We start from the raw sequence: 55873 nt of genomic DNA, 5'->3' as shown, positions 1-55873 counted from the left end.
AACCGCGCTGGCTTGCCAACGTCGGGTTTTATTTATAGGGGTAAAGCTTTGGTATGCTTTCCGGCCTCAGCCTGAAAGGAGCCACCATGCAACTCATCGACATCGGCGTCAACCTGACCAACCCGGCATTCGACGAGCAGCACGGTGACCTTCTGCAACGCGCCATCACTGCTGGGGTAGCCCAGATGGTAGTGACCGGCACCAGCGGCGAGGTCAGCGAACGCGCACTCGAGCTCGCCGAGCAGCTCGACCCCCACGGCCATCGGCTATTCACCACCGCTGGGGTGCACCCCCACGAGGCCAAGGGCTGGGACGCTGACACCCAGCGGCGCATCGAGGCACTGTTGGGCCATCCTCGGGTTCGCGCGGTGGGTGAATGCGGCCTGGATTTCAACCGCGACTTTTCCCCCCGCCCCATGCAAGAGCGCGCGCTGGAAGAGCAACTGGCGCTGGCGGCGCGATACAACCTGCCGGTGTTTTTGCATGAGCGCGACGCGGCGCCTCGCCTGGTGGCCATGCTGCGGGAATGGCGGGGCCGCTTGACCGGGGCTGTGGTGCACTGCTTCACGGCAGACCGCAACGAGCTGTTCGCCTACCTCGACATGGACCTGCACATCGGTATCACCGGATGGATTTGCGACGAGCGCCGAGGCAGCCACCTGCATCCGCTGGTAGGCAGCATCCCCCGAGGCAGGCTGATGCTCGAAACCGACGCCCCTTATCTGCTCCCGCGAACGCTGCGGCCGAAGCCCAAGAGCGGCCGCAACGAGCCTGCGTTCTTGCCAGAAGTGCTGCGTGAAGTGGCCCATCATCGGGGCGAAACCGAGGCGGACCTGGCCGCTCATACCAGCGCGACCGCTCGTGCATTCTTCCACCTCCCCACGCCGCCAGCCTCGCACTGAGCCCGGCCGGGGGCGCTAATGGTCGGATCGGTGAAACTTCTGCCCTTGCTATGGCGCCCATAGTTAAGGTCGATTCGCTTGAACGCACTCATTGCGCTAGCCTTTGACTATGAATCATTCGCATCCGCAACGGAGTCAACACCATGCTTAGACGCCTCGCTTGCCGTACCGCGGGCCGTATGCCCGGCAACTTCACATCGGTCGCCGGGAACACATCGGCCATGATGTTCACCCTGCCCCTGCTGGTGATTGCGCTCTCGCTGCTTGGCTTGGGCCTGACCACTGCCAACCCGCTGGAAGCGGTTATCGGCGCGCTCTGCCTGATCGCTGCACTAAGCAAGCCGGGCGCGCGCGCGGCGTGATAGCGCTGATCCGCCGCCAGCTTGCTCTTCAGCTTGCACTAAAGCGATAAAACGTCCCGCCTGTTCAGGTGGCGAGAGCGTGCAAAGCCCGCGAACCTTCGGCGCCCGAGGTTCGAGGTTGCCCCAGGAGGGCCGCCTCCCGCGCCTGCACCGCCCCGTCAGCCAAACACCGTCACAGTCTGCCGGCTAAGCGCAAGCAACTGGCCGCCCTCGCTCCACAGCGCCGCCGAGGTATGCCCGTAGCCATCAGCCGCGTGCTCGATCACTGCCTTGTAGCGGTACCACGCCTGGCCATCCAGCGGTGGAACCGGCTGCATGAACTCGATGGTCCACGTCAGGGTGCTGCCCGCGGCGGGGGCTTTGAGATGGGGCAGCACGGCCGGCGGCCAGGCGTCTACCAGCGCCAGCAGATGGGCTTCGTTCAATGCCGAGGGCTGGCTTTCCCCTCGCAGCTGCACCCAACCGCCGATGGCCGGGGAAGGCGTACCACTGAACGGCAGGCCGCCGATGCCCCAGCGCATCGGCACATGCCGAAGGTACTGCGGCGTCACCCCCTCGATGTATTCCAGGGCGAAGCACTCAGGCACAGGCTTGATAGCTGGCGCCGGCATTGAACTGAGGCTTACCACCGACGATCGCGCCGCACCGAAGCTGCCCTGCATCAAACTAACGATTTCCCCGTGTTGAATTGCCCGCGCCTGCAGCGACACCACCGACTTGCCTGAGCGCAGCACGTCTACCTCGAACGCCGTCGGAGTATCCAACGCAGCAGGGGCGACAAAACTGATCGCCAGCGAGCGCACTGGGCGGTCTGCCAGCCCTTCCCCGACCAACCGCAGGCGCATGGCTTCGTACAGCAATGCGGCCATCAGCCCACCGAACGCCGCCCGCCCCTGGGACCAGTCCGGCGGAATGCACACCGAGGCGGGGTTAACTTGCAACGCGCGCAGCAGCTCGCGAAATTCCATGGCAGCGTCCTTGGCAGCGGAGTGGTTCAGCGTTTTGCCATGGCCTTGCGCAGCCGCGCAAGGGCCTGGTCGGCAGACTGCTCGGCCTTGGTCAGCTCTGCCTGCCATTGTGGCCGATTTGCCGCCAGGGCCGGCTGAGCGTCTGCCTGATGCAGCCACTGCACGCGGTCATGCCAATCACCCAGCGCCCCTTGGGCCTGCTTCAGTGCCTTGAACAAGCCCTTGGCGACCGGATCATGCTCGGGGTAAGCCTCGCCGCCGTAACGCACCCGTTTGATCAATAACCGCAGGCGATGGCGATCATGCTCAGGATCGTCCATGGCCTTGGCCAGCTTGCGCCACTGCTTGGCCAGCGCCTTGTGCAGGGTGGCGTCCAGCTTGCGTGCGACCCCGTAGTAGGCCGATGTGCGCAGCAGCGGAACGATAGCGTCCAGCAGCCGCAGCAATTGGCCCACCTCGGTGCTCGCCGCGACCTGTGGGTAAACCTCGGCGGACGGGCGCGCCTGCTGGTGCAAGTGCGCGGCCAGCACCTCGTCATCGCGCAGCGGCGTGGTCAAGGTACCCAGGCCACGCGCGGCGTCCTCCAGGCGGTCGATGCCTGGCAGCCCCCGCAGGGGCCGCAGCAGGCTGCGCAGGCGGCGGGTATTGGTGCGCAAGTCATGCAGCGCCTCGCTGTCGGTCGCCTCCGCCAGGCGCGCCTGGCACCCAAGCAACCGCACCTGTGTAGCAATCAGCCGGGCAATCACCCGGTCCAGGGTAGAAGACATCTATCAGCTCCGATCATGAGGTGAATGTCGCCCTTGGCGCAGTTGCCGCTTGAGCACTTGCAGCGCCAGCTGGGCGTGGCGGTCGGCCTGCGCCTGGGCGCCGTAGCGCGCCGCGCCAAAGGCCTGGGCGAATGCCTGGATGGTTTGCGCCTGCGCGGGCAATGCTGCGCTGGCCCGCGCGGCGAACGCATGGGGCCCTTCTCCAGGCGAGCGCAGCAGCCCGTGACGGCCCAGCATTCGCTCGAACGCTTGGAACCGCCGTAGTAGAGGGTCGGTTCGGCGCCGAGCCGGGCGTAACAGGGCGAGCGCCAGAATCAGCAAGGTAATGCCGCCCCCCAGGGGCAGCACCCAGCTGGCATAGCCGGCGAACCACTGGCTGAGCCACTGCCGCTGCTGCGCTTCCTGATAACTCAGCACCCAGCGTTCCCAACCATAGTTGAGGTTTTCCCAACCCAGGCGCAGTTCATTGAGCCAGGCGAACTGACGGTAGCGCAGCGCGGAGAACGGCGAGCCTGCGAGAAAAGGCTCATCTGCTGCCAAGGCTTCGGCCAGGCCGGCCTCTACCCGTTGAGGGGCGACCGCCGCGGTAGGGTCGACGCTGGTCCAGCCCAGGCCTGGGGCCCAGTACTCCACCCAAGCGTGGGCGTCGTATTGGCGCACGCTCAGGTAGCTGCCTCGAGGATTGAATTCTCCACCCTGGTACCCGATCACGATTCGCGCTGGCACGCCCATGGCCCGCAACAGGAAGGTCATGGCCCCGGCGTAATGCAGGCAAAACCCGCGGCGGCTGTCGAAGAGAAAGCCATCGATACTGTCGGCGCCCAAGGGGTTGGGGCGCAGGGTGTAGTGGAAGTCCTGCTGGTTGAACATCCGCAGCAACGCCTGCACCCGCTGCGGCCCCTCTGGCGTGGCGGCGGCCAGCGTCTGGGCAAGTTCGCGGCTGCGCGGATTGCCCTGCGCCGGCAATGCCAATGCCGGGCGGCGGGCCGCGTCGGCCAGGTTCGGCTCACGCAGGGCCTGCGGCCAAGCGCTGGCCTCGTAGCTCAATGCCTGGTCGATCACCCGCGGGCGCTGCCAGCGAAAATCATAACCCTGGCGGGCATTGGTGCCTTCCAGGCGACCAATGTCGAGCATGAACAGCCAGGGCTGGCCACTTGCTTCTTCGATCACCCGATAACGATAAGCCGGGCCCTGTGGCTGCCAGTCTCCGGCTTTGCGTACCGCGCCGGGATCGCTCTGGGTCCAGCGGCTGCCATCGAAGCGGTCCAGGGTCAGCGCGCGCCAATAGAGGCTCTGACGAGGCGGCACCGGGCCGTCGAAGGACACGCGGAAAGCCAGCTCCGCAGACTGCGCCAGCTCGGCGATGTCCCCGGGGGCAACCGTATCGCTGAGGCCGGTACGGGCGCGGTCGCCTGGCATCGGCAGGGACCACAAGGGCCCGATACGGGGGAAAAACACGAACAGCAGCAACAGCAACGGCAGTGCCTGGGCCAGCATCAGCCCCGCGCGCCTCAAGGGGGCAAACGGCGGGCGATGGCCCGCGGGCAGTTCGAGGGCCACCAAGGCCGCCAGTAGTGCACACAGAGGCAACAGGCTGTACAGCGCCCACGCCAGGCTGGCATCGAACAGGTAACCCACCGCCAGGCAGAAAAACCCGAGCATCACCACAACACGAGCATCCCGCGAGCTGTGCACCTCCAAGAGCTTGAGCACCGACGCCGCCACCAACAAAGCCGCCGCGAATTCCAGCCCGATGACCGTGCCCACCGACACGTACAACGCCGCCAGGGTCGCGACCAATAGCGCGAGCTTGAGCACCCTGCCGGGCCCAGCCGAGCGGCGACGCGTCAACTCTGCCCGCCAGGCACTGCAGGCGAGCCACAGCCCGGCCAGCCAAAGTGGCACGTTGAACCATAGCGGCACCAGCACCAGCGCTTCCGCGCCGAGCAACCACAGCAGCGCTGGCCGGGAAACACTGTGCTGAGCGTTCATGCGCGCTGCCCATACAGGGCCAGCGCGCGCAGGCTGGCCTCGCGATGGGGTTCGTCAGCGGCGGCGGCCAGGGCCAGGCCCGGCAGGCGTAATGAAAAGGGCCTGCCTTCCCGGGAGAGCTCCAGCACCCAATGGCAGAGCACCGACAAGCGCTCCTCCGCTGGCCCGGGGAGCGCGTCGAAGTCCAAGGCGGGGTCTCGCCCGCCCACCTCGGCGAACGCCTTGATCAGCAAGGCTTGGCCCCGTGAATAGGCCTTCCAGTGCAGGCGCCGCCAGGAGTCGCCCGGGCGGTATTCCTGCAGCCCCTGGAAATCATCGACGCCGGTGTCGAGCAGGTGCCAGCCATGATCTTCGGCATCGGCGGCCGGGCCACTGCGCGGCGGCATCGGCCCCGCAGTGGCTTGCGGGTACACCAGCACCCGCTGGCCCAGGTCCACCCAGCTCCAGGCGCGCACCAGCCCGAGCGGAAAGCGGGTTTCCAGGCGAATGCGTGGCGCTTGCAGCCAGCCCCGCCTGGCTGTGGCCAAGGGCAGCTCCACGCGTTGCCCGTGCCCGGGCGCAAGGTCACAGCGCTGCAGCTGCGCTGCGGTCCAGCCTAGATAAATGGCCTGGTGTTCACGCCCGCGGCTTTCCAGGCCAAGCGCCACCCGGGCCTGCTCGCCGGCGAACACCGGCGCCGGCGGCACCGCGGCCAGCTCCAGGCCGCCGAGGTTACGGTAAGTGTGGAGGATGGCGACCACGAACAGCGCCGCCAATGTAAATGCCAACGCGTAGGCCATGCTGTTCTGGTAGTTGATGGCCGCCAATAGCACCAGCAGCACGGTCAGCAAATAGCCGTAGCCGCTGCTGCTGGGGAGGATGTAGATACGCCGATGGTCGAGCACCACCCGCGGTGCGGCTGGGGACCGCCGCGCCTGCCACTGCGCCAGGCGCAGCCGCCAGGCCGTGCTCACAGGGCGGGCACCTCACGCAATAACCATTGCACCAGCGCGCCGCCACCCTGGCCGGTGGGGTCGGCGCGCTCGCGCAGGCGATGGCTGGCGACCGCCGGCAACACCGCCTGGATATCCTCGGGGATGACGTACTCGCGCCCGGCCAACATGGCCCAGGCGCGGCCGGCGGCGAGCAGTGCGAGGCTGCCACGCGGCGACAGGCCCGTGGCGAACTGCGGCTGGGTGCGAGTCGCCTCTACCAGGCGCAGCACGTAGTCAACCAGAGGCTCGCTGACCCGAATGGCTTTGGCGCGGGCCTGGGCCACCGCGAGCTGGCGGTGGTCAAGCAATGGCACCAGCCGCGGGAGCATGTCGCGGCGCGCCTCGCCGAGCAGCAGCGCACGTTCCGCGGCATGGGCTGGGTAGCCCAGGGACAGGCGCATGAGAAAACGGTCCAGCTGCGATTCGGGCAGCGGGAAGGTGCCGCCCTGAGTGGTGGGGTTCTGTGTGGCGATGACAAAAAACGGTTCAGGCAGGGGCCGGGTAGCGCCTTCGATGGTGACCTGGCCCTCCTCCATGGCTTCGAGCAGCGCGCTTTGGCTCTTGGGCGTGGCGCGGTTGATCTCATCGGCCAGGATCAGCTCGGCGAAGATCGGCCCCGGGTGAAAAGCGAACTGGCCACTGTCCTTGTCGAACACCGAGGTGCCGAGAATATCCCCTGGCAGCAGGTCGGAGGTGAACTGGATACGCTGAAAACTCAGGCCCAGCACCTTGGCCAGGGCGTGGCTCAAGGTGGTCTTGCCCATGCCGGGCAGGTCTTCGATCAACAGGTGCCCGTCGGCCACCAGGCACGCCAGCGCCAGGCGTACCTGGGTCTGTTTGCCCAACAGCACTTCGTTGACGGCCTCGAGGCACGCCTCCAGTGGATCAGCCATGCCCACCCCCTTTTGCTTCAGCTCTACACTGCCGCCAAAGCACGCGGCCTCACCAGGCTGTTATGGCCGCGCTACGGCTAGCGTCCTGCCCGCGACTCGCGGATATAAAAACGCGCTTTTTCCGCTTTCGTGCTGCACCCTTCGAAGGCCTCGAACTGCTGCTGAGTCTTCGCACCAGTGAGCAGTGACAGTGCCTTGGAATAGCTCACGGTGCCGGCGAAGCCTTCGGCCTTGGCCAAGTCCAGCTCGTGCCAGGCGGCATCGAGCTGCGTCCCGCAACTCTCTCGGTAGGCGGTTTTGCCGGCACAACCGGTCAACAGTACAGCCAGCAACGGCAGGCAGACCCAGGCTTTCATCTATTCGAACACTCCAGAAATCACGCAATGTGCAGATAAGACGGTACGCCCGGTAAAAAGTGCCGGGCGCCCAAGGGGGCAGGCGCGTCGTTCGCGCCCGACGAACGGTGCATTCTTAGCACATCGTCAATACGAAAACTAACCGGAGGCGGCTCGATGAAAAAAACCGTGGCACTGGTGCTGGGCTCTGGCGGCGCCAGAGGGTATGCGCACATCGGTGCCATCGAGGAGATCGAACGCCGCGGTTACGACATCCGCTGCGTTGCCGGCTGCTCGATGGGCGCGGTAGTGGGGGGGATCTATGCCGCGGGCCGCTTGGACGAATACCGCCGCTGGATCGAAAGCCTCGACTACCTGGACGTCCTGCGGTTGGTAGATGTGAGCTTCAGAATGGGTGCGATCAGCGGCGACAAGGTGTTCGGCCAGATCCGCCGCATCGTTGGCGACCTCAACATCGAAGACCTGCGCATTCCTTTCACTGCGGTGGCGACCGACCTCACTCACCAGAAAGAAGTGTGGTTCCAGGAAGGCTGCCTGCACCAGGCCATGCGCGCGTCGGCGGCCATTCCCAGCCTCTTCACACCGGTGATGAAGGGCAATCGCATGCTGGTCGATGGCGGCCTGCTCAACCCGTTGCCAATCGTGCCGGTGGTGGGCAGCCATTGCGACGTGGTGGTGGCGGTCAACCTCAACGGCACCAGCGACCTGCCCTATGAGATGCCAGTCATCGAACGCCCGGCCGCCTTCCGTACCCGCTTCGACCGCCTGCTCGATTCGCTCGGCTCGCGCATGCCGCTGCGCCGCAAACAGGCCGAGGCGGTGTTGCAGATGGAACGCAACATACTGGCGCCGGCCAGCACGGCACCCGGCCCTTGGTTTACCGAAGGCTTGGCCGAGGGTTTGGCCGAAGGCCTTGAAGAGCTCACGATGCCGTTCGGCGACGGCTTCTCCGACGGGTTTGCTGGCGATGCCGTAGAGGAATTCGCCGAGCAGGTCATCCGCGTACGGCCACGGCGCCGGCGCGATGCCGTCGACCCAGACGAAGCGGCCCCTGCTTCCGCCACTGGCGCGGTCGTGGTGGAGAACGTCGGGCCGGCCTCCCTGCTCGATCTGATCAACCAGAGCTTCGAGGTCATGCAAACTTCGCTTGCCCAGTACAAGATCGCCGGTTACCCGCCGGATGTGCTGGTCGAGGTGCCGAAACGGGTATGCCGGTTCTTCGAGTTCTACAAGGCGCCGGAGTTGATCGCCCTGGGCCGTCGGATTGCCCGGGACGCCTTCGACCGTTACGAAGGTAAGCGCTAGGCGCACCTGAAGGCTGGGCGGGTCGTCGCATCCGTGCATAATGGCGGCCCCGCCCGTCTGGAAAGCCACTGGCGCGCTCAGCGTTTTGTATCGTGGCCGATACATTGAGGAAACCGAGGCGACACGCAGTGCGCTTAACCTTGCCGCATCCTGCAGTGGCCGATCAGTGGCAAGCGCCATCGCCCGGCCCATCCTCAAGCTAGATCACCGGCCTACAGGCCAGGTTTCCAGGCAGACCCTCCGAGCATGAATACACCCCTGAGCTCCGCCCCGGAACGTGAAAAATTCCCGTCCGGTGAAGACGATAAACGCTGGAACACCCGGGCACTCATCGTTGATGACGATGTGCCGATCCGGGAGTTGCTGATCGACTACCTGGCCCGCTTCGGCATCCTCGGGTTTGGCGTCAGCGACGGCGAAGCGATGCGCCATGCCCTCAAAAACGACGCTTACGATGTAGTCGTGCTGGATCTGATGCTCCCGGGCGAGGATGGGCTGTCGCTGTGCCGGCGGCTGCGCGCCGACTCGGACATTCCGATCCTGATGCTTACCGCGCGCTGCGAACCCACGGACCGCATCATCGGCCTGGAACTCGGCGCTGATGACTACATGGCCAAGCCGTTCGAGCCGCGCGAGCTGGTGGCGCGTATCCAGACCGTGCTGCGCCGGGTGCGCGACGACCGCACCGAGCAGCGCGGCAACGTGCGCTTCGATAACTGGCGGCTGAACAGCGTGTTGCGTCAGCTCACCTCGGCCGAGGGCCTGGTGGTACCGCTGTCCAATGCCGAGTTCCGTTTGCTCTGGGTGTTCCTTGAGCGCCCACGGCGGGTGCTGAGCCGTGAGCAATTGCTCGATGCCGCTCGCGGCCGGTCCATCGAAGCGTTTGATCGCAGCATCGACCTGCTGGTATCGCGCCTGCGGCAAAAACTGGGGGACGACCCGAAAGCGCCTCAGTTGATCAAGACCGTAAGGGGCGAAGGCTACCTGTTCGACGCCCGGGAAATCGGCTGATGCGCAAGGCCGATACGCTGTTCGCGAGGCTGTTCGGCGTCTCGGTCATTGCCATCGTGCTGGCGCATGTGCTGGCCGTGATCTGGTTTCACTATTACGGCTTCCCTGGCCCTCCTGGCGGCCCACGACCGCCTGCGATGATGCAGCCGCCACCACCACCGGGGCCCCTGCTCAACCGCCCCTCTCAACCTGGCGCCTTCGACGCTCCGCCTGGCCCCTTCGAGCCACCCCATGACCGGGGGTTCTTCGATGGCCCGGTGGTTCCGCTGATGTTCCAGCTTATTACGCTGGTAGTAGCGGCCTGGTGGGGCGCGCGCTTCTTGTCCCGGCCGATCCGGCGCTTCAGCGAGGCGGCCGAGCGGCTGAGCGAAAACCTCGATAGCCCGCCCATGGAAGAAACCGGGCCAAGCGAGGCACGCAAGGCCGCGCATACGTTCAACCAGATGCAGCAGCGCATTCGTGAACAGGTACAACAACGCGCCCGTATGCTCGGCGCGGTTTCCCACGATCTGCGCACGCCCCTGTCCCGGCTTAAGCTGCGGCTGGAGCAGATCGATGACGAGAAGCTCCAGACGCAGATGCGCCAGGACCTCAACGACATGATCGGGATGCTCGATGCCACCCTGACCTACTTTCATGAGCGTCGAACCAGCGAAGCCCTGCAATGGTATGACGTGCAGGCATTGGTCGAATCGCTGTGCGAGAACGCCCAGGACAATGGCCTGCCGGCGGAGTCGCGCGGTGCCTGCGCGCCCTTGCGCACGCAGCCGATGGCGTTGCGTTCGTGCCTGAGCAACCTGCTCGACAATGCACTGCGGTACGGCGGGCATACGCTGATCGAGCTGGTCGATAGCCCTGCCCAGGTGTGTATCAGGGTGATCGATCACGGCCCCGGCATCAGCGCCGAGAAACGTGAGGCGGTGTTCGAGCCCTTCTTTCGGCTGGAGGGTTCGCGCAACCGTAACTCTGGTGGGGTAGGCCTGGGGATGACCATCGCCCGGGAAGCCGCGCAACGGCTGGGCGGGCATCTGGTGCTCGAGGAAACCCCCGGGGGTGGCCTTACGGCGGTGGTGCGCCTGCCCCGCGATTGATATCGGCGCTGGTACAGAGCCCACACACCCAGGACACGTTGCCTTGCAATGGTGCGAGGGTCGGTGAACCGCACCGGCCTAACCATCGGAGCATGTCCATGATCAGTGGCGTCAGTAGTTCCTCCAGTTACTATTACAGCTCGGCCTCGAGCAAGAGCACCAGCACCGACAAGTCCAGTTTTCAGCAGGCCCTGCTGACTAGCCTGGACACCGACGAAGACGGCAAGGTCAGCAGCGACGAACTGCAGAGTGCGCTCTCTACCGCGCAAAACAGCGATGACCCCGGCAAGGCGGGCGTGCTGGTCAGCCTGAGCCAGTCGTTCAGCGACCTGGACAGCGACAGCGACTCGAGCCTGAGCCTGGATGAGCTCTCCTCGATGGCGCCGCCACCTCCTCCACCGCAGGGAATGAACGCCAGCCAGGACGCCGCGGACCTGATCTCGAGCCTGGACAGTGACGACGATGGTGTGCTGAGCACCGACGAGCTAAGCGCGGCGATGAGCAGCGATAGCGACAGCAGCCAGTTATTCTCCGCGCTCGACAGTGACGGCGATGGGGTCATCGACACCGATGAACTGACCGCCGCGCTGACCCCACCGCCGCCACCGCCACAACAGCAGACCGCCAGCAATGATTCCAGCCAGAGCGACAGCACCCTCGCGACGGACACGATCAACCGTATGATTGCCAACTTGAGCAAGCAATACGGGCTGAGCGGTAGCAGCAGCGTCGGCGGTACGCTCAGCACCGCAGCCTGAGCCCCCCCGCCAGGAGCGGGCGGCAGCCTGCGAACCGGTACGCCAGCTTGGGGTGCCTTGGTTCGCGGGCTGCGCTCACTCCTACGCTGGCTCCCGCGCCCAATCGGTGACCAGGCGGTACCCCACCGCCAGGAAGGTTGGCCCGAGGAACAGGCCGATAAAGCCGAAGGCCAGCAGGCCACCGAATACCCCTACCAGCACGATGACCACGGGCAGATCACCACCTCGGCTGATCAGGTAAGGCTTGAGCACGTTATCCACGCCGCTGATCACGAACATGCCCCAGAGGCCGAGGAACACGGCCATCCCATAATGCTCCTGCCACACCAGCCAAGTGACCGCGGGTATCCACGCGAGTGGCGGCCCCATCGGGATCAGGCTCAGCAGGAAGGTGAAGATGCCCAGCACCAACGCCCCCGGGATGCCCGCGATCATAAAGCCGATAAGCGCAAGCAACGCCTGTGCGGCGGCGGTGCCGATCACGCCGTTGACTACCCTTTGCACGGTGTCAGCGACGAGGCTCAGGTAATACGCCCCTCGCTCGCCCATCAAGCGCTCCAGCAACCGCAGCACGAACGCCGCGATACGCGGGCCGTCGCGGTAGAAGAAGAAAGTGAACACCAAGGCGAGCGCCAGCTCGATCAGCCCACCGCCCAGCCGCGCACTGCGCGCGACCAACCAGTTACCGACCTGGCCCAGGTGCGGCTTGAGCCCTTGGAAAAAGGCGGCGCCTTGGGCATCCATGGTGGTCCACAAGCGGGCAAGCCGGTCGCCCACCAGGGGCAAGTTGGCCAGCCAGGCCGGCGCGGGCGGCAAGCCTTCAAGCTGAACATCCCGGATAAAGGCGACGGCGCCGCGCAGGTGGTCCACCAGGTTGAACCCCAGCCAAACCAACGGCAGCAGCACCAGCAACACCCACATGCCAGTGAGGATGCCGGCGGCCAGGGTTGGGCGCCCGCCCAGCATCACGCTCAACCGGCGCATCAACGGCCAGCTGGCGTAGGCAAGGATCGCACCCCACAGCAGCGCCGAAACGAAAGGCAGTATCACCCAGGTGCAGGCCACCAGCAGCAACAGCAAGGCAATCTGCATCAACAGGCGGTCGGTACTGATCATCGGATGATCTCCATTCGCAAGCCTTCACCGGCCTGTTCGCCCAGGCTCAGCCGGGTGGCACGAACCCCCGCCGCGACGAGCGCGGCCTGCCATTGCTCCGCGCCCTCGCCGTTCAGCCGCAGGCGCAGAGTGCTGTCCAGGTTGAGGGTGCGCGCCAGCACCGAGGCCCAATCCGCCGCGGGCGGCGTGGCCAGGTCCGGGAACGACAATTGGCCGGCGTCACGCAGCTCGCGCAGCAAGGTGCCTGAGGTCGGCAACACTGGCCCAAGCGGCGTCTCGGGGACAAAGGTTTCAACATGCAGCGCAACCCGGCGGTTACCACGCAGCACGCCATAAACGGCGACCAGCCTATCGGTTGCCCCCTGGGCCTGGCGGACCAGCAGGAAGCCTTGCTGGTCATCGCTGCCAAGCAGGCGTGTATTGCCCAGGATGTCGTTTGCCCAGAGGTTGCTCTCGCCGCAGTCCCGGCCTTCGCACCAGAACAACACCTGGGTATCCGCCGCCCTCAGGGCCTCCCGCGCCACCTTGAACGCCGCGCTGGCGCTGCGTTCGGCGGGCAGCTCCCAGGTGGCAGAAGCCAGTTCGCCGCGAACTTGCAAGCGCGCCTCCATGCGTAGCGCACCGCCGATGCGCCGCAGTGGGCCTAGCGGGTAAAGGCGCTCAGCAGGGGCGGGCCCGCGCTGATCGAGCAACTGACCATCGTCGGGCTGGAGGGCGGAGAGTGGGTCGACGCTTGCGCCGGCAGAAGTTGCGCCAAGCGTCAACAGCAGGCAGGGCAATAACAGCGCGCGTAACCATGGCCTTGCGCATAGGCCATGGAGCGTGCGGGATAGATACGGCATGAAGGACTCCCTGTGAACCGGCCAAGGTTCGGCAGTCCATGCCGTCAAGTCAAGGCGAGGTAAAGAAAGGATTGATACAGGCTGCTACACGATCGGCTCCCTGCTCATCATCCAGGTGCAGGTGATGCCCTCCTGGCAAACGGACCTGTTCGAAGGGCAGGCGTTCCAGCAGGTCGTTGCGTTTGGCCAATAAGCCTTGCTCGGCAATCACCAGCAGGGCCGGGCATTGCACCTGATGAACGATTTCCAACGCTTGCGCTGGCTCCAAGCGCATGGGAGTAGTGAGGGTCAGGCGATTGTCGCTGCGCCAGGTAAACCCGCCCTCGACTTCCATCAAGCCACGGTCGGCGAGCAACTGTGCCGCGCTCTCGCTTACGGGAAGCCCGCTCAGGCTGCGCGCTCGCACCGCCTGATGGCGGCTGCCGTACAACGGTTTGCGCCGGCTACCCTGGGCCAGTTGCTCGCGCAGTGCCTTGCCCAGCCGTTGCGCTGGGTTGGCCGGCGGCGCGTCCGGTGGTATCACGCCCTCGATCAACGCCAGCCGCTCTACCCGCTCAGGCATCGCAGCGGCCAATTGAGCCGCGATGATCGCGCCCATGGAATGCCCTAGCAAAGAGAAGCGCTCCCAACCCAATTGCTCGGCGACCTGCAACACGTCCCGGGCGTATTCCCAGGGGGCGTACAGGCTGCCCGCGGGGCGATGCCCAGACAGCCCATGCCCGGCCAGATCCAGCGCCAGCACCCGCAACCCAGGCAGCCGCGGCAGCAAGCGGGCAAAACTGTTGGCGTTATCCAGCCAGCCATGCAAAGCGATCACTGGCGGCGCGTGCCGGGGCCCGTGCAGCAGGCCCGCCAATTCGATGTGCTCCAGGGGCAGACGTACTGCTTCGAAGGCCTGCGTCATGGCACCAACGCCTCGGCCTGCCAGCGGCGCAGCACACCACGTACCAGCTCGGCGGTCTGCAGCGGTTGCTCCAACGGGAACATGTGCCCGCCAGGCACCAGGTGAAACTCTCCCCGCGGCAACCGCCTGGCGTTGCGGGCGTGATGGCGCAGCACCACCCGGCTGCGCTCGCCGCCGACCACCGCCACGGGCAACGCCAGGCGGCTCGGCCGCCCTGGGCTCACATGCGGAACGCTGCGATAAATGCGGATTTCCGTGTCCGGTTCGAACGCCAGGCGCAGGCCGTCGCCGTCTGGCTTGAGCCCATGCTCCAGATAGGCATCCAGGCACTCTGGGTCGAAATCCTTGAACAGCGGCTTGCTCAGAAAATAGTCCCGCGCACTGCTTTGATCCTCGAAGCGGTCTCGCCGCCCCAGGGTGCGGCCAGCCGGTGTGATGCGGTCAATCAAGCCAAAGCGCTTGGCGGCGCGAATGAGCCACTGGTCGCTGCTGCTGAGCAAGGGGGAATCGAGCATGATCACCCCCCGGTAGAGCTCGGGATGGCGCAGGGCCGCGTGCAGATGCAGCACGCCCCCGAGGGAATGGCCCACGCCCCATACCGGCGCGCCCACTGCGCGCAGATGATGGAGCAGCTCATCGACCAGCGCTTTCCAGTTATCTTCCACGGGAAAGCGCGGGTCATGGCCATGTTGCGGCAAGTGCCGCACGGCGAACTCTGGCGTGAGCGCCCCGAACAGCTTGCCGTAGGTCGCCGAGGGAAAACCGTTGGCATGGGCGAAAAAAAGCGTTTCCGGCATGATGTGCGGCCCATTGAGCAAAGGCCCCGATTGTCGCCACCGTGCCTGCGGCCGACAACACGCGAATCGGCCATCGAAGAGGGCAGGTCAGCCAGCGGGCGGTGTCTGCGCCAAGGGCATCACCGCCACCGTGAGGCGAGAAATGCAGCTGGGCTTGCCCTGGCCATCCACCAGGCGGATATCCCACACGTGGGTGCTGCGGCCGATGTGCACCGCCCGGGCGGTGGCGGTCACACGCCCCTCACGCACGCCACGCAAGTGGTTGGCGTTGACCTCCAACCCCACGCAATAGAAGCGGCTGGCGTCCAGGCAGAGCATGCTGGCCGTGGAACCGACGCTCTCGGCCAACACCACCGAAGCACCGCCGTGCAGCAACCCGAACGGCTGATGGGTGCGGGCGTCCACTGCCATGCTGGCGGTGATGAAGTCGTCGCCGAAGGCTTCGAAGCGGATGTCCAGGAGTTCGCCGATGCTGCCCTTCTGCCGGGCATTGAGTGCATCGAGGTCTGGGAGGGTGTGCCACAAGCTCATGGGCGATCCTTGTTCAGTGAGAATGGCGCAGGCTGCGCAGTGTCATCAGGCCGGGTAGCGGCGCGGCGCCTTCAAGCTGCGCCAGGCTTGCCGTGCCCATGGAATAGGGGCTGGATCGGTCCCCACGATCGAGCAGGCCCAGCAGCATGCCTACCAGAGGCTGGTGGCTGACAAGCAGCAGGTTGCTGACGCTGGCGCGGTCCAGTTCGGCCAGTACCTGGTCCGGATCGCTGTCAGGCGTCAGCCAGGCGGCCGTGCGCATTTCCACGCGCTGGCCGAGCGCCGTGTACACCAGCTGTGCAGTCTGCTGAGCGCGTACGTAGGGGCTGACGAGCATCAACTCGAGCGGCTCGCTCATGAGGTGAACAGCGCTGCGCAACACTTGCTCACGGCCCGCCTGGGTCAAGGCGCGGCTGGCATCTGTGGGGGCGGTGTTGGCCGCCTCGCCGTGACGCAGGATCCATATCGTCTTGGCGCCAGGCGCAGTCACAGCGGTGGCTCCTGCTTGTCCATGGCAGTAGGCGGAGTGGGCGCGGCGCGCTCCCCTTCGCCCTGGGCAGGCCGCGCCGCCGGCCAGTCGGCGAACGGCCAAGGCTTTTGCTCGCTATGGAAGCAGCCGAAGCGGCCTATCTGCGCCAGGTACCGGCTGAGGCTGTCGCCGAAGTTCATGAGCCCGGCGTTCGGGGCGGCGTACACCAACCGCGAGATGAGCTGCACCAGCACCACGGCGCCAAGCACCAGCTGAGCGACCTGCCATACCAGCAGGAACAGCAGCATCCAGATGACCCGCAGGGCGATGGACTCCTGCTCGGGCTGAAAACGGGGTGAGTTCATGATCGTTCCTCAATCGAAACCGCTGGCGGGAATGAAGTCCACATCGGTCTTGGGTTCGCCGCGCATCAGCAGCTCGATGACCTGCTCAAGGGTGCGCCCTTCGAACAGGATCGCATGCAGGCCGGCGACCAACGGCATGTAGACCTGCAATTGCGCCGCCCTGGCCTTGAGCACCTTCAGCGTGTTGACGCCTTCGGCGACCTCGCCGAGGCGAGCTACGGCCTCGTCCAGGCTAAGGCCCTGGCCCAGTGCGTAACCCACTTGATAATTACGGCTCTTGGGCGAAGAACACGTGACGATCAAATCCCCCACGCCGGCCAGCCCGAGGAACGTCATGGGGTTTGCCCCCTGGCTGACGGCAAAGCGGGTCATTTCCGCGAGCGCGCGGGTGATCAGCATGCTGCGGGTGTTCTCGCCCATGTTCAGCGCCGCGGCCAGCCCGGCGATGATCGCGTATACGTTCTTCAAGGCACCGCCCAATTCGACCCCAAAGCGGTCGTTGCTGGCATACACGCGGAACCTGCGACCGTGGAGCGCCGCCTGCACGGAGCGGCAAAGGGCTTCGTCGGCGCTGGCGACCACGGTAGCGGTGAGCGCGTGCTCGGCGATTTCACGCGCCAGGTTGGGGCCAGAGAGCACGCCCAGGCGCGCGGCCGGTGCGATTTCCTCGAGGATTTCGCTCATCAGCTTGAAAGTGTCGGCCTCAATACCCTTGGTCAGGCTGACCAGCATTTTCCCGGTCAAGGTTTGCGCATGGGGCGCGAGCACCGCCCGCAGGGCGCTGGAGGGTAGCGCGACGAACAGCAACTCGCTGCCCGCCAGCACCTGCGGCAGATCGGTCAGCGGCTCCACGGCCGGGTGCAGCTTGATGCCCTTGAGGTAGCGCGGGTTCTCCCGCTGGGTGCGCATCGCCTCGGCTTGCACCGGATCGCGCATCCATTGCCAGACCCGATGGCCGTTTTCGCCAAGCAGGTTCGCCACCGCGGTGCCAAAGCTGCCTCCGCCGAGTACCGCGATCGGTTGCTGTGCAGACATAAAAACTTCCATGGAACCTAAAGAGGCGGTTGGTCATTATACGGAGCGATACTTGCAGAACCAGCCCCGGTGCCGCCATGCCGGCCCGCACCGACTATCGCCGCGCACCGGGAAGGAGGCCGGCGGATCTGGAAATGTTTGGGATCCCGGGTAAGATGCCCGCTTCCCGAGCCCATGCCATTAAATAGCGATCAGCATGCCGTATCACTGCCACCTTCGAGTATCCCGCCCGTGAACCTTAGATGGAGCGGGGACATCCACGCCAGGACTCAGATCATCAGCCTGGGCCCCGCGCTGCTGCTGACGCTGCTGTTGATCTGTTTCTTCACATTCGTGCGGATCCAGGACCTGCGCCAGGAAATGACCCATACCGGTCAGCTGATCGCCAACCAACTGGCACCGGCGGCGGAATATGGCGTGCTGGTGGAAAACTCCGAGGTGCTGGACGGCCTGCTGCGCGCCACGTTGAGCATCCCGCACGTGCGCTTCCTGGAGATCCAGGGCCGTAACGACGACATCATTATTTACCTGGAGCAGCCACGCAACAGCAGTGCATCGGCGACCCCGGTGCAGGTGTTTCAGTCGCCGATCCGCCTGCAACGCTATGCGGCCAGCAGTGAGCTCAAGCGCAGCGGGCTGGCCGCCCATGCCGATGACTACCTGGGCCGGGTGGTGGTGGGTATGTCCGACGATGCATTCAACGAGCGCCAGCAGGAAATTCTGATCAAGGCTGGGGTGCTGGCCCTGTTCACCTTGGCCGTCACCTTTCTTATGGCGCGGCGCTTGTCCCGGGGCTTGTCGCAGCCGATCCGCAACATGGGCGCGGCGGTGAAAGCGATCCGCCAGGGCGACTTCAAGGCCACCCTGCCGGTAGAGCATGACAGCGAGCTGGGCGCCCTCGCCCAGCACATCAACGACCTCGCCCAGGGCCTGGAGCAGGCCAGCCGGGAGCAGCGCGAGGCGATGCAGCAGTTGATCCAGACCCGCGAAGAGGCAGAACGCGCCAACAGCGCCAAGACCGAGTTCCTGGCCATGATGAGCCATGAACTGCGCACCCCCATGAATGGCGTGCTGGGCATGCTGCAGTTGCTCGAGACCACCCCGTTGAGCGATGAGCAGCATGAATATGCCGTGCTCGCGACCCAGTCCACCGAGCACCTGCTTAAAGTCATCAACGACATCCTGGACTTCTCCCGGATCGAGCGCACCGGGTTGGAACTCGAACATATCCCCTTCAACCTGGCGGACCTGTTCACCGAATGCGTCCACTCGTTCCAGCACAGCGCGCAACAGAGCGGCCTGACCCTGACGCTGGCGCATTCGGAGGACTTCAACCACTGGCAGGTCCTCGGGGACCCTACCCGTATCCGCCAGATCCTGGTGAACCTGATCGGCAATGCGCTCAAGTTCACCGAAGTGGGCGGCGTGAGCATCGAGCCAAGCTGCCAGGTACTCGACGACCGGCTCATCTGGCTGACCTGCACGGTGACCGACACCGGCATCGGCATCGACCCGGAGGAGCTCGAGCGCATGTTCGTGGCGTTCCAGCAAGCCGACAGCTCTATCTCCCGCCGCTACGGCGGCACGGGGCTGGGCCTGCCCATCGCGCGCAACCTGGCCGAGCGCATGGGCGGCACCTTGCGGGCGCACAGCGACGAAGGCAAAGGCTCGGTATTTACCCTGGAAATGCCCTTGGCACTGAGCCAAAAGCCTGCGCCCGCTAAAGAGAGAGAGCCTCTGCCCGCACGAACCAAAGAGGCCACCAGCGGTCTGAACCACCATGTATTGCTGGTCGAGGATAACCCGGTCAACCAGACCGTGATCGAGGCGATGTTGCGCAGCCTTGGCTATGAAGTGAGCGTGGTGGGCGATGGCGCTCAGGCGGTAGATAGCGTTCGCCAGCAATCCTTTGCGGCGGTGCTGATGGACTGCCGGCTGCCGGTAGTCGACGGTTATGAAAGCACCCGTCGCATCCGGCGCCTGCCAGAGCGCCATGGGCTGCCGATCATCGCGCTCACCGCCAACGCACTACTGGGCGACCGCGAAGCCTGCCTGGAAGCGGGCATGGACGACTACCTGGCCAAGCCGTTCAAGCGCACGGACCTGCAGCAACTGCTGCAGCGCTGGCTGGCCTGAGTGCGGCAGTATCGCCCTGCAAACCGGCACGCAACGGTGGTACAGTGCTGCGGCTTCGCGGCGCCTGCGCCGGCCGCGGCGGCATTATTCGAGCAGGGTGACCGGGTTCGGCCTGTCATCCTGTGACTTTAACCACGACGCAATAGTCTATGACTAGGCTGCCGGCCTGGGGAAACTCGCCCCTTTTTTTGCCGGCCGGGATGATTTGCCCCCTGCCCAGCAGGGACCATTGAGGAGCTCGCATGACCAAACAACACGCCTTTACCCGGGAAGACCTGCTGCGCTGCAGTCGCGGCGAGCTGTTCGGCCCAGGTAACGCGCAATTGCCCGCCCCCAACATGCTGATGGTCGATCGCATTACCCATATCAGCGAAGAAGGCGGCAAGTACGGCAAGGGTGAATTGGTCGCCGAGCTGGATATCAACCCGGACCTGTGGTTCTTCGCCTGCCATTTCGAAGGCGACCCGGTAATGCCTGGCTGCCTGGGCCTCGATGCCATGTGGCAGCTGGTAGGTTTCTACCTGGGCTGGCAAGGCAACCCAGGCCGCGGTCGGGCGCTGGGGTCCGGCGAGGTCAAGTTCTTCGGCCAGGTACTGCCGACCGCTAAAAAGGTCACCTATAACATTCAGATCAAGCGCACCATGAAAGGCAAGCTGGTCCTGGCCATTGCCGAAGGCACCGTCAGTGTCGATGGCCGCGAGATCTACAGCGCCGAAGGCCTGCGGGTCGGCCTGTTCACGTCCACCGAAAACTTCTAAGGGTTATTCGCATGCGCCGCGTCGTTATCACGGGTCTAGGCATCGTTTCGTGCTTGGGCAATGACAAAGACACCGTTTCCGCCAACCTGCGCGCAAACCGCCCCGGCATCCGCTTCAACCCGGAATATGCCGAAATGGGGCTGCGCAGCCAGGTGTCTGGCTCGGTCGACCTGAACCTCGAGGAACTGATCGACCGCAAGGTGTACCGTTTTGTCGGCCACGCCGCCGCTTATGCCTACCTGGCGATGCAACAGGCCATCGCTGACTCGGGCCTGCCCGAAGACCAGGTTTCCAACCCGCGCACCGGGTTGATCGCCGGTTCCGGTGGCGCGTCCACCTTGAACCAGATGGAAGCCCTGGACATCCTTCGGGAAAAGGGCGTCAAGCGCGTAGGCCCATACCGGGTCACCCGCACCATGAGCAGCACCGTTTCCGCCTGCCTGGCCACGCCCTTCAAGATCAAGGGCCTGAACTACTCCATCGCCTCCGCCTGCGCCACCAGCGCCCATTGCATCGGCGCGGCCATGGAGCAGATCCAGCTGGGCAAGCAGGACGTGGTATTCGCCGGTGGCGGTGAAGAAGAACACTGGACCCAGTCGTTCCTCTTCGACGCGATGGGCGCATTGTCGTCGCAGTACAACGAGACGCCCGAAAAAGCCTCCCGCGCCTACGACGCCAAACGCGATGGCTTCGTCATCGCCGGCGGCGGCGGCATGGTAGTGGTCGAGGAGCTGGAGCACGCCTTGGCTCGCGGCGCGAAGATCTATGCCGAGATCGTCGGCTATGGCGCCACCTCGGATGGATACGACATGGTCGCCCCTAGCGGCGAAGGTGCCATCCGCTGCATGCAACAGGCGCTGGCCACGGTCGACACCCCGATCGACTACCTGAACACCCACGGCACTTCGACGCCGGTAGGCGATGTGGCGGAGATCCGTGGCGTGCGCGAAGTGTTCAAGGACAAAGCTCCGGCGATCAGCTCTACCAAGAGTCTCTCCGGTCACTCGCTGGGCGCCGCCGGCGTGCACGAGGCCATCTACTGCATGCTGATGATGGAAGGCAACTTCATTGCCGGCTCGGCCAACATCGATGAGCTCGACCCGGAAGTCGCCGACATGCCGATCCTGCGGGAAACCCGCGAGAACGTAGAGCTCAACACAGTGATGAGCAACAGCTTTGGCTTTGGTGGTACCAATGCCACCCTGGTGCTCAAGCGCTGGCAGGGCAAGTAAGCGGCAAGCGGTCAGCTTCAAGCGGTAAGACAACGGCGCCCTCGGGCGCCGTTCGTTTTTGCGCGCTACACTGGCGGCGCCAACTTCTGTGGAGCCGCCATGCCTATCGCTCAAGTCATCACCCCCCGGCAGGAGAATGTCGGCGGCCAGCCAATCCTCCGCCCCCTGCCCTCAGCCCAGTGCCGCAATGTCGGCCCGTTCGTGTTTTTCGATTACATCCTGCCCCACGAGTATCCTCCCGGGCACGGCATGAACATCCACCAGCATCCGCATATCGGTCTTTCCACGCTTACGTATCTGTTTGAAGGCGAACTGCTGCACAAGGACAGCCTGGGTTCGGAGGAACGCGTCGTGCCAGGCGCAGTGAGCTGGATGACCGCTGGGCGGGAAATCGCCCATATCGAGCGCACGCCGAGCTACCTGATGCAGGCCGGTAGCCGGCTGCATGGGCTGCAGGTATGGCTGGCGATGCCCCGGGACCACGAAGCGGACGAACCAAGCTATTACTACTTCGAGCCCGATGAGCTACCTAGCCATGACGAAGCCGGGGTGCGCATCACCTTGGTCGCGGGGCATGGTTTCAGGTTGATATCGCCCGTGCCAGTGCTCTCCCCCACCCTTTACGCCGTGATAGACATGGCAGCCGGGAGCTCGCTGCTGATCCCCGACGAGCATGCCGAGCGGGCGGTGTTTCTGCTCGAAGGCGACGCACGACTAGGCTCAGGCCCTGTCGATCCACATACTCTGGTGGTGCTTGAGGAAGGCGCGGAGATGACCTTGAGCAGCGGCCTCGGCGCGCGCCTGGCCCTGGTTGGCGGCGCCGCGCTGGATGGCCCGAGACGGATGAACTGGAACTTCGTCGCCAGCGACCCCGCCCTCATAGAGCGTGCCCGAGCGCGCTGGGCCGTAGGAGACTGGCCGCAGGTGTCAGGGGAGACCGGGCGGGTGGAACTGCCCGGCCCCGCCAGACGCAGTTAGAGCTGAGGCTGGAAGACTTCGGCGAACAGGTTGTACATCGACTGGAAGGCGCGGTCCGAAACCTTTTTGTCGTACATCTGCTTGCCCGGATTATTCGCCTCGGGATCGGTGAACGAGTGGTAGGCCCCGCCGTAGCTGATCAATTGCCAATCCACCTTGGCGGCATTCATTTCTTCAATGAAGGCCGGCAGTTGCTCCTTGGGCACCAACGGGTCGGCATCGCCATGCATCACCAGCACTGCGCCGCTGATGTTGTTGGCATCGGCGGGGTTCGGCGTATCCAGCGTACCGTGGAAGGATACGGCAGCCTTCAAGGCGGCGCCGTCCCGGGCCAGTTCCAGCGCACAGCAACCGCCGAAACAGAAGCCGAAACTGGCAAGGTTGCTGCCGTCCACGGAAGTGAAGCTCTGTGCGGTCAACTGCTGCAGCGCGGCCTGCATGCGCTTGCGCAGCAAGCCGCGATCATTCTTGAGTGGCATCATCGCGGCTAATGCCGCATCGCCATCTTGTGGGCGTACCGCTTGCCCATAAAGGTCGGCGACCAGCACCACATAACCTTGGGAAGCCACCGCCTGGGCAATACGCTCGGCGCCTTCGGAAACGCCCATCCAGTTCGGTGCCATGATCAGCCCCGGGCGCGGAGACTTGATGTCGGCATCGAAGACCAGCCGGCTCTCGAAGGCCGTGCCGTCCAACTGGTAGACCAACGACTCAACAGTGATGGCGCTCATTGATTGCTCCTGATTACCCCAAAGAAAAGGCCCGCCGTAGCGGGCCATAGCATAGGCGTTAGACTGACAACTCGATCAGCAGCTTGTTCAGCCGCCGCACGTAAGCTGCCGGGTCTTTCAGGCTGTCGCCTGCCGATAGCGCCGCCTGGTCGAACAGGATATGGGCGAAGTCGGCGAAACGGTCTTCGTCCGGCTCGTGGTCCAGCTTGTCGATCAGCGGGTGCGCCGGGTTGAACTCGAAGATCGGCTTGGTATCCGGCACCTTTTGCCCGCTCGCCTCCAGGATCTGCCGCATCTGCAGGCCCATATCGTGCTCGCCGATGGCCAGAATGGCCGGCGAATCGGTCAGGCGGTGCGACACCCGTACTTCGCTGACGGTATCGCCCAGAGCGGTTTTCAAACGCTCGACCAGCCCTTCTTTCTCTTTGGCGACGGCTTCCTGGGCTTGCTTGTCCTCTTCACTGTCGAGCTTGCCCAGGTCCAGGTCGCCGCGCGCGACGTCCACGAAGCTCTTGCCGTCGAACTCGTTGAGGTAGCTCATGAGCCACTCGTCGATACGGTCGGTGAGCAGCAAGACCTCGATGCCTTTCTTGCGGAAGACTTCCAAGTGCGGGCTGTTCTTGACCTGAGCGTAGCTCTCGCCGGTGAGGTAGTAGATCTTGTCCTGGCCCTCCTTGGCGCGGCCCAGGTAGTCCGTGAGCGCAACGCTTTGCTCGCCGGTTTCGTCCTGGGTAGAGGAAAAGCGCAGCAGGCCAGCGATCTTTTCCTTGTTGGCGAAGTCTTCGGCGGGGCCTTCCTTCAGCACCTGGCCGAAGTTCTTCCAGAACGCCTTGTATTGCTCCGGCTCGTTCTTCGCCAGCTTGTCGAGCATGTCCAGCACACGCTTGGTCAAGGCGGTCTTCATGGAGTCGATGACCGGATCCTTCTGGAGGATTTCCCGAGACACGTTCAGCGACAGGTCGTTGGAGTCCACCACGCCTTTGATGAAGCGCAGATACAGCGGCAGGAACGACTCGGCCTGGTCCATGATGAACACGCGCTGGACGTAGAGCTTCAGGCCGCGCGGTGCTTCCCGGTGATACAGGTCGAAGGGCGCACGGGCCGGCACATACAGCAGCGAGTTGTATTCCAGCTTGCCTTCGACCTTGTTGTGGCTCCAGCTCAGCGGGTTCTCGAAGTCATGCGCGATGTGCTTGTAGAACTCCTGGTATTCCTCGTCCTTGATCTCGGTGCGAGGGCGGGTCCACAGCGCGCTTGCCCGGTTGATGGTTTCCCACCCCGGCTCGGTAGGTTCTTCGCCTTCCTCGGCGGCCGCTTGCTCTTTCGGCAACTCGATCGGCAGGGCGATGTGATCCGAGTATTTCTTGATGACGTTACGCAGGCGCCAGCCATCGGCGAACTCGGCTTCATCGGCCTTCAGGTGCAGCACGATACGAGTGCCGCGCTCGGCTTTCTCGACGTTGGCAACCTCGAACTCACCTTCGCCACGGGATGACCAGTGCACGCCCTCGCTGGCTGGGGAGCCTGCGCGGCGGCTGAAGACATCGACCTGGTCGGCGACGATGAAGGCTGAGTAGAAGCCCACGCCGAACTGGCCAATCAGGTGCGAATCTTTCTTCTGGTCGCCGGTGAGGTTCTTCATGAAGTCCGCGGTGCCCGACTTGGCGATAGTGCCCAGGTGCGCGATGACTTCTTCACGGCTCATGCCGATCCCGTTGTCGTCGATAGTGACGGTTTTGGCGTCCTTGTCGAAGCTCACACGGATTTTCAGTTCCGCGCCGCCTTCGAGCAGTTCCGGGCTGGCCAGGGCTTCGAAACGCAGTTTGTCGACGGCGTCCGAGGCGTTGGAAATCAGTTCGCGAAGGAAGATTTCCTTGTTGGAATACAGCGAATGAATCATGAGGTGCAGCAGCTGTTTCACCTCGGTCTGGAAGCCCAGGGTTTCTTTTTGAGTTTCCACACTCATTTTGTTCGAACTCCAATGCTGATTGCACAAGCCGCCAAGCGGCGCGGACTGCCCGGCTAACGGGCGGGATGTGCAGCAGATGGGGGCTGGCAAGCGGATTTCAAGTCGAATGGCGCACATGAGTGCATCCCCGCACGCGGAGGAACTTAACAGACCCCGCTGCGCTCGAAGCCACGTGATGATCATCCATAAGGAGAAACACCCCATGCAAAAGACTTTCGCTTATGCCTTGATGCTGGCCGCGACCCTTGGCCTGGCTGCTTGCGACAACGCCTCTGACAAGGCCAAAGACGCCCAGGACCATAAAGAAAACGCCCAGCAGCAGATGGACAAGGCTCAGGACCACATGAACGACGCGGCCAAGGAAAACGCCAAGGCCAACAACGACGCCGCTGAAGCTCAGCGCAAAGCCGCCGAGGAAAGCACCCCGGCTAACGGCAATGCCCCAGCACCGGCCGCAGAAGCCACTCAAAAGCAATAAGCTACTCGGCCTATGGCCCGGCCTCCGTGGCCCGGCCTATGCGTCGCGCTCCGCCCTGCAAACCCGGCTCGCCTGTGGGTCTGTGCGAACTGCTTCGCCAATCGACTCAGCGGCGGCCGGGCTTCAACCCAAGGCCTGGCTCACCGCCGCTATCAGCCTTTCCATATGAGCTGGACCGTAGCGTTGGTCTATCGGCAATGGCAGCATGCATTGCGCCCAGCGTGCACCGACTTCACAGCCCCCCTTTGCTTCGAGCACGTCCCGCCAATAGGTCGCCAGGTAAATACGTTGGCCGGCGAGCTGTGCCCGCACCCGTTCCGTTTGGCTGGCATCGGCCAGCAACAGTGGATAGCACAGCGGCGCGAGCCCCGCCTGCACCGGCACCTGGTAACGATTGAGCCCTGCCAAACCGCGGTGCAAGTGCGCCAGGTTCGCCTGTCGTCTCGCGGCGATGCCTGCGTAATCCACGCCCTCGAGCAAGCGTGCGGTCAACACCGACATGCCCCGCATCCCTTCCGCGGCGATTCCCTGCTCCACCTCAACGTAACTTCCGTACCAGGGCTCGGGGCCATCCTCGAGGCGCCCAAGCAGCGCGGCGAAGCGATCCTTGCTCAAGGCAGGGGGCAGCGGCGGCATGATCGCGGGTGCGTTGAGCAGCCAGCCGCCATCGGGCACACCGACGAATTTGCGGGGGGAGTAAAGGGTTGGCACGCCGTCCAGGGGCGGGCAGAACAGCGCCTGGGCGTGATCGGCGATCAACTGCCCGGCGAGGCTTGGTGCCAGGCGCTCACGGATGAAAGCGCCCTGGTAGCCGAAATAGTTCACGTACAGCAGGCGCTCGTCGGCGTCGAGGGCAGGTAGGCCGACAGGTTCGAGGCGCTCGTCCAGGCAATAGCGGCGTAGCTCGATCCCGCTGCGGTGTGCCGCCTCGACCATGGTTTTGCAGGTGTACCAAGGCAAGTACAGCCGGCGGGCGTTACTGGTGCCGAGCAGCGCCTGGAAGGCATAACGGGCGCTGTTATAACCCAGCGCCGTAGGATAAGGGCTGACACCTGGTGGTATCTCCAGCCCGAAGTAACCACCGATGGCGTCGTTCATGCTCCCTCCCTGGGCCCGGCCAACGCCGGTTCGGGGCCCAGCGTAGCACTGGGCACTGCCTGGGGTAAGGCCTGACGCCACACAGGCCCTCCGGCCTAGCCCTCAGAGCGAGCGGTGGCTCCAGCGAACAGGCGGTCACAGGCTACCGCAACGACCAAGGTGGCCACCGAAGGCACCAGCCAAGCGAGGTTCTGCGCGCTCAGGGGCAAGGTCGCCAGAGCTGTGGGCAGGTGTTCGGCCCAGGGCGTTGCCTTGAAGGCATCGATGCAACCGAACAGCAGCGATACCAGCGCTACGGGCGCCACTACGTTCATCGGGGAGCGCCAGAGGTTCTGCACGAAGCTCAGCGCGACCAGCACAATGCAGGGCGGGTAGATAGCCGTCAGGATAGGAATCGACACCTGGATCAAGCGGGTCAGCCCGAGGTTCGACACCAACAACGAGAACGCCGCCAGCAACAGCACCAGGGTGCGATAAGACAGCGGCAGCAGGCCGCTGAAGTACTCCGCGCACGCGCAGGTGAGCCCTACCGCGGTCACCAGGCAGGCCAACGAGATCAACACGGCGAGGAACACGCTGCCCATATCGCCAAAGGTGTGCTGCACGTAGGCATGCAGCACCTGCGCGCCGTTATTGGCCCCCGCGGCGATCGCATGGCTGCCTGCGCCCAGACGGAACAGGCTGACGTATACCAGGATCAGGCCGACGCCGGCGATGAGCCCAGCGATCACCGCGTAACGCGTGACCAGCCGTGGCGACTCGATGCCACGAGAGCGGATGGCATTGACGATGACGATACCGAAGACCAAGGCGCCGAGGGTGTCCATGGTCAGGTAGCCATTGATGAACCCTAGGGAAAACGGCGACGCCTGGTACTCGGCCGTCGCCTCGCCGATCGGCCCGGCGGGCAACATGAAGGCGGCAATGCCGAGGGCGGCCAGGGCAAGGATCTTCAGCGGCGCCAGGAAGCGCCCTACGGTGTCGAGCAGGCGGCCGGGGTACAGAGACACCAGTGCAACCACGGTGAAGTAGACCAAGCTGTAGATCATCAACGGCACCGGGCCGTCGCCAGTCAAAGGTGCCAACCCGACCGTGAAGGAAACCGTAGCGGTGCGCGGCGTGGCGAACAGCGGGCCGACGGCGAGGTAGCAGACCACCGCCAGCAATACTCCAGCGAAGCGCCCAAGCGGGCTGCTAAGCGCATCGATGCTGCCGCCGACCTTGGCCAGGGCAACGACGGTCAGCACCGGCAGGCCCACGGCCGTTACCAGAAAACCGACGGCGGCAAGCCAGACGAAGGGCCCGGACTGCAGGCCGACGATGGGCGGAAAGATGATGTTACCGGCGCCGACGAAGAGCGCGAATGTCATGAAACCGAGTGCCAGGATGTCCTGGCCTTTAAGCACTTTCATTTAAAGGGACCATACTGCAGAACGAACGAAGGAAAGGGAGTTTCCCGCAGGGTCGGGGGAAGGGGCGCCACCAGATAAGGCAGGCAGTTCCGAATGGCCCTTGTGAGGCTGCCGGAAAGTGGCGCAGGATAACGAACCCGGCGTGCAAATGCACCCGTTCGGGGCGGCAGCGCGACCAGCGCACCGAAAAAGCCCGTATTAGCGCGGGTTAAATTTTTACTGAATGTAAAACTCCCTAGCGAAACAAGGGTCTATCATTTCAGACACTTGCGCCGCACCGCTCGGAGGATGTAACCATGGCAGCAGAATTGGTGGCCCAGTTTCACGCTCGGGACGCCGAAGGGCGCGTGTATCCCGTCCATGCATTTCAGAGTGCGGTCGTGCTCGCTGATGGGACCTTGGCCGAAGCGCCCTTGCTTACCTACAAGCTGGCGATCGGCGATCGGGTAAACCATCTGGGGGATGATCGTTTCATGCTGGTGCAGAGCGGGATCGAGATTGTTCGTATCCCCTGACAAGCACCACCCAAGCATAAAAAACGCGGCCTTGAATGCCGCGTTTTTTTATGCCCGTCGTCAGCCATCGAGCGCTCAGAGGCTTTGCGCCCAGAGCGCTGGAGCGCCAGCGGCCTTGCCGATACGTTCCAGGTGAGCAACGTGGGCAGCAAGCTCCGCCTCGTTGGCAAGGACGACCCTCCCCGTCGGTCGGCTCGCAGGCAGGCGACGGATCTGGCTCCCCTGCTCGGTACCGCCCTCCTCGCCTTCGCTGCTGCCCGCCAGCGACAGGCTGGTTTGGCCACCGGTCATGGCCAGGTAAACGTCGGCCAGCAATTCGGCGTCGAGCAGCGCGCCGTGGAGCGTCCGCTCGCTCAGGTCGATACCGTAACGTTTGCACAAGGCATCGAGGTTGTTGCGCTGGCCCGGATGACGTGCTCGCGCCAGGCCCAGCGAATCCACGATAGTGCAATACTGGCTCAGGTCAGCGCGGTCCGCCTGGCCGATGAGCGCGAATTCGTTGTTAAGGAACCCCACGTCGAACGCGGCGTTATGAATGACCAGGGTGGCGCCCTGGATGTAGTCATAGAACTCGTCCGCCACTTCGGCGAAGCGCGGCTTATCGCGCAGGAACTCAGAGGTGATGCCGTGAACGCCGATGGCGCCTTCGTCGCTGTCGCGGTCTGGCTGCAGATAAATATGGAAGTTTCGCCCGGTCAGGCGCCGCCCCATCACTTCGACGCAGCCGATTTCCAGGACACGGTGGCCGTCGGTTACCGGCATACCCGTGGTTTCGGTATCCAGCACCACGATCCGCTGCGTTGCCATCGGCATATTCATGGCGCTATCCCCTGCTGCCCCTGGCGCAGCCTGCGTACGTCGTCCACTCCCCGGTTGGCCAAGGCATCGGCGCGTTCATTACCGTGATGGCCATTATGCCCACGCACCCATTGCCAGCTCACCTGATGACGCGCCACCTGGGCGTCGAGCTCCTGCCAAAGGTCGGCGTTTTTCACTGGTTCACGAGCGGCCGTCTTCCAGCCACGCTTTTTCCAGTTTGGCATCCATTGCTGGATGCCCTTCATGACATATTCCGAGTCGGTGACCAAGGTCACTTGGCAGGAGCGCTTGAGCTCTTCAAGCGCACGGATGGCCGCCATCAGTTCCATGCGGTTGTTGGTGGTGGAGGTTTCACCGCCCCACAGTTCCTTTTCCACCCCTTTGTAGACCAGCAGCGCGCCCCAGCCTCCTGGGCCGGGATTGCCCTTGCAGGCTCCATCGGTGTAAACCTCGACGACATCGCTCATTGATCAGCCTGTAACGGAAACGTGAACCGCTTATTGCCTGCCGTCGCGCCTGTTGAGCTTGGCCAGCGGCAGCGGCAACAACTTGCCCATGGGCTCGCGGCGGGCCTGGCGCAATGGGCGCAGGCCAACCACCAGCTTGCGCGCCACCAGCACGTAGAAGCCGCCACCGGCGCTTTGCCAGCGGCCGGCAAGGCGCTCCCAGCCCGCCATGCGGGCCTGCCAGGCGGGCGAGGCAAGCGGCGGACAATAGCATCCGAAGCGCTTTTTCTCCAGCGCGAAACCCAGCAGGTTTAGCCAATCCCCCACCCGCGAGGCCGATATGCAGCGCGCTCTGCCCAGGGCACCTTTGGCGAACACATGCCGCACCCCCCAAGGGCTCCAGGGGTTTATTCCGACGATCACCAGATGGCCGCCAGGACGCACCGCGCGCGCGGCCTCCCGCAGCAGGCCATGGGGCGACAGGGAAAAGTCCAACCCATGCTGCAGCACGACCAAATCGGCGGCGTGCTCGCCCAATGGCCAGGCTTGCTCCTCGCAGGCGATCTGCACCCCGGGCAACGGGGCGCCGAGCCGCACATGGTGCTGAATGCGTGCAGCCACTGGCGGAGCATCGGCGTGCGGGCCATAGTGCACCAGGTAGCCGCCGAAGAATTTGCCCAGTTCAGCGCAAAGGACGCTGTGCTCCTCACGCAACAAAAGCTGACCCAGCGGCCCTTCGAACCATTCCCTGGCTTGGCCGATGAGTTCGACCCATTGCTGATCCGCCTGCGCGAATGGCTTGTCTGTCATTGCCGCTTCCCTCCGGGTGCTCTCCGGGATCATCCAGGCTCAGGCTTGTACGAAAGTGGCTATGCTCGCCGACTTCTCGCACAAACCCTAAGATAAACCATACCTCAAAGCGTAGCGACCACCGCCATGATACAGATCGACGCCCTTTCCGCGTTCTCCGACAACTACATCTGGCTACTGCGTGATCCGGCCAGCCACCGCTGCGCCGTGGTCGACCCCGGCGACGCCGACCCCGTGCAGCGCTGGCTGGACGAGCACCCGGAGTGGTCGCTGACCGATATTCTGGTTACGCACCATCACCATGACCATACCGGAGGCGTGGCAGCCCTCAAGGCACGCACCGGAGCACGCGTGGCGGGCCCGGCTGGCGAGACGATACCGGCGCTGGACCAACCCCTCGAAGATGGCGCGCGGCTGCAGGTGCTGGGCCTGGACCTGCGGGTGCTGCTAGTGCCAGGGCATACCGCGGGGCATATTGCCTTCGCCCACGAAGCCCCTGCACAACCGCTGCTGTTCTGCGGCGACACGCTGTTCGCCGGTGGCTGCGGAAGGTTGTTCGAAGGCACTCCGGAGCAGATGCATGCGTCTCTGAAACGCCTGGCAGCCCTGGCACAGGATACGCAGGTGTATTGCGCACACGAGTACACCCTCAGTAACTTGCGTTTCGCCCGCGCCGTCGAGCCGGAGAATGCCGCCTTGGCCGCCCGCTTCGACGCGGTCAGCGCGCAGCGCGAACGTCATGAGATAACGCTGCCGAGCACATTGGCCATGGAAAAGGCCACCAACCCTTTCCTGAGGGTTGGTGAAACATCCATTAAAGAAAAAGCCGAGCAATGGGCAGGCGCTACTCTTGCCAGCGAAGCCGCGGTGTTCGCAGCGATCCGGAGGTGGAAGGATAAGTTCTGAGCGAAGGCTGCCGATGCCGGTGCGCTTTGAAAGGTTGACCGCCCTATCCCCCCTTTCTAGAATCCCCGCACCTTTTTGCCCGGACATGCCCGCAGCCAATGTCGCTATCCACTCATCGCACGCCGTCTTCCCGCGCCCTCACCCGGCTTGCCCAGGCTATCGCCCTGGCCATGTCCGCCGCGCTGGTAGGCTGCCAGAGCTCGGCGCATGTGGAGGAAAACCCGGCCCCGGCGGCTCCCTCCACAATGATCAAGCGGGTCAAGCCCAAGCCGGTTTTCCAGGTGGAGCATGACCGCAAACAGCCCCCGCAGGACCTTTGGGCGCGCATGCGAGACGGCTTCCAGCTGCAAGATGGCATCGACGTGAACCCACGGGTGGAGCAACAGCGCCTGTGGTTCGTCAGCAATCCGGAATTCCTGCTCGGCTCCGCGGACCGTGGCAGCCTTTACCTGCACTACATCGTCGAGCGCCTCGAAGAGCGCAACATGCCGCTGGAGCTGGCACTGCTGCCGGTGATCGAAAGCGCCTACAACCCGATGGCGCTGTCGCGCGCCAACGCTGTGGGTTTGTGGCAATTCATTCCTTCCACGGGCCGCTATTACAACCTGCGCCAGACCAACCTGTACGACGGCCGCCAGGATGTGACCGCCTCCACCACGGCCGCGCTGGATTACCTGAGCAAGCTGCACGACATGTTCAACGGCGACTGGCTGCTCGCCCTGGCCGCTTACAACGCCGGCGAAGGAACCGTGGGCCGGGCCATCGAGCGCAACGAGAAGCTTGGCCTGCCTACCGATTACTGGAACCTGCCGCTGCCCCAGGAAACCCGGGACTACGTGCCCAAGCTGCTGGCGCTGTCGGAAGTGGTGTCCGCGCCTCAGGCTTATGGCGTGGCGCTCGAGCCCATTGCCAACCAGCCTTACTTCAAGGTGCTGGAAGTCAACCAGCGGCTCGATCTCGCACGTGTCGCGGCCCTGGCGAACATCGACGAAGACGAGCTGTACCAGCTTAACCCGGCCTTCAAGAAGCGCATGACCCTGGACCGCCCCCAGCACCTGCTGGTGCCTACCGCCAAGGCGCAACTGTTGGCCGACAGCTTGTCGTCCATGAAGCCTGAGGAGTTGTTGACCCTGCGCCCCCGCGAACAGGTGTTCGAGCAGGTGGCCAGCACGGCGCCGGCCCCACGCCGGGCCTACAGGGTGCGCGCCGGGGACAACCTATCCTCGATCGCCAAGGCCAACAAGGTCAGCGTTAGCGACCTGCAGCGCTGGAACAAGCTGGGCGGCAAGCACCTGAAGGTCGGCCAGACCCTCGTGATGCAGGGTGGAGCGGCGGCCAGCGCGCCGGCCGAGGACAACCGCCGCACTACCCGCTACACGGTGCGCAAGGGCGATTCCTACTACCTGGTCGCCAAGCGCTTCAACGTTCAACCACAGCACCTCAAGCGCTGGAACCCGGCCCTTGGCAAGGCGCTGCGGCCCGGGCAGACCCTCACCGTCTACATCGACCGCTGATAAGGCCAGCACCCGCCCAGGCCGCTGCCCCAGGCGGCCCTCAAACTGTTGGGGCTGCGCCGAGTCTGGTACTGTACGGTCTGGCCACCCTTGAATCCGTGACCTGATGCGTGTTCTCCCCCTCCTTGTGCTTGGCTTGGCCTTCTGCGGCCACGCCGCCGCTGCGCGAATCGAAAGCCATGGCTATGCGCAGTTCGGTACCTTGAAGTACTCGGCGGGCTTCAGCCATTTCGATTGGGCAAACCCCGACGCACCCAAGGGCGGCACGCTGCGGATCATGGCGGCCGGTACCTTCGATACGCTCAACCCCTACACTCTGAAGGGAACCAGCCCCTCCTCTACGGCCAACTTCCTGCAATATGGCGTGAGTGAGCTGAACGAACCGCTGATGGTGGGCACCGGGCAATACGATCCCTCCGGTGACGAGGCGACCTCCAGCTATGGCCTGATCGCTCGCTCGGTGGAGTACGCCGATGACCGCAGCTGGGTGGTGTTCAACCTGCGGCCCGAAGCGCACTTCAGCGATGGCCAGCCCATCACCGCCGCAGACGTCGCCTTCTCCTACCGCACCTTGCTCAAGCAAGGGCATCCGCAGTACCGCACCAGCCTGCAAGAGGTGCAGCGGGTAGACCAACTCAACCCTCACCGGGTGCGCTTCGTATTCAAGCGCAGCGGCAACCCATTGCTGATCCTGCGCCTGGGCGAGCTGCCGATACTGTCGCGGCATTATTGGCAGGGCCGCAACTTCCAGGCCACGACCTTCGAACCGCCGGTGAGCAGCGGCCCGTACCGGATTACCCAGGTCGAGCCGGGGCGGCGCCTGGTGTTCGAACGGGACCGCCACTGGTGGGGCAAGGACCTGCCCGTCAACCGCGGCAAATACAACTTCGATCGAGTAGAGGTCGAGTTCTACCGGGACAGCAACGTCGCATTCGAAGCCTTCAAGGCGGGGGAATTCGACATCTACATCGAGCACCAGGCGAAGAACTGGGCCAATGGCTACGACTTTCCGGCTGTTGCCGAGGGCGCGGTGGTCAAACGGGAAATCGTTCACCGGATTCCAACGCAAACCCAGGGCCTGTTCCTGAACACCCGGCGCGCACGGTTCAATGACGCGCGGGTGCGCCAGGCGCTGGCCATGTTGTTCGATTTCGAATGGACCAACCGCACGCTGTTCAGCGGTGCCTATCAGCGGGCGAACAGTTATTTCCCTAATAGCGAATTCACTGCCAGCGGCTTACCTACTGGCCAGGAATGGCTGCTGTTGGCGCCGTGGCGCGAGCGCTTGCCGCCTCGGTTGTTCACCGAGCCCTTCGAGGTGTCCCAAACCGAGGGCAACGGCATTCCCCGCGATACCTTGCGCAGCGCCATGGCCCTGTTGGCCGAAGCGGGCTGGAACTACCGGGACGGCCAGTTGCGCAACCGCGTGGGGCAACCGCTCCAGGTAGAAGTGCTGCTGGTCAACCCCACCCTGGAGCGGATCCTCGAGCCTTATGTGGAAAACCTCGGCCGTATCGGCATCGACGCCCACCTGCGCACCGTGGACCGCGCTCAGTACAAGCAACGCCTGGATCAGTTCGACTTCGACATGATCCTGATGACCCTCAACCAGACGCTCAGCCCCGGCCTGGAGCAATGGCAGTACTTCCATTCCAGCCAGGCCGCCATCAAGGGCAGCAAGAACTATGCAGGGATCGCCGATCCGGTGGTGGACCGGCTGCTCGAGCAATTGCTCGGCGCCCGCAGCCGGGAAGAACAGGTCGCGGCCACCCGTGCCCTGGATCGGGTACTGCTGTGGCAGCATTACATGGTCCCGAACTGGTACCTGAACTACCACCGCCTCGCCTACCGCGATCGCTTCGCCTTCCTGCCGACTCCGCCCTATGCCCTGGCGCTGAACACCTGGTGGCTCAAGCCCTTGGAGAACAACCGATGACGCTACACCCAGCGCTGGCCCGCCTGGCCTGCAGCCTTCTATTGCTGGCGACGGCGAGCGCTGCCAACGCCGGCAACGAACATGCGATCACCCTCTATGACGAACCGCCGCGCTACCCCGCAAGTTTTACTCACTTCGACTACGTGAACCCCGAAGCGCCCAAGGGCGGCACTTTTCGCCAAGCGGCGATCGGTGGCTTCGACAGCCTGAATCCCTTTATCAACAAGGGCGTGCCAGCCAGCGGCCTCGGCCAGATCTACGACACCCTCACGGTGCAGAGCCTGGATGAGCCCATGAGTGAATATGGGCTGGTGGCCCGGCGCATCGAAAAAGCGCCGGACAACACCTGGGTGCGCTTTTACCTGCGCCCTGAGGCCCGCTTCCATGACGGTCACCCGCTTCGCGCCGAGGATGTCGCCTTTACCTTCAACACGCTGACGGCCCACGGCGCGCCCTTCTACCGCAGCTACTACGCCGACGTTCAGCAGGTAGTGGTCGAAAGCCCATTGCAGATCCTGTTCAAGTTCAAGGGTGGCGCCAACCGCGAGTTGCCGCTGATCCTCGGGCAACTGCCGGTGCTGCCCAGGCACTTCTGGGAGGGGCGCGATTTCGAACGCGGAACCTTGGACATCCCCCTTGGCAGTGGCCCGTACAAGGTTGCCGCGGTTCAAGCCGGGCGCTCGGTCCGCCTGGAGCGGGTAAGGGACTACTGGGCCAAAGACCTGCCCGTCAACCGCGGCCAATACAACTTCGACACCCTCGTGTACGACTACTACCGCGACTCCACCGTAGCGCTCGAAGCGCTCAAGGCCGTCCAGTTCGACTACTGGCAGGAAATGATCGCCAAGAACTGGGCCACCGCGTATGACGTTCCGGCGGTCAGAGATGGCCGCTTGGTGCGCGAAGAGATCCCTAACGGCAGCCCCACGGGCATGCAAGGCTTTGTGTTCAACCAGCGCCGCCCCCTTTTCGCCGACCTGCGGGTCCGCCGCGCCTTGGCGCTGCTGTTGGACTTCGAGTGGACCAACAAGCAGCTGTTCAATGGGGCGTATAAACGTAACGGCAGTTTCTTCGAGAACTCCGAAATGGCTGCTCATGGCCTGCCAGACGCCGCCGAACTCAAGCTGCTCGAGCCCCTGCGCGAGCAGCTGCCGCCCCAGGTTTTCACCGAAGCCTGGAGCGCCCCGGTCACCGATGGCAGCGGGATGATCCGCGATCAGCAGCGCGAGGCTTACCGGCTATTGCAAGAAGCGGGATGGCGCATCGAAGGCGACCGCATGCTCGACGCCCAAGGCAAACCGGCGGTGATTGAGTTTTTGATCGTGCAACCGGACTTCGAGCGCGTGCTGCTGCCGTACAAGCGCAACCTCAAGGACCTGGGCATAGACCTGGTGTTGCGGCGGGTAGACATGTCTCAGTACATCAACCGGCTCCGCTCGCGAGACTACGACATGATAGTGGCGAGCTTCCCGCAGTCCGCTTCTCCGGGTAACGAGCAGCGCGGCTATTGGTCCAGCGCGGCAGCGGACAACCCCGGCAGCCGCAATTTCATGGGCCTGAAGGACCCAGCCGTGGACGCCCTGCTGGAAGGGCTGATCAACGCCGGCTCCCGGGCCAGCCTGGTCACCCACGCCCATGCCTTGGATCGCGTATTGCTGTGGAACGCGATCCTGGTCCCCAACTGGCACCTGGACAGCTGGCGGGTGGCGTACTGGAACAGGTTCGCCCACCCGGCCACGCCACCGCGCTACGACATTGGCCTCTCGACCTGGTGGGCCAAATCCGCCGAGGAGGCCAACTGATGCTCGGTTATCTGCTTCGTCGCCTGCTGCTGATCGTGCCCACGCTCTTCGGCATCCTGGTGATCAACTTTCTTATCGTGCAGGCCGCGCCCGGAGGGCCGGTCGAGCAGATGATCGCCAAGCTCGAAGGCTTCGAGGGGGCCACCAGCCGCATCGCCGGCGGCGGCGCCGAGGTGTCGGTGGCCGGCTCCAGCTATCGGGGCGCGCAAGGGCTGGACCCCGCCCTGGTAGCGGAGATCGAACACATGTACGGCTTCGACAAATCCGCGCCGGAGCGCCTCTGGATCATGGTCAAGAATTACGCCCGCCTGGACTTCGGCGAAAGCTTCTTCCGCGACGCCAAGGTGACAGACCTGATCCTGGAAAAAATGCCGGTGTCCATCTCCCTCGGGCTGTGGAGCACGCTGATCATGTACCTGGTGTCCATTCCGCTCGGTATCGCCAAGGCTACCCGCCATGGCTCGGCCTTTGATGTGTGGACCAGCTCGGCCATCGTTATCGGCTATGCGGTGCCGGCGTTTCTCTTCGCCGTCTTGCTGATCGTGCTGTTCGCCGGGGGCAGCTACTTGAACTGGTTCCCGCTGCGCGGCCTGACGTCCAACGACTTCGACCAGCTCAGCCTGGCCGGCAAGGTCCGGGATTATTTCTGGCACCTGGCCTTGCCCGTGACCGCACTGGTGATCGGCCATTTCGCCACCCTGACGCTGCTGACCAAGAACAGCTTCATGGACGAAATCGGCAAGCAATACGTCGTCACCGCGCGGGCCAAGGGGTTGCCCCAACGACGGGTGCTCTACGGCCATGTGTTCCGCAACGCGATGCTGTTGGTGGTCGCGGGCTTCCCTTCGGCCTTTATCGGCATCTTCTTTACGGGCTCGCTGCTGATCGAAGTGATCTTCTCCCTGGATGGGCTGGGCCTGATGAGCTTCGAGGCAGCCATCAACCGGGACTACCCAGTAGTGTTCGGCACGCTGTTCATCTTCACCCTGGTCGGCCTGCTGGTAAAGCTGATCGGCGACCTCACCTATACCCTCGTGGACCCGCGAATCGATTTCGAAGGCAGGAAGCACTGATGGCCCTCTCCCCCCTCAATCGGCGACGGCTGCAACGCTTCAAGGCGCACAGGCGCGGCTGGTGGTCGCTGTGGTTGTTCAGTGTGTTGTTCGTGCTGAGCCTGGGCGCCGAACTGCTCGCCAACGACAAGCCGCTGGTGGTTCATGTCAACGATGCCTGGTACTTCCCGGCCTTCAAGCGCTACCCCGAAACCGCCTTCGGTGGCGAATTTCCGCTGGAGCCCAACTACAAGAGCCCTTACGTACGCGACCTGCTGGAGCGCCAGGGTGCCTGGGCGGTCTGGGCACCGATCCCGTTCAGCTACCAGAGCATCAACTACGAGCTCAAGGTGCCCGCCCCGGCGCCGCCGTCGCGGCAGAACTGGCTCGGCACGGACGATCAAGGGCGCGACGTGCTCGCCCGGGTCATCTACGGGTTTCGGATTTCCGTGTTGTTCGCGCTGACGCTGACTTTGCTCAGTTCCGTGGTCGGGGTGCTGGCCGGCGCGCTTCAGGGGTTCTATGGCGGCTGGGTAGACCTCGCCGGGCAACGCTTCCTCGAGGTCTGGTCCGGGTTGCCGGTGCTGTACCTGCTGATCATCCTGGCCAGCTTCGTGCAACCGAATGTGTGGTGGTTGCTGGGCATCATGCTGCTGTTTTCCTGGATGAGCCTGGTCGACGTGGTGCGCGCGGAATTCCTGCGTGGGCGCAACCTCGAGTACGTTCGCGCCGCACGGGCGCTGGGCATGCGAGACGGCCCGATCATGTTCCACCACATTTTGCCCAACGCCATGGTGTCGACCATGACCTACCTGCCGTTCATTCTGACCGGCGCCATCGGCACCCTCACCGCACTGGACTTTCTAGGCTTCGGCCTGCCCGCGGGGTCGCCATCGCTCGGCGAACTGGTGGGCCAGGCGAAGGCCAACCTGCAAGCGCCCTGGCTGGGCCTGAGCGCCTTCGGCGTGCTGGCCCTGATGCTGAGCCTGCTGGTGTTCATCGGCGAAGCCGCGCGCGATGCGTTCGATCCAAGGAAATGACATGACAGCCGACCCCCTGATCGAAATCCGCGACCTGGCCGTCGAGTTTCATGGCGGCGAGCAGGTACACCGCGCCGTCGCGGGCGTGAGCTTCGATATCCGTCGTGGCGAAACCCTTGCCCTGGTAGGCGAAAGCGGTTCGGGCAAATCGGTCACCGCGCACTCGATCCTGCGCTTGCTGCCCTATCCAGCTGCCCGTCACCCCAGTGGGGAAATCCGCTACGCCGGGCAAGACCTCCTGCATGCCTCCGAGCGCACGTTGCAAGGCATTCGCGGGAACCGCATCGCGATGATCTTCCAGGAGCCGATGACCTCGCTCAATCCGCTGCAATCGGTAGAACGGCAGATCGCCGAAGTGCTCGCGTTGCACAAGGGGCTGGTAGGGCCGGCGGCGCGCGAGCGCATCCTGGAACTGCTAACGCTGGTCGGCATCCCAGAGCCCGCCAGGCGCTTGCGTGCGCTGCCGCACGAGCTGTCTGGCGGCCAGCGCCAGCGGGTGATGATCGCCATGGCGTTGGCCAACGAACCTGAGCTGCTGATCGCCGACGAGCCCACCACAGCGCTGGACGTCACGGTGCAACTGCGGATCCTCGACCTGCTTAAATCATTGCAGGCCCGCCTGGGCATGGCCATGTTGCTGATCAGCCACGATCTGAACCTGGTGCGAAGAATTGCCCACCGCGTATGTGTCATGCAGCGCGGTCGCATCGTCGAACAGGCAGCATGTGAACAATTGTTTCGCCAGCCACAACATCCGTATACCCGGGAGCTGTTGGCTGCCGAGCCCGCCGGCGTACCGGCGAACAACCCGCCGAGCGATGCACTGCTCGAGGTGCGTGACCTCAAGGTGTGGTTTCCGGTGCGCAAAGGGCTGTTGCGACGCACCACGGACCATATCAAGGCGGTGGACGGCATCAGTTTTCAACTGCGTAAGGGCCAGACCCTGGGCGTGGTGGGAGAAAGCGGTTCGGGCAAGTCCACCCTGGGCCTGGCGATCCTGCGGCTGATCCACAGCCAAGGTGGCATCCGCTTCCATGGCACGGACTTGCAAGGGCTGGGCAGGGCCGGGGTCCGGCCGCTGCGGCGTGAACTGCAGGTGGTCTTCCAGGATCCCTTCGGCAGCCTCAGCCCGCGCATGAGCGTTGGGCAGATCGTCGGCGAGGGGTTGCGCATCCATGGCATGGGTACGCCGCAGGAGCAGCAGGCGGCGATCATTGCCGTATTACGGGAAGTAGGCCTGGACCCGGATACTCGCCACCGTTACCCTCACGAATTTTCCGGAGGGCAACGGCAGCGTATCGCTATTGCCCGGGCGCTGGTCCTGCAACCGGCGTTGATCGTGCTGGACGAGCCGACCTCGGCGCTGGACCGCACGGTACAACGGCAAGTGGTGGAACTGTTGCGATCGTTGCAGGCCCGGCACGGCCTGACATATTTGTTCATCAGCCATGACCTGGCCGTGGTCAAGGCGCTGAGCCATCAATTGGTGGTCATGAAGCAGGGCCAGGTCGTAGAACAAGGGGAGGCGGCGGCGATTTTCGCCGCGCCGCAACACCCCTATACCCAACAGCTACTGGAAGCAGCCTTCCTGGCCCCAGTAGCTGTCGATTAATGAGAAGAGGAACGAACACATGGGTTTTCTCGCCGGTAAGCGCGTACTGATCGTCGGTGTTGCGAGCAAGTTGTCCATCGCATCGGGTATCGCCGCAGCGATGCACCGCGAAGGTGCGGAGCTGGCCTTCACCTACCAGAACGACAAGCTCAAGGGGCGCGTCGAGGAATTCGCCAGCGGCTGGGGCTCCAGCCCGGAGCTGTGCTTCCCTTGCGACGTGGCGAACGATGAAGAGATCGCCAAGGTGTTCGAGGCGCTGGCGAAGAAATGGGACGGCCTGGACTGTATCGTCCACTCGGTGGGTTTCGCCCCTGGCGACCAGCTCGACGGCGACTTTACCAGCGCTACCACCCGTGAAGGCTTCCGCATCGCCCACGACATCAGCGCCTACAGCTTCGTCGCGCTGGCCAAGGCCGGGCGTGAGCTGATGCAGGGCCGCAACGGCAGCCTGCTGACGCTGTCCTACCTGGGCGCCGAGCGCACCATGCCTAACTACAACGTGATGGGCATGGCCAAGGCCAGCCTGGAAGCAGGCGTACGCTACCTGGCTCGCAGCCTTGGCGCCGACGGCATCCGCGTGAATGCCATTTCCGCCGGCCCCATCCGCACCCTCGCAGCGTCGGGGATCAAGAACTTCCGCAAGATGCTCGACGCCAACGAAGCGCAGACGCCGTTGCGCCGCAACGTCACCATCGAGGAAGTGGGCAACGCTGGCGCTTTCCTGTGCTCGGACCTCGCTTCGGGCGTGAGTGGCGAAATCATGTACGTTGACGGTGGCTTCAACACCACCGCCATGGGTGACCTCACCGAGTAATCGGTTACTACCCTGATGAAAAAGGCCGCTTATGCGGCCTTTTTCATTGCGGACGGCGCACCTGTGGATTCACCTTGCCCGCCCCATGGCAGCACGGTTTACAGGCAACCGGGCGACGTAAACAAAAAGGGCCGCCGAGGCGACCCTTTTGCAAGCGGTGTGAGCGCGATCAGTAGCGCTTCACCTCAGCTTTGGCTTCCAACAGTTTGCGATATGCAGCGAAGTCCATTTGCCCTTGGCGCGAAGCGAGTGCCTGACGGTAAGTGGTCTTCTCTTGGTCGGTGGGGGCCGCGCCTTCGTTCACACCATTGAGGCGCAGTACTACCAGACTGCCGTCGCGCAAGGAGACGCTGGCGAAGGTCGGCTGCCCCTTGGCGGTTGGCTTGGGCATCTGGAACACCGCGTTGAGCACGGCGGCGTCGAACCCTTCCTGGTTGCGACTGGCCGCTTCCACGGTCTTCCAGGCCTGCCCTTCCTGAGTCGGAGCCAGGGCGACCTTACCGTCGCGCAAACCCGCAACCAAGGCATCGCCCTTGGCTTTCACGGCCTCGGCGGCGCGTTCACGGGCTAATTCCCTGCGGATCGGCTCGCTCACCGCTTCCAGCGACAGCTGGGCTGGCTTGCGATGCTCCTTGGCGCGCACCACAACGGTGGTGTCCGGGTCCAGTTCGATCGCGCTGCTGTTAGCGCCTTCTTCAAGCACTTCCTGGCTGAACGCAGCCTGGATTACCCCACGGTTGGCCGTGATGCCTTCCGCGCCTCCGTCACGGCCGAAAGGCTGCGACGTTTGCACGGTCAAGCCCAGGTCCTGGGCGGGCTGGGACAGGTCGGAAGCTTCGAAGGCAGCGTCCTCGAGCTTCTTGCTCGCTTCAACATAGCGCTGCTCGACCTGCTGGGTCTTGAGCTCGCGGGTGAGCTTGTCCTTGAGGCTAGCGAAGGTCGGCACCTCCGGCGCCTGAACGCCGAGCAGCTTGATCAGGTGATAACCGTATTGGGTACGCACCGGCGCCGAGGTTTCATTCGGCTTGAGCGCGTACAAGGCCGTTTCGAAGGCTTCGTCATACACGCCCTTGCCCGCGTAACCCAGGTCACCGCCGTTGGCGGCCGAGCCCGGATCCTGGGACGTTTCCTTGGCGACCTTGGCGAAGTCTTCACCCTTGGCCAGGCGTTGCTGGATCTCGTTGATGCGAGCCTTGGCCTGCTCGTCGGTGACCTTGTCGTTCACCTCTATCAGGATGTGAGCCGCACGCCGCTGCTCTGCCAGGTGGGCAATTTCCTTCTGGTACTGCGCCTGCAGGTCGGCGTCGCTGACCTTGACCTGATCGAAGAACGCGGATTTCTTCAATTCGATATAGTCGATCACCACCTGGTCAGGGCTCATGAACTCTTTGGCGTGGGCGTCGTAGTAGGTTTTCACGTCCCCATCGCTGACCTTGATGGCAGAAGGGTCCGCCTTGAAGGTGAGGCTGGCGAAGTCGCGAGTTTGCTTGTTGAGGCGAGCGTATGCGATCACTTCGTCATCGGTGACGAAACTGCTCGCTGCCAGCCCGGCCCGCAGTTGGGAAATCAACATTTCCTCAGCGAGCATCTGGCGGAATTGCATCCGGGTGAAACCCTGCTGACGGACGAACTGATCGAAACGCTCCGCGCTGAATTTGCCGCCTTCCTGGAACAGCGGCGTTTGCAGAATTTCCTGGTCGACGGCCGCGTCGGAGAAGGCGAAGCCGGAATCGTGGGCCCCTTGCAGCAGCAGCTTGCGATCGATCAAGCCCTTGAGCGCGGCCTCGCGCAGCATCTTGTCGTCGAGCAACGAAGGATCGAATTCCCGCCCCAGCTGCTGCATCAGTTGGCGCCGCTGCATTTCGACGGCCTGGCCAAGCTCTGTCTGGCTGATGGTGTCGCCGTTTACCTTGGCGGCATCCTGGCTGTGGCTGGTGGCGCGAAAAATCGCGTCGAAGCCAGTCAGCGCCATCAGCACCACGATGACGCCGATGATGGTCTTGGCAATCCAGCCCTGTGAATTGTCCCTTATGTTTTGAAGCATGCTTCCCCCAGCAACGGCCAGCTACAACCCCGACCGCCCAGAACCTGATATGAAAAAGGCGCATCCGAGGATGCGCCTTCTCGTTACTTGCGTAACCAACGCCACCGCCGCTGTGCGACCGAGGCGCCTTGGCCGACCGCGCCTGGCCTGCCTAGGCCTGGCCCGGAGGTCAGTTGACGGCGTCTTTCAGGCCCTTGCCTGGCTTGAAGCTAGGAACCTTGGCGGCGTTGATCTTGATCGCCTTGCCGGTTTGCGGATTGCGACCGGTGCGGGCGGCGCGTTCTTTAACGGCGAAGGTACCGAAACCGACGAGTACCACGGTATCGCCAGACTGCAGGGCACCGGTCACGGTGTCGATTACAGCGTCCAGCGCTCTGCCTGCAACGGCTTTCGGGATATCAGCGGATGCGGCGATGGCATCGATCAGTTCCGACTTGTTCACTCTAAGTCCCCTTATATCTCTATTGAGTTATTTCTGAATATTTTTTTTCGATCGGTAAAACTAACGCCGGATGTGCCACCGACAAGAAAGGAGCCGCGCTGTAACGGCGGCTCTGGAATTCTGTCAAGGAAGCCCCCCGTACAACGGCTTCCCAGGCCTTATACGACAAGTGGCTACACTCGCCGACTTCTCGTACGACCCTTAGTGCGTACTGATTCGCTCCTTGGATTCAGCGTCGCGCTTGTCATCTTTTGCAACTATCTCGGGAGCCACGTCGGGCAAGGGCTCAGGGGCGTATTGCAGCGCAATTTGGAGGACCTCGTCAATCCATTTGACAGGCTTGATCTGCAGATCCTGCTTGATATTGTCTGGAATTTCCTTGAGGTCGCGCACGTTTTCCTCGGGGATGATCACTGTCTTGATTCCACCGCGATGAGCGGCCAACAGTTTTTCCTTCAATCCACCGATCGCCAGCACCTGGCCGCGCAGGGTGATTTCACCGGTCATGGCCACATCGGCACGTACCGGAATCTGCGTAAGGGCCGATACCACCGCCGTGCACATGCCGATGCCAGCGCTTGGGCCATCCTTGGGCGTGGCGCCTTCCGGCATGTGGATATGGGTGTCGCGCTTTTCGTGGAAGTCCAGTGGAATCCCCAGGCTCTTCGCCCGGCTGCGCACGACGGTCAGGGCCGCGGTGATGGATTCGCCCATCACATCGCCCAACGAGCCAGTCTTGATCAACTGACCCTTCCCTGGCACCACGGCCGCTTCGATAGTCAGCAGCTCGCCACCGACCTGGGTCCAGGCAAGGCCCGTGACCTGGCCGACCTGATCCTGTTGCTCGGCCAGGCCATAACGGAACTTGCGCACCCCTAGCAGGTGCTCGAGCGAATCCGGGGTCACCTTGACCGCCACATTCTTTGCTTGGGCATGCTCCTTGACTACCTTGCGGCAAATCTTCGCGATCTGCCGCTCCAGGCCACGCACGCCAGCCTCGCGGGTGTAATAGCGAATGATGTCGCGAATGGCCTGAGTATCGATCTCAAGCTCGGACTTCTTCAGCCCGTTGGCAGCGACCTGCTTGGGCGTGAGGTAGCGGGTCGCGATGTTGATCTTCTCGTCCTCGGTATAACCCGGCAGGCGGATCACTTCCATGCGGTCCAGCAGGGCCGGTGGAATGTTCATCGAGTTGGAGGTGCACAGGAACATCACATCCGACAGGTCGTAGTCCACTTCCAAGTAGTGGTCGTTAAAGCTGTGGTTCTGTTCCGGGTCGAGTACTTCGAGCAGCGCCGAAGCCGGATCGCCGCGCATGTCGCTGCCCATCTTGTCGATTTCATCGAGCAGGAACAGCGGGTTGCGTACCCCGACCTTGGTCATCTTCTGGATCAGTCGCCCAGGCATCGAACCGATGTAGGTCCGGCGGTGCCCACGGATTTCGGCTTCGTCACGTACCCCGCCCAGCGCCATGCGCACGAATTTACGGTTGGTGGCATTGGCGATGGATTCAGCCAGGGACGTCTTGCCTACCCCAGGCGGCCCTACCAGGCACAACACCGGGCCGCGGATTTTCTTCACACGCTTTTGCACGGCGAGGTATTCGAGGATGCGTTCCTTCACTTCCTCCAGGCCGTAGTGATCGGCGTCGAGGATCTGTTCGGCGCGGGCCAGGTCCAGCCGGACCTTGCTCTGAGCCTTCCACGGCACTTGAGCCAGCCAGTCGATATAGGAGCGGACCACGGTCGCTTCGGCCGACATTGGCGACATCTGCTTGAGCTTGTTCAGCTCGGCATTAGCCTTCGCCATGGCGTCCTTTGGCAACCCGGCAGCCTCGATGCGCTTTTTCAGCTCCTCGACTTCATTGTGCCCCTCATCGCCGTCGCCCAGTTCCTTCTGGATGGCCTTCATTTGCTCGTTGAGGTAGTACTCGCGCTGGCTGCGCTCCATCTGCTTCTTCACGCGCCCGCGGATGCGTTTTTCCACTTGCAGCAGGTCGATCTCGGCGTCCAGCAAGGCGAGCACGCGCTCTACCCGGGCAGACAGATCGATGATTTCTAGAATTTCCTGCTTCTGCTCGATCTTCAGCGCCATGTGAGCGGCCATGGTATCGACCAGGCGCCCGGGTTCATCAATGCTGTTGAGCGACGAAAGCACCTCGGCCGGAACCTTCTTGCCCAGTTGCACATACTGTTCGAACTGCGACAGCAGGCTGCGCACGAACACTTCGGCCTCACGGTCAGGCGCGGGATTTTCGTCGATCAGGCTCACCTTGGCCCGAACATGCCCGTCTACCTCGATGAACTTTTCGACAGCACCACGTTGTTCGCCTTCTACCAGCACCTTCACGGTGCCGTCGGGGAGCTTGAGCAGTTGCAGGACAGTGGCCACGGTGCCCACACGGTAGAGCGCGTCCTTGCCTGGATCGTCATCTCCCGGGTTGCGTTGGGCCAGCAGCAGAATCTGTTTTTCGCCGGTCATCGCCGCCTCAAGGGCTTCGATGGATTTCTCGCGTCCCACGAACAGTGGGATCACCATATGCGGATAGACCACCACATCACGCAATGGCAGGAGAGGCAATTCGATGGTCGTCTTCATGGTTTCGCCTCTTCAGCGGCGCGGGGCCGCTCACAGATGAAATAAGCCTGAGGCTAATCTTGGGGTAGCCTCGGGAAAAAACAAGCGTCGGGCCTGAACAAAAAAAGGGCCCGAAGGCCCTTTCTGCAATCGCTCAGCCCAGCAAGCAGGCAATGCGCGAATCACGCATCGGGCGCTGCCTTGGCAGGCGGCTCGCTGTTCTCGTAAATCAACAGCGGCTTGGAGGTACCGTCGATCACGCTTTCGTCGATCACCACCTTGCTGACTTCCTTCTGCGAAGGAATTTCGTACATGGTGTCCAGCAGTACGCCTTCGAGGATCGAACGCAACCCACGGGCGCCGGTTTTGCGTTCCAGAGCCTTGCGAGCCACGGACTTGAGCGCGTCGCTGCGGAACTCCAGATCCACCCCTTCCATCTCGAAGAGCTTGCCGTACTGTTTGGACAGCGCGTTCTTCGGCTCGGTCAGAATTTGCACCAGCGCCGCCTCGTCGAGTTCGTCGAGGGTAGCCAGTACCGGCAGACGGCCGACGAATTCCGGAATCAGGCCAAACTTAACCAGATCGTCCGGCTCCACCTCACGCAAGGATTCACCAACTTTCTTACCCTCCTCCCGGCTGCGGACTTCGGCATTGAAGCCGATGCCGCCCTTGGTGGAGCGATTCTGGATGACCTTCTCCAGGCCGGAGAATGCACCGCCGCAAATGAACAGAATGTTGCGCGTGTCCACCTGCAGGAACTCTTGCTGGGGATGCTTGCGACCGCCTTGCGGCGGCACCGAGGCGACGGTGCCTTCGATAAGCTTGAGCAACGCCTGCTGGACGCCCTCACCCGATACGTCGCGGGTGATCGAGGGGTTGTCCGACTTGCGCGAAATCTTGTCGATCTCATCGATGTAGACGATGCCCATCTGGGCTTTTTCTACATCGTAATCGCACTTCTGCAGGAGCTTTTGAATAATGTTCTCGACGTCCTCGCCCACATAGCCCGCTTCGGTCAACGTGGTAGCGTCGGCGATGGTGAAAGGAACATTGAGCAGACGAGCAAGGGTTTCGGCAAGCAGGGTCTTGCCCGAGCCCGTTGGCCCGATGAGCAGGATGTTGCTCTTGCCAAGTTCTACGTCGTCGTTTTTCTTGTCGCGCTGGTTCAGCCGCTTGTAGTGGTTGTACACCGCGACTGCAAGGACCTTCTTGGCACGCTGCTGACCGATAACGTACTGGTCGAGAATGCCGCTGATTTCCTTGGGCGATGGCAACTTGTGGGTGCTGCTCTCTGCCTGTGCCTCTTGCACCTCCTCGCGGATGATGTCGTTGCACAGGTCGACGCACTCGTCACAGATGAAGACCGAGGGGCCGGCAATCAACTTGCGCACTTCATGCTGGCTTTTGCCGCAGAAGGAGCAATAGAGCAGTTTGCCGTTGTCCTCGCCGTTGCGGGTGTCAGTCATTCGATCTATCCAATCCTGTAGGCTTGAAACACAAGATGAAGGCAATTGCGGGCTTTTTCAAGCCCGCGAAGGGCGGGATATTCCGCCACACAGGATTCAAGCCTATTTACGCGGGCATTTGCCGCTTGTCGAGAACCGAGTCAACGAGACCGTACTCGGCCGCGCGCGCTGCGCTCATGAAGTTGTCGCGGTTGGTGTCTTGCTCGATGGTTTCGATTGCCTGGCCCGTGTGATAGGCGAGCAATTCATTCAAGCGAGCACGGATGGAGAGGATCTCCCGGGCATGGATATCGATGTCCGAAGCCTGCCCCTGGAACCCGCCCAATGGCTGGTGAATCATCATCCGCGAGTTCGGCAGGCAATAGCGCTTGCCTTTGGCACCGCCCGCCAGCAGGAACGCACCCATGCTGCAAGCTTGGCCGATGCAGATGGTGGAAACGTCCGGCTTGATGAACTGCATGGTGTCGTAGATCGACATCCCAGCGGTTACCGAGCCGCCCGGTGAGTTGATATACAGATGGATATCCTTGTCGGGGTTCTCTGCCTCGAGGAACAGCAACTGTGCTGCTACCAGGTTGGCCATGTAGTCTTCGACCGGCCCGATGAGGAAGATCACCCGCTCCTTGAGGAGGCGTGAGTAGATGTCATAAGCGCGTTCGCCACGCGCGGACTGCTCGATAACCATCGGGACCAGGCCGCCAGCGGCCTGGATGTCAGAGCTCTGAATATAAGAATTGCGGGACATGCCTGCACTCACTCCCAATTAGTCATGCCTTAGATACGCATAAGCCAGCGCGAAGGCTGGCTTATGGTTATTCCGAAGCTGGGCCGTTTTACGCGGCTTCAGGCGCCGCCTGGGCCGGTTTTACCGCTTCTTCGTAAGAGACCGCTTTGTCAGTCACACTAGCTTTCTGCAAGACAGTATCCACAACTTGTTCTTCCAGCACAACCGAACGGACTTCGTTCATCTGCTGGTCGTTCTTGTAGTACCAGCTCACGACCTGCTCTGGCTCCTGGTAGGCCGAAGCCATTTCCTGGATCAGCTCACGCACGCGGGCGTCGTCTGGCTTGAGCTCGAACTGCTTGACCACTTCGGCGACGATCAGGCCGAGCACCACGCGGCGACGTGCCTGTTCCTCGAACAGTTCGGCAGGAAGCTGCTCGGGCTTGATGTTGCCACCGAACTGCTGCACCGCTTGTACACGCAGGCGGTCCACTTCGTTGGACAGCAGGGCTTTCGGCGCTTCGATCGGGTTGCTTTCGAGCAAGCCGTCCATGACCTGGTTCTTCACCTTGGCCTTGATCGCCTGGCGCAGTTCGCGCTCCATGTTCTTGCGCACTTCGGCGCGGAAGCCTTCCAGGCCGCCTTCCTTGATACCGAATTGGGCGAAGAATTCGTCGCTCAGCTCAGGCAGGGTCGGCGCGGCTACGCTGTTGACCTTGACGGTGAACTCGGCAGCTTTGCCGGCCAGGTCGAGGTTCTGGTAGTCCTCGGGGAAGGTCACGTTCAGCACGCGCTCTTCACCGGCCTTGGCGCCGACCAGGCCGTCTTCGAAGCCTGGGATCATGCGACCGGAGCCCAGCACCAGCTGGGTACCGGTGGCCGAACCACCAGCGAAGGCTTCGCCGTCGATCTTGCCGGCGAAGTCGATGTTCAGTTGGTCTTCGTTCTGCGCTTCACGTTCGGCGGTCTCGTAGCGAACGTTCTGCTTGCGCAGGATGTCCAGCATGTTGTCCACGTCGGCATCGTTCACTTCGGCGCTGTGGCGCTCGACCTTGATGCCTTCGAAACCGGCAACGGTGAATTCAGGGAACACTTCGAAAGTGGCGACGTATTCGAGGTCTTTGCCTTTTTCGAACACTTTAGGCTCGACGGACGGCTGGCCAGCCGGGTTCAGCTTCTGCTCGACCACGGCTTCGTAGAAGGTCGCCTGGATCAGGTCGCCCAGGGCTTCCTGGCGGGCGGCGGCTTCATAGCGCTGGCGGATCACGCTCATCGGCACCTTGCCAGGGCGGAAGCCTGGGACCTTGGCGCGACGGGCAGTCTGTTGCAGACGCTTGTTGACTTCGGTCTCGATGCGCTCGGCGGGAACGCCGATGGTCATGCGGCGCTCGAGCGCGGAAGTGTTTTCAACAGAAACTTGCATGGATATTCCTCGTTGCACAGACGATAGCCGGCGATTCCCGACTCCAGATCAAGGGCAAGCATTCTAGTGGCTCGATTGCCAGAAGTCACCCTACTCGATAAGCCAGTAAAACAAGGGGCAATCCCCTGCCCGGCGCGCCCATCCTCGCGGTGGGCGGCCGCCGATCAGGCTGCTATCCTCGGCGGCCTCATTTACTGCCGGAGAGCGCCATCATCGCCTCGGATACATCCCCCGCCCTCGCGGCGCTACGCCAAGCCACCCGGGATCTGCATGCAGCGCTGGATGCCGCCTCACCGCTGACCAGCGAGGGGTTCGACGGCAGCGACTACCTCGCCTACGTCGCGCGGGTGATCGGCTGGATGCGCCCGGTGGAGCGGCATTTATACCAGGCATCACTGCCTTGGCCGTCGGGCTTCGCCGCCCTTGCGCGGGCACAAAAAACGGGCTGGCTGGTGGCTGACCTCGGCGGCGACGCCGCGGCCTTGCCCGAATGCCCCTATGCCCCTATGCCAGCGTCACTCGCCGAGGCCTACGGACTCGCCTACGTCTGCGAAGGCGCTACCCTGGGCGGCGCCTACTTGTACAAGCGCCTATCTCCTCGCCTGGCGCCCTTGCCGCTGCACTGGCTATACGGCTACGGCGCGCAGACCGGTCCATTATGGAAGGGCTTTCTTGCCCGACTGGCGGAAGACGTGATCACCCCGCATCAGATCGAAGCAGCCGCCAGCAGCGCGCGCCTGGGGTTCCAGACCTTCGAGCGGTGGCTGGGTGAAGGAAGATAGATAGGCTGATGATCAACGGGCGATCGTGAATCTCGCACACGCCCTTGCCGCATCAAGTTCGCTTTTCTCACTGAGGATAAACGCTTCGTACAGGCCCGCCTGTACACCGCTGGACCATAAACGTCGGCCTTGGGTAATGATCTGATACTGCATGACCGTACTGGCCGCACACAGATCAACGAGATCGACCGGGGCGTTGACGATGTCAGCCACCTCGCCCGCCGGGTTCCAGAGCTGTAAAACGTCCACGCGGCCAGGAGCAAGCACATCGAGGTCGACATCACTTGCCGCATTCGCTTCGCCTGCCGCCTGGCTACCGAACAGGTAAATAGCGGTCAACCCTTGAAGCCGGTGCTGGAGATGCGCTTGTACTTTCACCAAGCCCATTGAATTCTCCCTGCTTACGGAGCGACCGTAGCAGAAGCGCTGGCAAGGTGCGATACGGTGTCTGCCGCTAGATCACCCTCGGCCTGCGGAAACGAAAAAGCCGCCCATCAAGGGCGGCTTTTTCGTTACATGGTGCGGACGAAGAGACTCGAACTCTTACAGCTTGCGCCGCTGGAACCTAAATCCAGTGTGTCTACCAATTTCACCACGTCCGCGCATTCGCGCTTAAAGCAAAGGCGCCCGACTTACGTAAGGCGCCTTCTACAAATATGGGGTGGACGATGGGAATCGAACCCACGACAACCGGAATCACAATCCGGCGCTCTACCAACTGAGCTACGCCCACCATATTGCATTTACTTGTTCAGTGCCGAGTACCAAAGCTGCCTAATGGCGCGCCCGGCAGGACTCGAACCTGCGACCATCCGCTTAGAAGGCGGATGCTCTATCCAGCTGAGCTACGGGCGCTCGGTATTCAACTTCAGGGCTGAAGTGAAAAAGCCGCCACTGCCAACCACCTGTAAAACAAGGCAATTTCAGCAGTCACTTGCGCCAGCGTTAGGCCCTGCCCGACAAGTGCGACGAATCTTATAGAGGGCCCTACCAGGCGTCAACTGTTTTATAGAAAAAAGTGCATTGATATAAAGGGCTTAGCGGATTCGCCAGCCGTGGTGCCTTTGACCTGATCGCCCGGCATGCGAGAATGCGCGCACCTTTTCTTCCCCTTCGATGGTTTATCACGCGTCATGACAGCACAACTTATCGACGGCAAGGCAATTGCCGCCAGCCTGCGCCAGCGTATCGCTCAGCGAGTGGAGCAGCGCCGCGACCAGGGGCTGCGGGTTCCCGGCCTGGCCGTCATCCTGGTAGGTACGGATCCTGCGTCCCAGGTCTATGTGGCCCACAAGCGCAAGGATTGCGAAGAAGTTGGCTTTATATCCCAGGCATTCGACCTGCCGGACACCACCCAGCAGGCGGACCTCGAAGCGCTGATCGACCGCCTGAACGCAGATCCGGCCATCGACGGGATCCTGCTGCAGCTGCCCCTGCCTGCCGGGCTGGACGCCTCCGGGCTGCTCGAGCGCATTCGCCCCGACAAGGACGTCGATGGTTTCCACCCCTATAACGTCGGCCGCCTGGCCCAGCGCATTCCGCTGCTGCGGCCCTGTACCCCCAAGGGCATCATGGCCTTGCTGGAAAGCACCGGGCAGGACTTGTACGGCATGAATGCCGTGGTGGTGGGCGCTTCGAATATCGTCGGGCGGCCGATGGCGATGGAATTGCTGTTGGGCGGCTGCACCGTGACCGTTACCCACCGGTTCACCCGGGACCTGGCCGACCACGTCAGCCGTGCCGACCTGGTAGTGGTCGCCGCCGGCAAGCCGGGGCTGGTCAAGGGGGAATGGATCAAGCCGGGCGCGATCGTGATCGACGTGGGTATCAATCGGCAGGAAGACGGCAAGCTGGTAGGCGACGTGGTCTATGAAACCGCCCTGCCCCGCGCCGGCTGGATCACGCCGGTGCCAGGCGGGGTCGGGCCGATGACCCGCGCCTGCCTGCTGGAAAACACGCTGTACGCGGCAGAAACCCTGCACGCGTGACCATAGGGGTCGCCGCCGCAGCGGCGGCGACCCCAAGGCTTACTTCTTCGCCGCCTCCCACGACTTCAACAGCTCGTTGTAATTGACCGTCTGCCCTTGCGGCTTCTCGTTGGCGAGCTTCGGCTTGGGCGCGCCAGGCTGGTCGAACCAGTACTGGGCGGTCTTTTCTTCATTGAGCTTAGGCCCGCAATTGGACGCATCCTGTACCTTGGCCCGCTCCAGGCGGCTGAGGATAGCGTCCTGGTCCTTGGCCAGCCCATCCAGCGCTTCCTGGGCGGTTTTCTCGCCGCTTACCGCATCTGCAACGTGCTTCCACCACAGCTGCGCCAGCTTCGGATAATCCGGCACGTTGGTGCCGGTAGGCGTCCATTGCACCCGCGCCGGGCTGCGGTAGAACTCCACCAGGCCGCCGAGCTTGGGCGCCAGGTCGGTCATGGCTTGAGAGTTGATATCGGACTCGCGGATCGGCGTCAGGCCAACGATGGTCTTCTTCAACGAAACGGTCTTCGCGGTGACGAACTGCGCGTAAAGCCAGGCCGCCATGCGCTGCTTCTCGGGGGTGGTCTTGAAGAAGGTCCAGGAGCCGGTGTCCTGATACCCAAGCTTCATGCCCTCCTCCCAATAAGGCCCCTTGGGCGATGGTGCCATCCGCCATTTCGGCGTTCCATCGCTGTTCACCACCGGCAGGCCAGGCTTGGTCATGTCGGCAGTGAAAGCGGTGTACCAGAAGATCTGCTGCGCCACCGCGCCCTGGGCGGGCACCGGGCCTGCTTCGGAGAAGGTCATGCCCGCTGCCTGGGGCGGTGCATAGGCCTTGAGCCAGTCGATGTATTTTTGCGTGGCATACACAGCGGCTGGGCCGTTGGTGTCGCCACCGCGGGTCACGCTGGAGCCCGCCGGGTGGCACCCTTCCACGCGGATACCCCACTCATCCACCGGCAGCCCGTTGGGCAGCCCCTTGTCACCGCCACCGGCCATGGAGAACCAGGCATCGGTGAAGCGCCAGCCCAGGGACGGGTCTTTCTTGCCATAGTCCATGTGGCCGTATACCCGCTTGCCGTCGATTTCCTTGACGTCTTCGCTGAAGAACTTGGCGATGTCTTCATAGGCGGACCAGTTCACCGGCACGCCCAGCTCATAGCCATATTTGGCCTTGAACTTGGCTTTCAGGTCCGGGCGGTCGAACCAGTCTGCGCGGAACCAATAGAGGTTGGCGAACTGCTGGTCGGGCAGCTGGTAGATCTTCTTGTCCGGCGCCGTGGTGAAGGAAATGCCGATGAAGTCGTTGATATCCAGGGTAGGCGAGGTGTAATTCTTACCTTCGTTAGCCATCAGGTCAGTCAGGGACTCAACCTTGCCGTAACGGAAGTGGGTACCGATCAGGTCGGAGTCGTTGACCCAACCGTCATAGATGTTCTCGTCGGACTGCATCTGGGTTTGCAGCTTCTCGACCACATCGCCTTCTTGCAGCAGGTCATGGGTCACCTTGATCCCGGTGATCTCGGTAAACGCCTTGGCCAGGGTCTTGGACTCATATTCGTGGGTAGTGAGCGTCTCCGACACCACCTTGATTTCCTTGACCCCACCCTCACGCAATGACTTAGCGGCATCGATGAACCACTTCATTTCAGCCATCTGCTGATCGGGCGTAAGCGTGGAAGGCTTGAATTCGCTGTCGACCCACTTCTTCGCGGCGTCCTCGTAGGCGTCGGCCCACGCCTGTGAACCATAAGCGCCAAGCACCAGCAGGGCGGCCAGCGTGATGCCCTGTCGCCTGTTGTTTTTATTCTCGAACATGGGGAACCTCCCGAATGGAATGTACGCCTGCGCCCGAGCTGGCGCGGCGGTTCGTTTCAAGGGCCGTTCAGCCCCAGCGCATCACTATCAACAACCACACCAGGGCCAGCGTCGAGGCCACCCAGATGCTCCAGTCGGTAGCGCCTATCACCACCAGGTGGATATAGGCGCTGCCGAGAAGGCCGATGAACAGCCGGTCACCACGTGTGGTGGCGATCGGCAAGAAGCCGCGGCGCTCGGCGCACGGCCAGCGCAACTCAACCGCGGTCATGGCGGCCAGCACTACGGCCACGGCAATAAAGAACACAGCGGTGGGAAGGGTCCAGGCCATCCAGCTCATGTTGCGACTCCCTATACACGACCAAGGGCAAAGCCCTTGGCCACATGGTTGCGAACGAACCAGATCACCAGCAGGCCCGGCAAGATCGTCAATACACCCGCCGCGGCCAGCACCCCCCAATCGATCCCCGAAGCAGACACCGTGCGGGTCATCACCGCAGCGATCGGCTTGGCGTTGACGCTGGTGAGGGTGCGTGCCAGCAGCAGCTCCACCCAGGAAAACATGAAGCAGAAGAACGCGGTCACACCGATGCCCGAGCCGATCAGGGGAATGAAAATCCGCAGGAAGAACTTGCCGAAACTGTAGCCATCGATGTACGCCGTTTCGTCGATTTCCTTCGGTACGCCAGACATGAAGCCTTCGAGAATCCACACCGCCAGCGGCACGTTGAACAGGCAGTGGGCCAGGGCCACCGCGTAAGGCGTGTCGAACAGCCCGATAGAGGAGTACAGCTGGAAGAACGGCAGCAAAAACACCGCCGGTGGCGACATGCGGTTGGTCAGCAGCCAGAAGAACAGGTGCTTGTCGCCTAGAAACCTGTAGCGGGAGAACGCATAAGCGGCCGGCAGGGCCACCAGCAGCGAGATGAGCGTATTCAGGGACACGTAGTACAGCGAGTTCAGATAACCCTCGTACCAGCTGGGGTCGGTGAAGATCACCTGATAGTTCTGCCAGGTAAGGTCCCGAGGCCAGAGGGTCAACCCGCTGAGAATCTCAGTGTTGGTCTTGAACGACATGTTCACTAACCAATAGATCGGCACCAGCAGGAACGCGAGGAACACCAGCAAAGGAAT

52 protein-coding genes, 3 tRNA genes and 2 pseudogenes (1 of these 57 running past the window's edge) are annotated in these 55873 nt (G+C 63.2%); 23 read left to right on the top strand and 34 right to left on the bottom strand.

Annotation, left to right across the window (positions count from 1 at the left end):
* Positions 1-86 precede the first annotated feature (86 nt).
* Together OGL93_RS18875 and OGL93_RS18870 are read left to right on the top strand one after the other, a co-directional pair.
* On the top strand, positions 87-902 hold the full coding sequence (locus tag OGL93_RS18875; RefSeq protein ID WP_263264386.1) for a TatD family hydrolase: 816 nt from the start codon (positions 87-89) through the stop codon (positions 900-902).
* A gap of 143 nt (positions 903-1045) precedes the next feature.
* The gene (locus OGL93_RS18870; protein WP_263264385.1) at positions 1046-1264 is read left to right on the top strand and encodes a hypothetical protein; all 219 of its coding nucleotides are present in this window, start codon (positions 1046-1048) and stop codon (positions 1262-1264) included.
* A 158-nt stretch (positions 1265-1422) separates the two neighbouring features.
* Here OGL93_RS18870 and OGL93_RS18865 read toward each other — a convergent pair whose 3' ends face one another.
* From OGL93_RS18865 to OGL93_RS18840, 6 genes are all read right to left on the bottom strand, one after another.
* Positions 1423-2232, bottom strand: a complete 810-nt coding sequence (locus tag OGL93_RS18865; protein WP_263264384.1) for a thioesterase family protein — start codon at positions 2230-2232, stop codon at positions 1423-1425.
* Positions 2233-2258: 26 nt separating this feature from the next.
* Complete coding sequence (locus OGL93_RS18860) at positions 2259-2999, bottom strand: CHAD domain-containing protein (RefSeq protein WP_263264383.1); 741 nt, start codon at positions 2997-2999, stop codon at positions 2259-2261.
* A 3-nt stretch (positions 3000-3002) separates the two neighbouring features.
* Positions 3003-4991 carry a transglutaminaseTgpA domain-containing protein gene (locus OGL93_RS18855; RefSeq protein ID WP_263264380.1) on the bottom strand — a complete coding sequence of 663 codons (1989 nt, stop codon included), beginning with the start codon at positions 4989-4991 and terminating at the stop codon, positions 3003-3005.
* Positions 4988-5944: a DUF58 domain-containing protein gene (locus OGL93_RS18850; RefSeq protein ID WP_263264379.1), complete on the bottom strand. Its 957-nt coding sequence runs from the start codon at positions 5942-5944 to the stop codon at positions 4988-4990. The genes OGL93_RS18855 and OGL93_RS18850 overlap by 4 nt, the downstream gene beginning before the upstream one ends.
* The gene (locus OGL93_RS18845) at positions 5941-6858 is read right to left on the bottom strand and encodes an AAA family ATPase (RefSeq protein ID WP_263264378.1); all 918 of its coding nucleotides are present in this window, start codon (positions 6856-6858) and stop codon (positions 5941-5943) included. Before OGL93_RS18845 ends, OGL93_RS18850 begins: the two co-directional genes overlap by 4 nt.
* 77 nt (positions 6859-6935) lie before the next feature.
* Complete coding sequence (locus OGL93_RS18840; protein ID WP_263264377.1) at positions 6936-7214, bottom strand: hypothetical protein; 279 nt, start codon at positions 7212-7214, stop codon at positions 6936-6938.
* Between the two features lie 156 nt (positions 7215-7370).
* Here OGL93_RS18840 and OGL93_RS22265 point away from each other — a divergent pair.
* From OGL93_RS22265 to xopAW, 5 genes and pseudogenes are all read left to right on the top strand, one after another.
* Positions 7371-8057: pseudogene (locus OGL93_RS22265) on the top strand (patatin-like phospholipase family protein); the annotation flags it as partial.
* Positions 8058-8249: 192 nt separating this feature from the next.
* Positions 8250-8519 (top strand): annotated as a pseudogene (locus OGL93_RS22260) (alpha/beta hydrolase); the annotation flags it as partial.
* A gap of 246 nt (positions 8520-8765) precedes the next feature.
* Positions 8766-9530 carry a response regulator gene (locus OGL93_RS18830; protein ID WP_263264372.1) on the top strand — a complete coding sequence of 255 codons (765 nt, stop codon included), beginning with the start codon at positions 8766-8768 and terminating at the stop codon, positions 9528-9530.
* Entirely contained in the window at positions 9527-10621 is a 1095-nt protein-coding gene (locus OGL93_RS18825; protein WP_263264413.1) for a HAMP domain-containing sensor histidine kinase, read from the top strand. Before OGL93_RS18830 ends, OGL93_RS18825 begins: the two co-directional genes overlap by 4 nt.
* Before the next feature lie 98 nt (positions 10622-10719).
* Positions 10720-11379, top strand: a complete 660-nt coding sequence (gene xopAW / locus OGL93_RS18820; RefSeq protein ID WP_263264412.1) for a XopAW family type III secretion system calcium-binding effector — start codon at positions 10720-10722, stop codon at positions 11377-11379.
* Between the two features lie 81 nt (positions 11380-11460).
* Here xopAW and OGL93_RS18815 read toward each other — a convergent pair whose 3' ends face one another.
* The 8 genes from OGL93_RS18815 to OGL93_RS18780 all read right to left on the bottom strand — a co-directional run bounded on the left by OGL93_RS18815 (position 11461) and on the right by OGL93_RS18780 (position 17438).
* A complete protein-coding gene (locus tag OGL93_RS18815; RefSeq protein WP_263264371.1) occupies positions 11461-12495 on the bottom strand; it encodes an AI-2E family transporter in 1035 nt (344 codons plus the stop codon).
* Complete coding sequence (locus tag OGL93_RS18810; RefSeq protein WP_263264370.1) at positions 12492-13337, bottom strand: DUF4892 domain-containing protein; 846 nt, start codon at positions 13335-13337, stop codon at positions 12492-12494. Before OGL93_RS18810 ends, OGL93_RS18815 begins: the two co-directional genes overlap by 4 nt.
* A gap of 49 nt (positions 13338-13386) precedes the next feature.
* Entirely contained in the window at positions 13387-14241 is an 855-nt protein-coding gene (locus OGL93_RS18805) for an alpha/beta hydrolase (RefSeq protein WP_263264369.1), read from the bottom strand.
* Complete coding sequence (locus tag OGL93_RS18800; protein ID WP_263264368.1) at positions 14238-15038, bottom strand: alpha/beta hydrolase; 801 nt, start codon at positions 15036-15038, stop codon at positions 14238-14240. Before OGL93_RS18800 ends, OGL93_RS18805 begins: the two co-directional genes overlap by 4 nt.
* A gap of 87 nt (positions 15039-15125) precedes the next feature.
* The gene (locus OGL93_RS18795; protein ID WP_263264367.1) at positions 15126-15569 is read right to left on the bottom strand and encodes a hotdog fold thioesterase; all 444 of its coding nucleotides are present in this window, start codon (positions 15567-15569) and stop codon (positions 15126-15128) included.
* Between the two features lie 13 nt (positions 15570-15582).
* Positions 15583-16059 (bottom strand): phosphohistidine phosphatase SixA, encoded by a 477-nt coding sequence (gene sixA / locus OGL93_RS18790; RefSeq protein ID WP_263264366.1) that lies wholly within the window; start codon positions 16057-16059, stop codon positions 15583-15585.
* A complete protein-coding gene (locus OGL93_RS18785; RefSeq protein WP_263264365.1) occupies positions 16056-16403 on the bottom strand; it encodes a DUF4389 domain-containing protein in 348 nt (115 codons plus the stop codon). Before OGL93_RS18785 ends, sixA begins: the two co-directional genes overlap by 4 nt.
* A gap of 9 nt (positions 16404-16412) precedes the next feature.
* Positions 16413-17438: an NAD(P)H-dependent glycerol-3-phosphate dehydrogenase gene (locus OGL93_RS18780; RefSeq protein ID WP_263264364.1), complete on the bottom strand. Its 1026-nt coding sequence runs from the start codon at positions 17436-17438 to the stop codon at positions 16413-16415.
* Positions 17439-17669: 231 nt separating this feature from the next.
* Between OGL93_RS18780 and OGL93_RS18775 the strand changes: the two genes are divergently transcribed.
* From OGL93_RS18775 to OGL93_RS18760, 4 genes are all read left to right on the top strand, one after another.
* The gene (locus tag OGL93_RS18775) at positions 17670-19574 is read left to right on the top strand and encodes an ATP-binding protein (RefSeq protein WP_263264361.1); all 1905 of its coding nucleotides are present in this window, start codon (positions 17670-17672) and stop codon (positions 19572-19574) included.
* 242 nt (positions 19575-19816) lie between these two features.
* The gene (gene fabA, locus OGL93_RS18770) at positions 19817-20332 is read left to right on the top strand and encodes a 3-hydroxyacyl-[acyl-carrier-protein] dehydratase FabA (RefSeq protein ID WP_263264360.1); all 516 of its coding nucleotides are present in this window, start codon (positions 19817-19819) and stop codon (positions 20330-20332) included.
* Positions 20333-20343: 11 nt separating this feature from the next.
* Positions 20344-21564 (top strand): beta-ketoacyl-ACP synthase I, encoded by a 1221-nt coding sequence (gene fabB / locus OGL93_RS18765; protein WP_263264358.1) that lies wholly within the window; start codon positions 20344-20346, stop codon positions 21562-21564.
* Between the two features lie 99 nt (positions 21565-21663).
* The gene (locus OGL93_RS18760) at positions 21664-22542 is read left to right on the top strand and encodes a pirin family protein (RefSeq protein WP_263264357.1); all 879 of its coding nucleotides are present in this window, start codon (positions 21664-21666) and stop codon (positions 22540-22542) included.
* Here OGL93_RS18760 and OGL93_RS18755 read toward each other — a convergent pair.
* Together OGL93_RS18755 and htpG are read right to left on the bottom strand one after the other, a co-directional pair.
* Positions 22539-23273: a dienelactone hydrolase family protein gene (locus OGL93_RS18755; RefSeq protein WP_263264356.1), complete on the bottom strand. Its 735-nt coding sequence runs from the start codon at positions 23271-23273 to the stop codon at positions 22539-22541. The genes OGL93_RS18760 and OGL93_RS18755 overlap by 4 nt on opposite strands.
* Before the next feature lie 58 nt (positions 23274-23331).
* Positions 23332-25239, bottom strand: coding sequence for a molecular chaperone HtpG (gene htpG / locus OGL93_RS18750; RefSeq protein WP_263264355.1), 1908 nt, complete (start codon positions 25237-25239; stop codon positions 23332-23334).
* A gap of 205 nt (positions 25240-25444) precedes the next feature.
* Here htpG and OGL93_RS18745 point away from each other — a divergent pair, with 205 nt between their 5' ends.
* Positions 25445-25720, top strand: coding sequence for a hypothetical protein (locus OGL93_RS18745; protein WP_263264354.1), 276 nt, complete (start codon positions 25445-25447; stop codon positions 25718-25720).
* A gap of 123 nt (positions 25721-25843) precedes the next feature.
* On the opposite strand, the gene OGL93_RS18740 is transcribed toward OGL93_RS18745, so the two are convergent.
* Together OGL93_RS18740 and brnQ are read right to left on the bottom strand one after the other, a co-directional pair.
* The gene (locus tag OGL93_RS18740; protein WP_263264353.1) at positions 25844-26818 is read right to left on the bottom strand and encodes a hypothetical protein; all 975 of its coding nucleotides are present in this window, start codon (positions 26816-26818) and stop codon (positions 25844-25846) included.
* Positions 26819-26913: 95 nt separating this feature from the next.
* Positions 26914-28230 (bottom strand): branched-chain amino acid transport system II carrier protein, encoded by a 1317-nt coding sequence (brnQ, locus tag OGL93_RS18735; RefSeq protein ID WP_263264352.1) that lies wholly within the window; start codon positions 28228-28230, stop codon positions 26914-26916.
* A gap of 296 nt (positions 28231-28526) precedes the next feature.
* On the opposite strand from brnQ, the gene OGL93_RS18730 reads away from it, so the two are divergent.
* A complete protein-coding gene (locus OGL93_RS18730; protein WP_263264351.1) occupies positions 28527-28745 on the top strand; it encodes a hypothetical protein in 219 nt (72 codons plus the stop codon).
* Positions 28746-28820: 75 nt separating this feature from the next.
* On the opposite strand, the gene dnaQ is transcribed toward OGL93_RS18730, so the two are convergent.
* From dnaQ to OGL93_RS18715, 3 genes are read right to left on the bottom strand one after another with little or no spacing between them, the layout of a single operon-like run.
* Positions 28821-29558, bottom strand: a complete 738-nt coding sequence (gene dnaQ, locus OGL93_RS18725) for a DNA polymerase III subunit epsilon (protein WP_263264411.1) — start codon at positions 29556-29558, stop codon at positions 28821-28823.
* 2 nt (positions 29559-29560) lie between these two features.
* Positions 29561-30031: a ribonuclease HI gene (gene rnhA, locus OGL93_RS18720; protein WP_263264350.1), complete on the bottom strand. Its 471-nt coding sequence runs from the start codon at positions 30029-30031 to the stop codon at positions 29561-29563.
* 30 nt (positions 30032-30061) lie between these two features.
* Positions 30062-30820 (bottom strand): class I SAM-dependent methyltransferase, encoded by a 759-nt coding sequence (locus OGL93_RS18715; protein ID WP_263264349.1) that lies wholly within the window; start codon positions 30818-30820, stop codon positions 30062-30064.
* Positions 30821-30946: 126 nt separating this feature from the next.
* Between OGL93_RS18715 and gloB the strand changes: the two genes are divergently transcribed.
* The 8 genes from gloB to fabI all read left to right on the top strand — a co-directional run bounded on the left by gloB (position 30947) and on the right by fabI (position 41496).
* Positions 30947-31726: a hydroxyacylglutathione hydrolase gene (gene gloB, locus OGL93_RS18710; protein ID WP_263264348.1), complete on the top strand. Its 780-nt coding sequence runs from the start codon at positions 30947-30949 to the stop codon at positions 31724-31726.
* Positions 31727-31824: 98 nt separating this feature from the next.
* On the top strand, positions 31825-33240 hold the full coding sequence (locus OGL93_RS18705) for a transglycosylase SLT domain-containing protein (RefSeq protein ID WP_263264347.1): 1416 nt from the start codon (positions 31825-31827) through the stop codon (positions 33238-33240).
* Positions 33241-33346: 106 nt separating this feature from the next.
* Positions 33347-35176, top strand: a complete 1830-nt coding sequence (locus OGL93_RS18700; protein ID WP_263264346.1) for an extracellular solute-binding protein — start codon at positions 33347-33349, stop codon at positions 35174-35176.
* Positions 35173-36978: an extracellular solute-binding protein gene (locus OGL93_RS18695; protein ID WP_263264344.1), complete on the top strand. Its 1806-nt coding sequence runs from the start codon at positions 35173-35175 to the stop codon at positions 36976-36978. The genes OGL93_RS18700 and OGL93_RS18695 overlap by 4 nt, the downstream gene beginning before the upstream one ends.
* The gene (locus OGL93_RS18690) at positions 36978-38051 is read left to right on the top strand and encodes a microcin C ABC transporter permease YejB (protein ID WP_263264342.1); all 1074 of its coding nucleotides are present in this window, start codon (positions 36978-36980) and stop codon (positions 38049-38051) included. Before OGL93_RS18695 ends, OGL93_RS18690 begins: the two co-directional genes overlap by 1 nt.
* A complete protein-coding gene (locus tag OGL93_RS18685; protein ID WP_263264341.1) occupies positions 38051-39070 on the top strand; it encodes an ABC transporter permease in 1020 nt (339 codons plus the stop codon). Before OGL93_RS18690 ends, OGL93_RS18685 begins: the two co-directional genes overlap by 1 nt.
* A gap of 1 nt (position 39071) precedes the next feature.
* Positions 39072-40682 carry an ABC transporter ATP-binding protein gene (locus tag OGL93_RS18680; RefSeq protein ID WP_263264339.1) on the top strand — a complete coding sequence of 537 codons (1611 nt, stop codon included), beginning with the start codon at positions 39072-39074 and terminating at the stop codon, positions 40680-40682.
* A 19-nt stretch (positions 40683-40701) separates the two neighbouring features.
* The gene (gene fabI / locus OGL93_RS18675) at positions 40702-41496 is read left to right on the top strand and encodes an enoyl-ACP reductase FabI (protein WP_263264338.1); all 795 of its coding nucleotides are present in this window, start codon (positions 40702-40704) and stop codon (positions 41494-41496) included.
* Between the two features lie 169 nt (positions 41497-41665).
* On the opposite strand, the gene OGL93_RS18670 is transcribed toward fabI, so the two are convergent.
* The 6 genes from OGL93_RS18670 to tig all read right to left on the bottom strand — a co-directional run bounded on the left by OGL93_RS18670 (position 41666) and on the right by tig (position 50172).
* Positions 41666-43540: a SurA N-terminal domain-containing protein gene (locus OGL93_RS18670; protein ID WP_263264337.1), complete on the bottom strand. Its 1875-nt coding sequence runs from the start codon at positions 43538-43540 to the stop codon at positions 41666-41668.
* Between the two features lie 169 nt (positions 43541-43709).
* On the bottom strand, positions 43710-43982 hold the full coding sequence (locus tag OGL93_RS18665) for an HU family DNA-binding protein (RefSeq protein ID WP_263264336.1): 273 nt from the start codon (positions 43980-43982) through the stop codon (positions 43710-43712).
* Positions 43983-44183: 201 nt separating this feature from the next.
* Entirely contained in the window at positions 44184-46580 is a 2397-nt protein-coding gene (lon, locus tag OGL93_RS18660; RefSeq protein ID WP_263264335.1) for an endopeptidase La, read from the bottom strand.
* 161 nt (positions 46581-46741) lie between these two features.
* Entirely contained in the window at positions 46742-48025 is a 1284-nt protein-coding gene (clpX, locus tag OGL93_RS18655; protein ID WP_263264334.1) for an ATP-dependent Clp protease ATP-binding subunit ClpX, read from the bottom strand.
* A gap of 106 nt (positions 48026-48131) precedes the next feature.
* Positions 48132-48770, bottom strand: coding sequence for an ATP-dependent Clp endopeptidase proteolytic subunit ClpP (gene clpP / locus OGL93_RS18650; protein WP_263264333.1), 639 nt, complete (start codon positions 48768-48770; stop codon positions 48132-48134).
* Positions 48771-48858: 88 nt separating this feature from the next.
* The gene (tig, locus tag OGL93_RS18645; protein ID WP_263264332.1) at positions 48859-50172 is read right to left on the bottom strand and encodes a trigger factor; all 1314 of its coding nucleotides are present in this window, start codon (positions 50170-50172) and stop codon (positions 48859-48861) included.
* A 149-nt stretch (positions 50173-50321) separates the two neighbouring features.
* On the opposite strand from tig, the gene OGL93_RS18640 reads away from it, so the two are divergent.
* Positions 50322-50954, top strand: a complete 633-nt coding sequence (locus tag OGL93_RS18640) for a biliverdin-producing heme oxygenase (protein ID WP_263264331.1) — start codon at positions 50322-50324, stop codon at positions 50952-50954.
* A 12-nt stretch (positions 50955-50966) separates the two neighbouring features.
* Here OGL93_RS18640 and OGL93_RS18635 read toward each other — a convergent pair whose 3' ends face one another.
* From OGL93_RS18635 to OGL93_RS18620, 4 genes are all read right to left on the bottom strand, one after another.
* Positions 50967-51341, bottom strand: coding sequence for a nucleotidyltransferase domain-containing protein (locus OGL93_RS18635; RefSeq protein WP_263264330.1), 375 nt, complete (start codon positions 51339-51341; stop codon positions 50967-50969).
* Between the two features lie 130 nt (positions 51342-51471).
* Positions 51472-51556, bottom strand: a tRNA-Leu gene (locus tag OGL93_RS18630).
* Between the two features lie 55 nt (positions 51557-51611).
* Positions 51612-51687: transfer RNA gene (locus tag OGL93_RS18625), tRNA-His, on the bottom strand.
* Between the two features lie 45 nt (positions 51688-51732).
* Positions 51733-51809 (bottom strand) — tRNA-Arg (locus OGL93_RS18620).
* A gap of 278 nt (positions 51810-52087) precedes the next feature.
* Here OGL93_RS18620 and folD point away from each other — a divergent pair.
* A complete protein-coding gene (gene folD, locus OGL93_RS18615; protein ID WP_263264329.1) occupies positions 52088-52942 on the top strand; it encodes a bifunctional methylenetetrahydrofolate dehydrogenase/methenyltetrahydrofolate cyclohydrolase FolD in 855 nt (284 codons plus the stop codon).
* A 39-nt stretch (positions 52943-52981) separates the two neighbouring features.
* Here folD and OGL93_RS18610 read toward each other — a convergent pair whose 3' ends face one another.
* From OGL93_RS18610 to OGL93_RS18600, 3 genes are all read right to left on the bottom strand, one after another.
* Positions 52982-54739, bottom strand: a complete 1758-nt coding sequence (locus OGL93_RS18610) for an ABC transporter substrate-binding protein (protein WP_263264328.1) — start codon at positions 54737-54739, stop codon at positions 52982-52984.
* A 67-nt stretch (positions 54740-54806) separates the two neighbouring features.
* Positions 54807-55079, bottom strand: coding sequence for a DUF2160 domain-containing protein (locus OGL93_RS18605; RefSeq protein WP_263264327.1), 273 nt, complete (start codon positions 55077-55079; stop codon positions 54807-54809).
* Between the two features lie 11 nt (positions 55080-55090).
* Positions 55091-55873 carry the 3' portion of a carbohydrate ABC transporter permease gene (locus tag OGL93_RS18600; RefSeq protein WP_263264326.1) on the bottom strand. Its footprint extends 18 nt past the window's final position, so 783 of the gene's 801 nt are visible here — the last part of the coding sequence; its start codon lies off the right edge, out of view; its stop codon occupies positions 55091-55093.

Source organism: Pseudomonas sp. RIT-PI-S (assembly GCF_025642975.1).
GTDB lineage: Bacteria > Pseudomonadota > Gammaproteobacteria > Pseudomonadales > Pseudomonadaceae > Aquipseudomonas.
This window is presented reverse-complemented; position numbering and strand designations above follow the sequence as displayed.

Excerpts from the sequence above, each read along its gene's own strand:
- OGL93_RS18875 (WP_263264386.1), top strand. The coding sequence starts at position 87 with ATGCAACTCATCGACATCGGCGTCAACCTGACCAACCCGGCATTCGAC.
- OGL93_RS18870 (WP_263264385.1), top strand. The coding sequence starts at position 1,046 with ATGCTTAGACGCCTCGCTTGCCGTACCGCGGGCCGTATGCCCGGCAAC.
- OGL93_RS18865 (WP_263264384.1), bottom strand. The coding sequence starts at position 2,232 with ATGGAATTTCGCGAGCTGCTGCGCGCGTTGCAAGTTAACCCCGCCTCG.
- OGL93_RS18860 (WP_263264383.1), bottom strand. The coding sequence starts at position 2,999 with ATGTCTTCTACCCTGGACCGGGTGATTGCCCGGCTGATTGCTACACAG.
- OGL93_RS18855 (WP_263264380.1), bottom strand. The coding sequence starts at position 4,991 with ATGAACGCTCAGCACAGTGTTTCCCGGCCAGCGCTGCTGTGGTTGCTC.
- OGL93_RS18845 (WP_263264378.1), bottom strand. The coding sequence starts at position 6,858 with ATGGCTGATCCACTGGAGGCGTGCCTCGAGGCCGTCAACGAAGTGCTG.
- OGL93_RS18840 (WP_263264377.1), bottom strand. The coding sequence starts at position 7,214 with ATGAAAGCCTGGGTCTGCCTGCCGTTGCTGGCTGTACTGTTGACCGGT.
- OGL93_RS18830 (WP_263264372.1), top strand. The coding sequence starts at position 8,766 with ATGAATACACCCCTGAGCTCCGCCCCGGAACGTGAAAAATTCCCGTCC.
- xopAW (WP_263264412.1), top strand. The coding sequence starts at position 10,720 with ATGATCAGTGGCGTCAGTAGTTCCTCCAGTTACTATTACAGCTCGGCC.
- OGL93_RS18815 (WP_263264371.1), bottom strand. The coding sequence starts at position 12,495 with ATGATCAGTACCGACCGCCTGTTGATGCAGATTGCCTTGCTGTTGCTG.
- OGL93_RS18810 (WP_263264370.1), bottom strand. The coding sequence starts at position 13,337 with ATGCCGTATCTATCCCGCACGCTCCATGGCCTATGCGCAAGGCCATGG.
- OGL93_RS18805 (WP_263264369.1), bottom strand. The coding sequence starts at position 14,241 with ATGACGCAGGCCTTCGAAGCAGTACGTCTGCCCCTGGAGCACATCGAA.
- OGL93_RS18800 (WP_263264368.1), bottom strand. The coding sequence starts at position 15,038 with ATGCCGGAAACGCTTTTTTTCGCCCATGCCAACGGTTTTCCCTCGGCG.
- OGL93_RS18795 (WP_263264367.1), bottom strand. The coding sequence starts at position 15,569 with ATGAGCTTGTGGCACACCCTCCCAGACCTCGATGCACTCAATGCCCGG.
- OGL93_RS18785 (WP_263264365.1), bottom strand. The coding sequence starts at position 16,403 with ATGAACTCACCCCGTTTTCAGCCCGAGCAGGAGTCCATCGCCCTGCGG.
- OGL93_RS18780 (WP_263264364.1), bottom strand. The coding sequence starts at position 17,438 with ATGTCTGCACAGCAACCGATCGCGGTACTCGGCGGAGGCAGCTTTGGC.
- fabA (WP_263264360.1), top strand. The coding sequence starts at position 19,817 with ATGACCAAACAACACGCCTTTACCCGGGAAGACCTGCTGCGCTGCAGT.
- fabB (WP_263264358.1), top strand. The coding sequence starts at position 20,344 with ATGCGCCGCGTCGTTATCACGGGTCTAGGCATCGTTTCGTGCTTGGGC.
- OGL93_RS18760 (WP_263264357.1), top strand. The coding sequence starts at position 21,664 with ATGCCTATCGCTCAAGTCATCACCCCCCGGCAGGAGAATGTCGGCGGC.
- OGL93_RS18755 (WP_263264356.1), bottom strand. The coding sequence starts at position 23,273 with ATGAGCGCCATCACTGTTGAGTCGTTGGTCTACCAGTTGGACGGCACG.
- htpG (WP_263264355.1), bottom strand. The coding sequence starts at position 25,239 with ATGAGTGTGGAAACTCAAAAAGAAACCCTGGGCTTCCAGACCGAGGTG.
- OGL93_RS18745 (WP_263264354.1), top strand. The coding sequence starts at position 25,445 with ATGCAAAAGACTTTCGCTTATGCCTTGATGCTGGCCGCGACCCTTGGC.
- OGL93_RS18740 (WP_263264353.1), bottom strand. The coding sequence starts at position 26,818 with ATGAACGACGCCATCGGTGGTTACTTCGGGCTGGAGATACCACCAGGT.
- brnQ (WP_263264352.1), bottom strand. The coding sequence starts at position 28,230 with ATGAAAGTGCTTAAAGGCCAGGACATCCTGGCACTCGGTTTCATGACA.
- OGL93_RS18730 (WP_263264351.1), top strand. The coding sequence starts at position 28,527 with ATGGCAGCAGAATTGGTGGCCCAGTTTCACGCTCGGGACGCCGAAGGG.
- dnaQ (WP_263264411.1), bottom strand. The coding sequence starts at position 29,558 with ATGCCGATGGCAACGCAGCGGATCGTGGTGCTGGATACCGAAACCACG.
- rnhA (WP_263264350.1), bottom strand. The coding sequence starts at position 30,031 with ATGAGCGATGTCGTCGAGGTTTACACCGATGGAGCCTGCAAGGGCAAT.
- OGL93_RS18715 (WP_263264349.1), bottom strand. The coding sequence starts at position 30,820 with ATGACAGACAAGCCATTCGCGCAGGCGGATCAGCAATGGGTCGAACTC.
- gloB (WP_263264348.1), top strand. The coding sequence starts at position 30,947 with ATGATACAGATCGACGCCCTTTCCGCGTTCTCCGACAACTACATCTGG.
- OGL93_RS18705 (WP_263264347.1), top strand. The coding sequence starts at position 31,825 with ATGTCGCTATCCACTCATCGCACGCCGTCTTCCCGCGCCCTCACCCGG.
- OGL93_RS18700 (WP_263264346.1), top strand. The coding sequence starts at position 33,347 with ATGCGTGTTCTCCCCCTCCTTGTGCTTGGCTTGGCCTTCTGCGGCCAC.
- OGL93_RS18695 (WP_263264344.1), top strand. The coding sequence starts at position 35,173 with ATGACGCTACACCCAGCGCTGGCCCGCCTGGCCTGCAGCCTTCTATTG.
- OGL93_RS18690 (WP_263264342.1), top strand. The coding sequence starts at position 36,978 with ATGCTCGGTTATCTGCTTCGTCGCCTGCTGCTGATCGTGCCCACGCTC.
- OGL93_RS18685 (WP_263264341.1), top strand. The coding sequence starts at position 38,051 with ATGGCCCTCTCCCCCCTCAATCGGCGACGGCTGCAACGCTTCAAGGCG.
- OGL93_RS18680 (WP_263264339.1), top strand. The coding sequence starts at position 39,072 with ATGACAGCCGACCCCCTGATCGAAATCCGCGACCTGGCCGTCGAGTTT.
- fabI (WP_263264338.1), top strand. The coding sequence starts at position 40,702 with ATGGGTTTTCTCGCCGGTAAGCGCGTACTGATCGTCGGTGTTGCGAGC.
- OGL93_RS18670 (WP_263264337.1), bottom strand. The coding sequence starts at position 43,540 with ATGCTTCAAAACATAAGGGACAATTCACAGGGCTGGATTGCCAAGACC.
- lon (WP_263264335.1), bottom strand. The coding sequence starts at position 46,580 with ATGAAGACGACCATCGAATTGCCTCTCCTGCCATTGCGTGATGTGGTG.
- clpX (WP_263264334.1), bottom strand. The coding sequence starts at position 48,025 with ATGACTGACACCCGCAACGGCGAGGACAACGGCAAACTGCTCTATTGC.
- clpP (WP_263264333.1), bottom strand. The coding sequence starts at position 48,770 with ATGTCCCGCAATTCTTATATTCAGAGCTCTGACATCCAGGCCGCTGGC.
- tig (WP_263264332.1), bottom strand. The coding sequence starts at position 50,172 with ATGCAAGTTTCTGTTGAAAACACTTCCGCGCTCGAGCGCCGCATGACC.
- OGL93_RS18635 (WP_263264330.1), bottom strand. The coding sequence starts at position 51,341 with ATGGGCTTGGTGAAAGTACAAGCGCATCTCCAGCACCGGCTTCAAGGG.
- folD (WP_263264329.1), top strand. The coding sequence starts at position 52,088 with ATGACAGCACAACTTATCGACGGCAAGGCAATTGCCGCCAGCCTGCGC.
- OGL93_RS18610 (WP_263264328.1), bottom strand. The coding sequence starts at position 54,739 with ATGTTCGAGAATAAAAACAACAGGCGACAGGGCATCACGCTGGCCGCC.
- OGL93_RS18605 (WP_263264327.1), bottom strand. The coding sequence starts at position 55,079 with ATGAGCTGGATGGCCTGGACCCTTCCCACCGCTGTGTTCTTTATTGCC.